At 52.4% G+C, this 53,901-nt stretch carries 44 protein-coding genes (1 of these 44 cut by a window edge); 27 read left to right on the top strand and 17 right to left on the bottom strand.

Going from position 1 to position 53,901, the window contains the following annotated elements; translation table 11 throughout:
• The 3 genes from AC3WT9_RS23065 to AC3WT9_RS23075 all read left to right on the top strand — a co-directional run.
• A protein-coding gene (locus AC3WT9_RS23065; protein WP_341380067.1) for a DMT family transporter crosses the window boundary here: on the top strand, nt 1-271 show its 3' end. It extends 635 nt beyond the left edge of the window; the window shows 271 of its 906 coding nt (coding positions 636-906); its start codon lies beyond the left edge, outside the window; its stop codon occupies nt 269-271.
• Nucleotides 272-372: 101 nt separating this feature from the next.
• Complete coding sequence (locus tag AC3WT9_RS23070) at nt 373-726, top strand: FlxA-like family protein (protein WP_341380066.1); 354 nt, start codon at nt 373-375, stop codon at nt 724-726.
• Nucleotides 727-1,040: 314 nt separating this feature from the next.
• Nucleotides 1,041-1,904 carry a nitroreductase family protein gene (locus tag AC3WT9_RS23075; RefSeq protein WP_341380065.1) on the top strand — a complete coding sequence of 288 codons (864 nt, stop codon included), beginning with the start codon at nt 1,041-1,043 and terminating at the stop codon, nt 1,902-1,904.
• 85 nt (nt 1,905-1,989) lie between these two features.
• Here AC3WT9_RS23075 and AC3WT9_RS23080 read toward each other — a convergent pair whose 3' ends face one another.
• Together AC3WT9_RS23080 and AC3WT9_RS23085 are read right to left on the bottom strand one after the other, a co-directional pair.
• A complete protein-coding gene (locus AC3WT9_RS23080) occupies nt 1,990-3,471 on the bottom strand; it encodes an alpha-amylase (protein ID WP_341380064.1) in 1,482 nt (493 codons plus the stop codon).
• 101 nt (nt 3,472-3,572) lie between these two features.
• The gene (locus tag AC3WT9_RS23085) at nt 3,573-4,367 is read right to left on the bottom strand and encodes a DUF72 domain-containing protein (RefSeq protein ID WP_492407964.1); all 795 of its coding nucleotides are present in this window, start codon (nt 4,365-4,367) and stop codon (nt 3,573-3,575) included.
• A 258-nt stretch (nt 4,368-4,625) separates the two neighbouring features.
• Here AC3WT9_RS23085 and AC3WT9_RS23090 point away from each other — a divergent pair, with 258 nt between their 5' ends.
• Nucleotides 4,626-5,486, top strand: coding sequence for an MBL fold metallo-hydrolase (locus AC3WT9_RS23090; protein ID WP_341096989.1), 861 nt, complete (start codon nt 4,626-4,628; stop codon nt 5,484-5,486).
• A gap of 132 nt (nt 5,487-5,618) precedes the next feature.
• Here AC3WT9_RS23090 and AC3WT9_RS23095 read toward each other — a convergent pair whose 3' ends face one another.
• Entirely contained in the window at nt 5,619-7,211 is a 1,593-nt protein-coding gene (locus AC3WT9_RS23095; protein WP_492407965.1) for a histidine kinase N-terminal 7TM domain-containing protein, read from the bottom strand.
• Between the two features lie 432 nt (nt 7,212-7,643).
• Between AC3WT9_RS23095 and AC3WT9_RS23100 the strand changes: the two genes are divergently transcribed.
• The 6 genes from AC3WT9_RS23100 (at nt 7,644) to AC3WT9_RS23125 (ending at nt 14,250) form a co-directional block, all read left to right on the top strand.
• Nucleotides 7,644-8,426 carry an ABC transporter ATP-binding protein gene (locus AC3WT9_RS23100; protein ID WP_341096985.1) on the top strand — a complete coding sequence of 261 codons (783 nt, stop codon included), beginning with the start codon at nt 7,644-7,646 and terminating at the stop codon, nt 8,424-8,426.
• A 2-nt stretch (nt 8,427-8,428) separates the two neighbouring features.
• Nucleotides 8,429-9,241, top strand: a complete 813-nt coding sequence (locus AC3WT9_RS23105) for an ABC transporter permease (protein ID WP_341096983.1) — start codon at nt 8,429-8,431, stop codon at nt 9,239-9,241.
• Nucleotides 9,241-10,146, top strand: a complete 906-nt coding sequence (locus tag AC3WT9_RS23110) for an ABC transporter permease (protein ID WP_341096982.1) — start codon at nt 9,241-9,243, stop codon at nt 10,144-10,146. Before AC3WT9_RS23105 ends, AC3WT9_RS23110 begins: the two co-directional genes overlap by 1 nt.
• A gap of 48 nt (nt 10,147-10,194) precedes the next feature.
• Nucleotides 10,195-11,295 carry an ABC transporter substrate-binding protein gene (locus AC3WT9_RS23115; RefSeq protein WP_341380062.1) on the top strand — a complete coding sequence of 367 codons (1,101 nt, stop codon included), beginning with the start codon at nt 10,195-10,197 and terminating at the stop codon, nt 11,293-11,295.
• A gap of 92 nt (nt 11,296-11,387) precedes the next feature.
• On the top strand, nt 11,388-12,851 hold the full coding sequence (locus AC3WT9_RS23120; protein ID WP_341097811.1) for a CoA-acylating methylmalonate-semialdehyde dehydrogenase: 1,464 nt from the start codon (nt 11,388-11,390) through the stop codon (nt 12,849-12,851).
• Between the two features lie 31 nt (nt 12,852-12,882).
• A complete protein-coding gene (locus AC3WT9_RS23125; RefSeq protein WP_341380430.1) occupies nt 12,883-14,250 on the top strand; it encodes an aspartate aminotransferase family protein in 1,368 nt (455 codons plus the stop codon).
• Here AC3WT9_RS23125 and AC3WT9_RS23130 read toward each other — a convergent pair.
• Nucleotides 14,216-15,904: a PucR family transcriptional regulator gene (locus AC3WT9_RS23130; RefSeq protein ID WP_341380061.1), complete on the bottom strand. Its 1,689-nt coding sequence runs from the start codon at nt 15,902-15,904 to the stop codon at nt 14,216-14,218. The genes AC3WT9_RS23125 and AC3WT9_RS23130 overlap by 35 nt on opposite strands.
• A gap of 324 nt (nt 15,905-16,228) precedes the next feature.
• Between AC3WT9_RS23130 and AC3WT9_RS23135 the strand changes: the two genes are divergently transcribed.
• The 4 genes from AC3WT9_RS23135 (at nt 16,229) to AC3WT9_RS23150 (ending at nt 20,649) form a co-directional block, all read left to right on the top strand.
• Complete coding sequence (locus AC3WT9_RS23135) at nt 16,229-17,620, top strand: NAD(P)-dependent oxidoreductase (protein WP_341380060.1); 1,392 nt, start codon at nt 16,229-16,231, stop codon at nt 17,618-17,620.
• 69 nt (nt 17,621-17,689) lie between these two features.
• Entirely contained in the window at nt 17,690-18,979 is a 1,290-nt protein-coding gene (preA, locus tag AC3WT9_RS23140; RefSeq protein ID WP_038597650.1) for an NAD-dependent dihydropyrimidine dehydrogenase subunit PreA, read from the top strand.
• A 1-nt stretch (nt 18,980) separates the two neighbouring features.
• On the top strand, nt 18,981-20,408 hold the full coding sequence (gene hydA, locus AC3WT9_RS23145; protein WP_341380059.1) for a dihydropyrimidinase: 1,428 nt from the start codon (nt 18,981-18,983) through the stop codon (nt 20,406-20,408).
• 1 nt (nt 20,409) lies between these two features.
• The gene (locus AC3WT9_RS23150) at nt 20,410-20,649 is read left to right on the top strand and encodes a hypothetical protein (protein WP_341096975.1); all 240 of its coding nucleotides are present in this window, start codon (nt 20,410-20,412) and stop codon (nt 20,647-20,649) included.
• 164 nt (nt 20,650-20,813) lie between these two features.
• On the opposite strand, the gene AC3WT9_RS23155 is transcribed toward AC3WT9_RS23150, so the two are convergent.
• The gene (locus AC3WT9_RS23155) at nt 20,814-21,329 is read right to left on the bottom strand and encodes a GNAT family N-acetyltransferase (RefSeq protein WP_341096974.1); all 516 of its coding nucleotides are present in this window, start codon (nt 21,327-21,329) and stop codon (nt 20,814-20,816) included.
• Nucleotides 21,330-21,492: 163 nt separating this feature from the next.
• Between AC3WT9_RS23155 and AC3WT9_RS23160 the strand changes: the two genes are divergently transcribed.
• Nucleotides 21,493-22,137, top strand: a complete 645-nt coding sequence (locus AC3WT9_RS23160; RefSeq protein ID WP_038597638.1) for a TVP38/TMEM64 family protein — start codon at nt 21,493-21,495, stop codon at nt 22,135-22,137.
• Here AC3WT9_RS23160 and AC3WT9_RS23165 read toward each other — a convergent pair.
• From AC3WT9_RS23165 to AC3WT9_RS23195, 7 genes are all read right to left on the bottom strand, one after another.
• On the bottom strand, nt 22,123-23,634 hold the full coding sequence (locus AC3WT9_RS23165) for an aminotransferase class V-fold PLP-dependent enzyme (protein ID WP_341097809.1): 1,512 nt from the start codon (nt 23,632-23,634) through the stop codon (nt 22,123-22,125). The two genes, AC3WT9_RS23160 and AC3WT9_RS23165, sit on opposite strands and share 15 nt — an antisense overlap.
• A gap of 176 nt (nt 23,635-23,810) precedes the next feature.
• The gene (locus AC3WT9_RS23170) at nt 23,811-24,287 is read right to left on the bottom strand and encodes a DsrE/DsrF/DrsH-like family protein (protein WP_038597634.1); all 477 of its coding nucleotides are present in this window, start codon (nt 24,285-24,287) and stop codon (nt 23,811-23,813) included.
• A 268-nt stretch (nt 24,288-24,555) separates the two neighbouring features.
• Nucleotides 24,556-25,836, bottom strand: coding sequence for a glycoside hydrolase family 27 protein (locus tag AC3WT9_RS23175; RefSeq protein ID WP_341096972.1), 1,281 nt, complete (start codon nt 25,834-25,836; stop codon nt 24,556-24,558).
• Nucleotides 25,837-25,976: 140 nt separating this feature from the next.
• Nucleotides 25,977-26,861, bottom strand: a complete 885-nt coding sequence (locus AC3WT9_RS23180; protein WP_341096971.1) for an AraC family transcriptional regulator — start codon at nt 26,859-26,861, stop codon at nt 25,977-25,979.
• 100 nt (nt 26,862-26,961) lie between these two features.
• A complete protein-coding gene (locus tag AC3WT9_RS23185; RefSeq protein WP_341096969.1) occupies nt 26,962-29,103 on the bottom strand; it encodes a bifunctional diguanylate cyclase/phosphodiesterase in 2,142 nt (713 codons plus the stop codon).
• Nucleotides 29,104-29,362: 259 nt separating this feature from the next.
• On the bottom strand, nt 29,363-29,983 hold the full coding sequence (locus AC3WT9_RS23190; protein WP_341096967.1) for an acetate uptake transporter: 621 nt from the start codon (nt 29,981-29,983) through the stop codon (nt 29,363-29,365).
• A gap of 123 nt (nt 29,984-30,106) precedes the next feature.
• Entirely contained in the window at nt 30,107-32,464 is a 2,358-nt protein-coding gene (locus AC3WT9_RS23195; protein WP_341380057.1) for a bifunctional diguanylate cyclase/phosphodiesterase, read from the bottom strand.
• Between the two features lie 172 nt (nt 32,465-32,636).
• On the opposite strand from AC3WT9_RS23195, the gene AC3WT9_RS23200 reads away from it, so the two are divergent.
• The 4 genes from AC3WT9_RS23200 (at nt 32,637) to AC3WT9_RS23215 (ending at nt 36,450) form a co-directional block, all read left to right on the top strand.
• Complete coding sequence (locus AC3WT9_RS23200; protein WP_341096963.1) at nt 32,637-33,554, top strand: prenyltransferase; 918 nt, start codon at nt 32,637-32,639, stop codon at nt 33,552-33,554.
• A gap of 40 nt (nt 33,555-33,594) precedes the next feature.
• The gene (locus tag AC3WT9_RS23205) at nt 33,595-34,368 is read left to right on the top strand and encodes a DUF6081 family protein (protein WP_341096961.1); all 774 of its coding nucleotides are present in this window, start codon (nt 33,595-33,597) and stop codon (nt 34,366-34,368) included.
• A gap of 33 nt (nt 34,369-34,401) precedes the next feature.
• Nucleotides 34,402-35,361 (top strand): 1,4-dihydroxy-2-naphthoate polyprenyltransferase, encoded by a 960-nt coding sequence (locus AC3WT9_RS23210; protein ID WP_341380056.1) that lies wholly within the window; start codon nt 34,402-34,404, stop codon nt 35,359-35,361.
• A 96-nt stretch (nt 35,362-35,457) separates the two neighbouring features.
• Complete coding sequence (locus tag AC3WT9_RS23215) at nt 35,458-36,450, top strand: Gfo/Idh/MocA family protein (protein ID WP_341380055.1); 993 nt, start codon at nt 35,458-35,460, stop codon at nt 36,448-36,450.
• A 187-nt stretch (nt 36,451-36,637) separates the two neighbouring features.
• Here the strand turns inward: AC3WT9_RS23215 and AC3WT9_RS23220 are convergent, their stop codons facing one another.
• Nucleotides 36,638-38,005 (bottom strand): dicarboxylate/amino acid:cation symporter, encoded by a 1,368-nt coding sequence (locus AC3WT9_RS23220; RefSeq protein WP_341380053.1) that lies wholly within the window; start codon nt 38,003-38,005, stop codon nt 36,638-36,640.
• A gap of 286 nt (nt 38,006-38,291) precedes the next feature.
• Between AC3WT9_RS23220 and AC3WT9_RS23225 the strand changes: the two genes are divergently transcribed.
• The 3 genes from AC3WT9_RS23225 to AC3WT9_RS23235 all read left to right on the top strand — a co-directional run bounded on the left by AC3WT9_RS23225 (nt 38,292) and on the right by AC3WT9_RS23235 (nt 42,982).
• Nucleotides 38,292-39,092, top strand: a complete 801-nt coding sequence (locus AC3WT9_RS23225) for an ABC transporter ATP-binding protein (protein ID WP_038597612.1) — start codon at nt 38,292-38,294, stop codon at nt 39,090-39,092.
• On the top strand, nt 39,085-40,743 hold the full coding sequence (locus AC3WT9_RS23230) for an ABC-2 family transporter permease (RefSeq protein WP_341096953.1): 1,659 nt from the start codon (nt 39,085-39,087) through the stop codon (nt 40,741-40,743). The genes AC3WT9_RS23225 and AC3WT9_RS23230 overlap by 8 nt, the downstream gene beginning before the upstream one ends.
• A 229-nt stretch (nt 40,744-40,972) precedes the next feature.
• Nucleotides 40,973-42,982 (top strand): putative bifunctional diguanylate cyclase/phosphodiesterase, encoded by a 2,010-nt coding sequence (locus tag AC3WT9_RS23235; protein WP_341096951.1) that lies wholly within the window; start codon nt 40,973-40,975, stop codon nt 42,980-42,982.
• A 164-nt stretch (nt 42,983-43,146) separates the two neighbouring features.
• Here the strand turns inward: AC3WT9_RS23235 and AC3WT9_RS23240 are convergent, their stop codons facing one another.
• Complete coding sequence (locus AC3WT9_RS23240; RefSeq protein ID WP_341096949.1) at nt 43,147-44,841, bottom strand: methyl-accepting chemotaxis protein; 1,695 nt, start codon at nt 44,839-44,841, stop codon at nt 43,147-43,149.
• A 247-nt stretch (nt 44,842-45,088) separates the two neighbouring features.
• Between AC3WT9_RS23240 and AC3WT9_RS23245 the strand changes: the two genes are divergently transcribed.
• Nucleotides 45,089-45,520: a MarR family winged helix-turn-helix transcriptional regulator gene (locus AC3WT9_RS23245; protein WP_341096947.1), complete on the top strand. Its 432-nt coding sequence runs from the start codon at nt 45,089-45,091 to the stop codon at nt 45,518-45,520.
• 84 nt (nt 45,521-45,604) lie between these two features.
• Here the strand turns inward: AC3WT9_RS23245 and AC3WT9_RS23250 are convergent, their stop codons facing one another.
• Nucleotides 45,605-47,542, bottom strand: coding sequence for an LTA synthase family protein (locus AC3WT9_RS23250; RefSeq protein WP_341096943.1), 1,938 nt, complete (start codon nt 47,540-47,542; stop codon nt 45,605-45,607).
• 219 nt (nt 47,543-47,761) lie between these two features.
• Here AC3WT9_RS23250 and AC3WT9_RS23255 point away from each other — a divergent pair, with 219 nt between their 5' ends.
• Together AC3WT9_RS23255 and AC3WT9_RS23260 are read left to right on the top strand one after the other, a co-directional pair.
• Entirely contained in the window at nt 47,762-50,080 is a 2,319-nt protein-coding gene (locus tag AC3WT9_RS23255) for a helicase C-terminal domain-containing protein (RefSeq protein WP_341096941.1), read from the top strand.
• A gap of 68 nt (nt 50,081-50,148) precedes the next feature.
• Entirely contained in the window at nt 50,149-51,117 is a 969-nt protein-coding gene (locus tag AC3WT9_RS23260) for a Gfo/Idh/MocA family protein (RefSeq protein ID WP_341380048.1), read from the top strand.
• Between the two features lie 85 nt (nt 51,118-51,202).
• Here the strand turns inward: AC3WT9_RS23260 and AC3WT9_RS23265 are convergent, their stop codons facing one another.
• Together AC3WT9_RS23265 and AC3WT9_RS23270 are read right to left on the bottom strand one after the other, a co-directional pair.
• Complete coding sequence (locus AC3WT9_RS23265; protein ID WP_379145741.1) at nt 51,203-51,886, bottom strand: CidB/LrgB family autolysis modulator; 684 nt, start codon at nt 51,884-51,886, stop codon at nt 51,203-51,205.
• Entirely contained in the window at nt 51,886-52,254 is a 369-nt protein-coding gene (locus tag AC3WT9_RS23270) for a CidA/LrgA family protein (RefSeq protein ID WP_038597597.1), read from the bottom strand. Before AC3WT9_RS23270 ends, AC3WT9_RS23265 begins: the two co-directional genes overlap by 1 nt.
• Before the next feature lie 113 nt (nt 52,255-52,367).
• Between AC3WT9_RS23270 and cidR the strand changes: the two genes are divergently transcribed.
• Both cidR and AC3WT9_RS23280 read left to right on the top strand, forming a co-directional pair.
• Nucleotides 52,368-53,291, top strand: a complete 924-nt coding sequence (gene cidR / locus AC3WT9_RS23275) for a cidABC operon transcriptional activator CidR (protein WP_038597594.1) — start codon at nt 52,368-52,370, stop codon at nt 53,289-53,291.
• A gap of 110 nt (nt 53,292-53,401) precedes the next feature.
• Nucleotides 53,402-53,686, top strand: coding sequence for an aspartyl-phosphate phosphatase Spo0E family protein (locus AC3WT9_RS23280; protein ID WP_076109704.1), 285 nt, complete (start codon nt 53,402-53,404; stop codon nt 53,684-53,686).
• Nucleotides 53,687-53,901 lie beyond the last annotated feature (215 nt).

Genomic DNA, 53,901 nt, shown 5'->3' on the forward strand with positions numbered 1-53,901 from the left:
CGTACTCGGTTTGTCATTCATTTGCACTTCCGTGGCGTATCTCTTGTATTTTCACCTGATCCAAAGTGTTGGCGCGGTCAAGACCGTCAGTGTTACCTTTCTGGTCCCTGTGTTCGGGCTGATATGGGGTGTAATCTTCCTGAATGAACCGGTTTATGCCAATACGCTTGCCGGTCTGGCGATTATTCTGCTTAGCGTAACGCTGGTCAACCGCAAAACCCGGCCAAAAACGTCTCAGGCAGTGGATGAGAGTGGTCAGAGCAAGGTCTAATCCAATTCATAGCTTCGAATACTTTCAGCAAACTTTCAGCGCATTTTAACGTTCCTTTCGGGTGGAAGGATTATAGTGTAGAGGTGAAAGGAGGAACGTGAATGAATATTTCATCCGCATCATCTACATCTTCCGCTTCCTATACTGCTTCCAGTGCTACCGATACAAGTGCGCTGGAGAAGCAAAAAGCGAAGCTGCAAGCCGATCTGGAGAAGATCGGGGCCAGCAAGGACGACGAGAAGACAAAGGAAACCAAGACCAAGCAAATTGAGCAGCAGATCAAGCAGATCGATGCGCAGATTGCCCAGAAATCGCAGAACAGCTCCGCTTCCGCCAACAGCAGCAGCACACCGCCCGAGAAACCTGCAAACAGCAATACGCTTGCCGCGGCAAGCGCGCAGGAGATCGCTGCTGCCACTACGGACAGCGAAGGAAGATTTGACATCCGCGTATAAGTACGCACCCGAAGCCAAGTAAACAGCAAACCCTAAAGAGGACATCCTTTGCCGTGAGGGAGTCCTCTTTTAGGGTGCAGAAGTAGCCGTCACCAGTGTATTGAAAATCCCCCTAAGGTGGGCTCGGCGTCTATACAGCATGGTCTATAGATGTTAATATTAGTATGTGAAAAATATAACTAAATAACTTTTGCTCTTATTAAGATCTTACTAAGATTGCACAATAAGCAATCATAAGTATCCATCATCACTTGGATGGCTCCTGTTTCCGCAGGCGCCATCTTTTTTAAAATAATGAAGGGGAGGGACATCAGATGGGAATTCCGGTTATGGATATTATCGAGAAGCGTAAATCTGTACGGACTTATGAAGCCACACCAATCGGGGAGGCCGTCCATGCTTCTATAATGGATTATCTGAGCCAGGAGGATAATCTGCACGGGCCGTTTGGCGGAAAGCCGGGAATTGAGTGGGTCTGGGCCAAAAGCGGGGCAGAGGACGGAAAGAACGTGAAGCTGGGAGCTTACGGTATCATCCAGAATCCGCAGGCGTATCTGGTCGGCAAGGTCAGGAACGACAAACTGGCGCTGCTGGAATTCGGGTATGTATTTCATAGGCTGATTCTCTATGCCACCAGCCTGGGACTTGGTACCTGCTGGCTTGGCGGAACGTTCAACCGCAAGACCTTTGCCCGCGAAATCGAGCTTGCCCCGGACGAGATTATTCCTTGCATCACGCCGCTGGGGTATGCACGGGAGAAGCAGCGGCTGCTGGATGCCACGATGCGCTATATCGTCAAAGCTGATCAGAAGAAGCCTTGGCGGGATCTGTTCTACGACACCGAATTTGGCAATATGCTCGCTCCCGAGTCAGCCGGGAAGCTTGCGCCCCCGCTGGAAATGGTCCGGCTCGGCCCATCTGCTTCAAATAAACAGCCTTGGAGAGTGGTAGTCTCTCCAGACCGGAAGCAGGCCCATTTCTACCTGCAGCATACGCCGAATTACAGCGGCAACAAGCTGGGCTTTGAGATGCAGCGGATTGATATCGGGATTGCCGCCTGCAATTTCGGGCTTGCCTGCCGTGAACTGGACATTGCGGGGGAATGGACCGTTAATGATCCGCAGCTTGATCTTGACGGACCGCTTACAGAATATATGCTGAGCTATAAACTCAGTTGAACCGGAACGTCAACGTTATAGCAAGGAGGTGAACTAACGGCTGCCGGTACGGCGCGTAGTTCACCTCTTTTATTGAATAAATGCTTTATGCCGGATCGGGTTCCTTGTCGCCGTTATCGGGCAGAGCCCAGACAGAGACACTTCCGCCGTTTACCGGGAAAACCGCCCAGCCATCCTCACCGATGGTTATATTGTCCTCACGGTTATGGGTGAAATCCTCCCAAACTTCGCCTGCGCGTTCCTCGCCGAGGAACATCCGTTTCTCCCCCTGATCTCCATTGGAGAGGACTACGGCACAGCCGGAGCCTTCGATTTCTTCCACACCTCGCCGCACCCAGCCAATCGTATTGGGGTGGTCGAAATAATCATCCTGCTCTCCGTATGCCTTATGGTACCGGGTGTAGAGCAGCGGATCAATGGCAGCTTTCTTGCCTTCCACCGGAGTCGGTCCGCCGATGCCATAATAATCACCATAGAAGACAACCGGGTATCCGTCACGCCGCAGCAGGATCAGCGCATAGGCACTTTGCTTGAACCAGTCGCCGATCCAGGATTCCAACGCTTCATGGGGCTGCGAATCATGATTGTCAACAAAAGTTACGGCATTGCCGGGGTGGGTCTGGACGAGCGTATCGTTAAAGATTTGGGTCAGATCAAAGTCCCTGCCCCCCAGTGCAGCCGAATACAGCTTGTAGTGAAGCGATACATCGAACAGGTCGATTTGATAATCCACCGTGTTGAGGAATTCCCGGCAGGCCTCGAGATTCGAGTTCCAGAATTCGCCGACAATGTAGAAGTCCTCACCGCGCTTTTTAGCCATTTCGGCAGCGAATTCTTTGATGAACTCATGATTGATATGCTTGATGGCGTCCAGCCGGTATCCGCTGCACTGCAGCGTGTCGACCAGCCACTTGCCCCATTCCAGCATCTCATGCTTAACTTCCTCATGGCTGTAGTCGATGTTGGCGAACATCAGATAATCATAGTTGCCGAACTCGTCATCCACATTCGGGTTCCAGCTCTTGTTGTCGGAGGCAAGCTTGAATACGCCGGTCCGGCTTTCCTTGGCATCGAAATCGGTGCCGTTAAAATGAGTGTGGTTCCATTTAAAGGCGGAGTACTGGTCTCCACGTCCGGGAAAGGTGAATTTGGTCCAGCCTTCAATCTCGAACGGTTTGGAAATCTCCTTGTTGCGGTCGTTCGGATCAACCTCGATCACCTGGAACACTTCGGTCTCGTCGGCGCCCGCTTTATGATTCATCACCAGATCCACATAAACAGCGATGCCGTTCTTTTGGCATTCGGCAATCGCCTCCACCAGCTCCAGCTTGGTGCCGTATTTGGTCCGGATGGTCCCCTTCTGGTCGAATTCGCCCAGATCGTATAGATCATAGACACCATAGCCTGTATCCTCGCCAGAGACGGCCTTGGTTACCGGCGGTACCCAGACAGAATCAATATAGGCGGCCTTCAGCTCGGTGGCAGCATCAGCCAGCCGTTTCCAGTGCTTCCCGTCCGCGGCGACATGCCATTCGAAAAACTGCATCATCGTATGGTTTCTCTTCATTTCCGTTTGGCCTCCTTTAAAATTATGATAGGAATGGATAAATGCGATTGGTGTCGTAATTCAGTAAGGAGCAGAAGAGAGGATATGTACACATCTGGTGCTCATGAAAATAAGTCCAGCTGGCGCGGGGCCAGTCCGCCGTCGATTCCGAGCAGCGTTTGCAGCTCTTTGGCGTTATCGGTGGCGTCACCACCGGAGTTATTGTTGAAGACCACGTACAGCTCCTCTGTGCTGTAGCGGTACAAGTAGCGCAGGCTCCGCCAATTCGGATGGCTGCTCTGGCTCCAGCCTTGGGCGTTGCGGCCATGCAGCCGCACGTAGGTGATATCCGGTGATGTGGCCACCGGCACAATCGGAACCGAGCCTGATCCGGCCTGGGGTTCATCGGCCACTGTATGAATCCAGCCCTCCTGCTCCAGAAACTGCAGGGTTTTGGCCTGCATTTCCGGACTGTACCAGGAGTCATTGCGGAATTCGATGGCGGAAGGCACATCCAGCATCCGCTGCTTGGCCTCGCGCAGAAACTGCACGTTCTCTTTGGTGCAATCGAACCACGGCGGAAACTGGAAGAGGGCCATCGCAAGCTTCCCGGCTGCCCGGACTGGCTCAATAGAGGTATGGAAGGCCTGATACATTTCCTCCGGAGTGTCATAATAATTCTTTTTCTCGCGTAAATGGCCAGTCATTCCCTGATAGGCTTTAACGATAAACCGGAAGGCATCCGGCGTCTGGCTCACCCATTTGGCGTAATTTCTGACTGGCTGCACGGCATAAAAGGAGCTGTCAATCTCCACAATCGGAAAATGCGCGCTATAGGTAGGGAGCCGGTCAGCGGGCTTGATTTTGCCGTAAAGCTCTTCATGGTCACCGAAGCCGGTTAGCCCGATCTTAATCATGGAATCTCCTCCTTGTCAGTATATCCGTACCTGACCCGAACAGATCAGCTAACTCTTATTAAACTTAAAACCCTCTAGAGCAAACAAGGGCTGTTGATTATTGTCCGTAATTGAGGCAACATGAAGATTAAAGATGGCCTGAAATGAACGAGGCCGGAAATACCGCTATGGGTGCTGTTATCACCAAAAGAACGTCCGGATATACTTTGTTGTCCGGCCTATTTTCAGTCTGATGTATATTGCAAGGGGGAGCACGAGATGGAGCACAAGTTCGAACAGCTTAGCCGTCACATTCTGATTATGCATCCGGAGCATGACACGGATCGTCCGGTACTGGCAGCAATTACAGGGGAACGGCGTACACTTCTGATGGATGCCGGCAATTCGCCGGCCCATGCAGCGCTGTTCCGGGAAGAACTGGCCAGACGCGGCTGCAGGCAGCCAGACATGCTGGTTCTGACCCATTGGCACTGGGATCACACCTTCGGGCTCTCATCCTGGTTGTCTCCAGCTATTGCCCATGAAGAGACGGCGAAAGTGCTGGAGAGCCTGACCGGGCGGAACTGGGGAGAAGAGGGCTTGGAGAAGCTTGTAAAGAGTGGCACGATCAGTGAAGAAAGCGCGGAACATATCCGTCTGGAGTACGGCGGGGCAAGAGAGGTAACTGTCGTCAAGCCGGATATTGTGTTTACCGGCAGCCTCACGGTCGATTTGGGCGGAGTTATCTGTGAAGTGGTCCATGTAGGCGGCGACCATTCGCCGGACTCCTGCGTGCTTTACGTTAAGGAAGACAAGGTGCTTTTTCTGGGCGATGCTCTAGGCCCTTCTGTATATGGCGGACCGCGCCAATACAGCAGCACCGGGTTCTTAAAATTGCTGGACATTGCTTACCGCTATGACGCGGACTGGTATGTGGAGTCGCATGGGCTGCCGATGACCAGGCAGGAGTTCCGGGAGGATCTGGCTCCCTGGGAACGGCTGGCCCGGATCGTCGATGTGTTCGGACACAACCGGGAACGGGTGGTGCTGGAGCTGAAGACCTATCTTCAGCTTGAAGAGCTGCCTGGGGATTTGCTGCAGGGTGTGGAATATTTCATGGCGGGCGCGAAGCGGCGTTAACTGCAATATTCATAATTTCTACTGACTATATTCAGACCCTGCCACGCACTGGCGGGGTCATTGTGTTGCAGAATGATGAGATAACAGCCCTGTTCTCTAATCGGCTTCGTGCCGGAGAACAGGGCTGTTCGTTTAAACAGGTGTAAAGAGGGTGATCGAACCTCCGCTAGATAAATGTACGGTATTGCGTCCGTTGCGTTTGGAGCTGTAGAGCGCATGATCCGCTTCGGAGAGCAGCTCTTCAAGCGAAATAGGTTCTCTGAACGCCTCCGCCACCCCGAAGCTTGCCGTTACATGGATTGGACCGGACGAGGTGTAGACTTCGCTGTGCTCAATGCTGTCACGGATAGCTTCGGAGAGCAGAGCCGCCTGCTTCAAGGAAGTGTCAGGCAGACAAATGACGAATTCTTCGCCTCCGTAACGCCCGAAGATATCCCCTTCGCGCACATGTTTGCTGCATACGCTGACAATATGCTGGAGCGCTATATCGCCATATTGATGTCCGTACCGGTCATTGATGCTTTTGAAAAAGTCGATATCGAGCAGGATGATGGACAAGGGGCGCTTGCTGCCGACTGCTTCCTCCAGCAGAGACCGGCTCTGCTCCATGAAGTGCGTACGGTTATAGATACCGGTCAGGCTGTCGACAGTGGCAAGCTGCAGCAGCTTGGCCTGAAGCAGTGTCCGCTCTGTCACATCAATCAGCATAATCATCCGCCCGGCCAGGTGACCGTCATGCTTCTGCACCGGAGAGGATCTGACCTGGTAGTAGCTGGTCTCCCCGTTGATATTCCAGGCCAGCTCGCGTTCCTCGCTGAGCAGAGGGTCGGAATTCATTACATAATCTACAGCGTCTTTGCCCGCAGGCAGGAACAGCTGGGCGAGCGGTCTGCCGATGGCTGATGAATCCAGGCCCTCCAGCATTTCCGTGGCAGCACGGTTATAGTCGACAAGCGTATCTTTGCGGTCCGTGACCAGCACTCCGTCACGCATGCTCTCGAATAAATTCTCCCGGGCGATGGGTGCCGCGGTCAGCATGCCCCTGGAAAGAATCGCCCAAATATAGAGGGTCGAAGTCACGCTCATAATCACCGGCACAGGGTCCATTCCATAAGGGGTCATGTTCATTAAATAGAGGAAGGCTCCCAGAGCCGGGAGGAACTGCCCGATGAAGATCGTCATCATCTGCCGGCGGTAGACCCGCTTCATCCGGTTCCACTGCCAGAGAATGAGACACATTCCGGCAAGCATGCAGCCGAAGGTCAAACTGCCCTGCACGATATACCAAGGCCCCATCACGATGTCGATCAGCGGGGTGGGGGCACCTTCCCGGAAATGCATTGAATGATAGAACAGATGGTGATAATCGTTGGTCCATACGAGCACGGTAGAGATTAAGGGGATGGAGTACAGCGCGGTCAGCAGCCCTTTCTTAACCAGCCGGTCCAGGCCGACGAAATGCATGATCATAATCAGGCTGGAAGGAGCGATATAGGGCATACCCAGATACTCCACCTTGACCCAAAAGCCAATCTCCTGCATAGTGCTGCCCGACAATTCCAGCGCGAAGCCAAAGGTATAGATCGCGGAAGTGATGGAGCTGAGGATGAAGGCATTGATTCCGGAGAAATCCGTTCTTCTGTAATAGGCGAACAGCGCGAGAAGTGCGCTCAGCACACCGGAGATGGAGACAATGATAATATAATTTGAGATCATAGCTTCCATCGGCTGGGCCTCCAGGTAGTGTGGGCTGCCGAGGCTGGCCATGGGAGCAGGGACAACGGGGCATATAGCCATGAGGCGTTATTATAAGCATTAAACATCACGTATTGTCTCCTGTTTCAGCAAGAATATAGATAAATAGTACCACATATCTTCATGGATAACATTCGGGATTGAACGCAGTGAAGCGTGAATACCGCTACCTTCTTTTATCGGCATATTTCTTCATTATTAACAATGAAAGCGCCACTCCTAGACAAAGTGACGGAATTTCACAGATGCAATTTTACTATTTGTCTAGTGAGTGTACCGGGAGCAAAGTGTACCATGTTAGTTAATACTACATTTCAAAAAGAAATTCAGCGTTTCATAAGAATTTACGTTAAGTTAATTAACATTTAACGAATGGATTCAGGGATGAAGGGGGAGCTGGGAATGTCATTAGTAGCGGCAAGAATTCCTGAAATACAGCTGGAAAACGTTGAAATGCGTTATGTGGCGGAGACTGCGGATGTGCTTGCATTGCATCAGGTGAGCCTTGATATTGCCAAAGGAGAATTCGTCTCCCTGCTGGGTCCATCGGGATGCGGCAAAACCACACTGCTGAGATTGATGGCAGATCTTATTACACCAACCGGCGGAAACATAACGGTGGCTGGCAAAAGCGCCAAGGAAGCCAGACTGGCCCAAAAGTACGGCATAGTTTTCCAGAGTCCGGTACTTTATGACTGGCGCAAGGTGAAACACAACATTACCCTGCCGCTGGAGCTGATGGGCGTCAAGAAGTCGATCCGTGAGGACAAGGCGCTGGAGCTGCTGGATCTCGTCGGGCTGCAAGGCTTCGCGGACAAATATCCCTGGCAGCTCAGCGGCGGCATGCAGCAGCGGGTTGCGATTGCCAGAGCGCTGTCGATGGAACCGGAGATACTGCTCATGGATGAACCGTTCTCCGCGCTGGATGAGTTTACCCGTGAGCGCCTGAATGAAGAGCTGCTGGCTGTCTGGAGCAAGGTGCAGAGCACCATTGTTTTTGTCACCCACAGCATTCCTGAATCTATTTTTCTGTCTGACCGCGTATTCGTGCTTTCTCCGCATCCGGGAAGGCTGTCGGCCATTGTTGATATTCCGCTGCCGCGTCCGCGTACGGCGGAAATGAGAAACAGCCCGCAGTTTTTTGAACTGATCGCCACGATCCGCGACAGCTTTGAAGGGGTGTAACGATGAAGGGGAACAGTGCGTTTATGCGCAGCCGCGTGCTGCCGCTGTCCGTCTGGCTCCTTGGGCTGCTGATGGTGTGGGAGGCTGGCTCCTGGATGCTGCTCCATGTGGCACAAACGCCGCTGGCCCAGTCGAAGCTGCCTTATGTTCATGAAGTGGCGGCTACCTTATGGAAGTACAGCGGCACGCTGGTTAAGGAGGGGGGAGCTACCTTTGGCAATGCAGGAGTCGGGTTTCTGATCGGGGCCTCTGCGGGTGTGGTTCTCGCTGTGCTGATGAGTCTGTCAAAGACGATCGAGCAGCTTGCCTTTCCGTATGCCATAGCCTCGCAGATGATCCCGATTCTGGGGCTTGCGCCCATTATTTACGGTATTGTACGTGATGAGCAGGTGTCCCGGATCATTATTTCCGGATACATTACCTTTTTCCCGGTTGCGCTCAACATGCTGCGCGGTCTGCGCAGCGTCGATCTGCCGGCGCTGGAGCTGATGCATTCTTATGCCGCCAAACCTTGGGCGGTGTACTGGAAGCTGCGCCTTCCGGCTGCACTGCCGGCACTGTTCAGCGGCCTCAAGGTCGCAGCCCCGCTTGCCGTGACCGGTGCGATTCTGGTAGAGCTTATGGGGGCGCAGCATGGCATAGGTGTGATCATGCTGCGCAATCTCTATTATGGTCCTTCCCATACGTATATGTTCTGGTCCACGGTAATTGTCGGCGCTCTGCTGGGAGTGGCGAGCTACGGACTGATGAGCCTCGCCGAACGCCTGGTTGCGCCATGGCAGCCTGAATTCCGCCCGAAGGGGGGGCGCCGCTAATGGAGGGGAATACTGTGCGTGAAGCAACGTTGATAGCCTCTGCAGGGAATGAGGGATCTACACCATCTCGTATAACAACGAAGGAAGACGTATTTACTGGACGGAGCAAGCGGAAGTTTGGCCGCCGCTCTGTGAGCTGGCTGAACGCTGGCGTGATTCTGCCTCTGCTGGCCGGTGTGCTTTTTCTGGTTCTCTGGGAAGCACAAATATTCCACAAGCTGTTCGATCTGAAAAAATACCAGCTGCCGCTGCCTTCGGCCATAGCGGAGGCGATAAGGGATAATTTCAGCCTGCTCTTGTCCTATACCGGCTATACACTGACTGAGGCTGTGGCGGGAATGCTGATCGGTTCGGCCTGCGGCTTCCTGATCGCCCTGGTCGCAACGGCCTGGCCCCGCTGGGGCGGTGGCAGCCTGACACTGGTCGCTGCATTGAATGCTGTGCCGATTGTTGCGCTGGCACCGATTATGAATCTGTGGTTCGGCGACGGGATCGGCTCGCGTGCCGCAATCGTTACGGCGACGACCATGGCGGCGATGGCTATCAATGCCTATAAAGGGATGGTATCAGTTGATCCGCTGGCGCTGGATTTAATGCATTCCTACGCAGCCGGCAAGCCGGCGGTATTCCGCTATCTGCGGATTCAGAACAGTCTGCCGTATGTGTTCACCGCGCTGAAGATCAATGCTACCGCAAGTATGATCGGAGCGATTGTCGGAGAGTTTTTCTTCTCCTCCAGAGGGCTTGGCTACCTGCTATCCAACTCGATCAAGGTGGCCAAGATGCCGCTGGGCTGGTCCTGCATCGTACTTGCAGCTATAGCCGGAGTCATCTTCTATCTGGTAGTGGAGCGGCTGGAGAAGGTATTCATCAAGTGGCATTCCTCCCAGCGGGCGTCATCTTAAATCTGTTACACCAGACTACAAACTCAAATGGGTAGGGGGAGCTGCGTGATGAAAGGGAATAAAGGCAAATTTCACGGTGGGCTGTTGATGGCGGTAATGATCATGGCAATCTCTTTGCTGGCAGGTTGTGGAGGTAATAACAATAATAATGCTCCGGCGGCTGAAGCGACGGCAGGCACGGGGGCTTCGGCTTCACCGGAAAAGGCCACAGAACCGGCTGCGGAACCGGTGACGGTCAAGCTCCAGCTGAAATGGGTGCCCCAGGCCCAATTTGCCGGATACTTCCTGGCCCGGGACAAGGGGTACTATGCTGAAGAAGGTCTTAATGTAGAGATCCTGCCCGGCGGCCCGGATATAGTACCTGAACAACAGGTCGCGGGCGGCTCCGCCGATATCGGCGTGGATTGGGTGGCGAGTCTGCTGACCAGCCAGGAACAGGAAATGCCGCTGGTGCAGATTGCGCAAATCTACCAGAAGAGCGGACTGGTGCTGGTGTCCAAGAAGGAGGCAGGAATCAGCAGTGCAGCGGATCTGAAAGGCAAAAAAGTCGGCAACTGGATGGGTGGTAACGAGTTTGAAATCCTTGCGCTTTTTGATAAATACAAGCTGGATTCCAATAAGGACCTGAACTTCACAAAGCAGGGCTTCACGATGGACCAATTCCTTGGCGGCGAAATCGACGCGGCTTCGGCGATGACGTATAACGAATATCAGGTTGTGCTGGAATCGGGCATCAAGGCCGAAGCGCTGAATGTGATTGATATGAATGATGAAGGCGTAGCGATGCTCGAAGACAATCTGTTCGCCAATAAAGAGTGGCTTGCAGACAATAAGGAGACAGCGGCCAAATTCGTCCGCGCTTCCTTGAAGGGCTGGAAAGATGCCATCGCCGATCCTGAGGCGGCTGTAGATAGTGTAATGAAGCTCGCTGAAGAAGGCAGCACTTCAAGAGAGCATCAGCTCACGATGATGACGGAGGTTGCCAAGCTGATCCAGCCGCAGGGCTTTGACGTTTCCAAGCTGGGGTATACCGATGCAGCTGCATTCCAGCAGACGGCAGACATCGCGCTCAAATTCGGTGTAATCAAAGAGGCGGCCAACGTGAAAGAAGCCTATACGAACGAGATTGTTGAAATGGCAGCGAAATAAGCGGTTTCCCTCATATTGATAGTAGATGGCCGCCCGTTCTGGCGGTCATCTGTTATCATCGGCATCCACAAACAGTGAAAGAGGTGCAGGCTATGTCTCTGCTGGCGAAGCAGACTGAAAAGGTCAGGAATTATATAAACGGGGTTTGGGTGGCGTCATCATCCGGGCGGGAGGAGGAAGTGTTCAACCCGGCAACCGGAGAAGTGATTGCTTATGTGCCGATTTCCAGCCGCGAAGAGCTGGATACTGCGGTACAAGCTGCGGCAGAGGCATTTCATTCATGGAAGAGGGTTGCCGTTCCGCGGAGGGCCCGCTATTTCTTCCAGTACCAGCAGCTGCTGGTGCAGCACTGGAATGAGCTGGCTGAGCTGATTACGCTGGAGAACGGCAAAAGCCTGGAGGAAGCGCTGGGCGAAGTGCAGCGCGGTATTGAATGTGTGGAGTTTGCCTCCGGCATCCCCACACTGATGATGGGCAGCCAGCTGCCGGATATTGCCACCGGAATTGAATCGGGCATGTACCGCTACCCCCTGGGGGTGATCGGCGGGATCGCGCCCTTTAACTTCCCGATGATGGTGCCCTGCTGGATGTTTCCGCTGGCAGTGGCCTGCGGCAATACCTTTGTGCTGAAGCCTTCCGAACGGACACCGCTGCTGATGAACCGGCTGGCGGAGCTGTTTGCGGAAGCGGGGTTTCCGCCGGGTGTGCTGAATGTGGTGCATGGATCGCATGATGTAGTGGGTGGATTACTTGAACACGACGAGGTGAAGGCGATTTCCTTTGTTGGTTCACAGCCGGTAGCGGAATATGTGTATAAGCAAGGGACTGCACATGGCAAGCGGGTGCAGGCACTGGCCGGAGCCAAAAACCATTCGATTGTGCTTCAAGATGCCGATCTGGACCATACGGTGAAGAATATTATCGCTGCGGCCTTCGGGTCGGCGGGCGAGCGTTGTATGGCCTGCTCGGTGGTCGTCGTGGAGGAGACGGTTGCCGATGAACTGGTGCGCCGTCTCCTTGAGGCGGCCGACGGGCTGAAGATCGGCGACGGCAGGGACGCTGGAGTATTTCTCGGGCCGGTCATCCGCCAGTCGAACAAGGACCGTACGCTGGCTTATATTGAGGCAGGTGTACAGGAGAAGGCGGAACTGGTACGGGACGGCCGGAAAGATGCAGCGGCGGGAGGAAAGGGCTACTTTCTCGGGCCGACCATCTTCGACCGTGTAGAGCCGGGAATGACGATCTGGCGCGATGAGATTTTCGCTCCGCTGCTGTCTGTGGTGCGTGTCAAGGATCTGGCGGAGGCGATAAACGTAACGAATCAGTCCCCATTTGCCAATGGAGCCTGCATTTATACGGACAGCGCTAAGGCGGTCCGGGAGTTCCGGGAAGAGATTGATGCCGGAATGCTTGGCGTGAATCTCGGTGTACCTGCGCCGATGGCCTTTTTCCCTTTCTCCGGCTATAAGAAATCGTTCTATGGAGACCTGCACGCCAACGGCCGTGACGGTGTAGAATTCTACACCCGCAAGAAAATGATCACTGCGCGTTATTGACCACAATGGAATGTTGAGAGGAGAGATTGCGGTGCAGAGCCTGGAGAACGAAAGCAAGCTGGCCGTCAAGAAAGATCAGCAGTATCTATGGCATAACATTACCCCTTACAGCGAGAGCCATCCGCCGATGATCGCGGCGACGGCAAGCGGATCATGGGTTACCGATATTGACGGGAATAAATTTCTGGACGGGATGTCCGGGCTGTGGTGCGTCAATGTCGGATATGGGCGCAAGGAGCTGGCCGATGCGGCCTATCAGCAGCTGCTCACCCTGCCTTATTTTCCGCTCACGCAGAGCCACAGGCCGGCTATCGCGCTTGCCGAGAAGTTGAATGAATGGCTGGGCGACGACTATGTCATTTTCTTCTCCAACAGCGGATCGGAAGCGAACGAAGCGGCCTTCAAAATGGCCCGCCAATACCAGCAGCAAATCGGCCAGCATTACCGGCATAAATTCATTGCCCGCTACCGCGGTTATCATGGCAGCTCGCTCGGCGCCCTGTCAGCGACCGGCCAGGCGCAGCGCAAATATAAATATGAGCCGCTGACCGGCGGATTCCTCCATGTGGCACCGCCGGACAGCTACCGCCGTCCTGACGGCATGACTGTGGAGGCGTTCAACCTCCAATGTGCGCAGGCCATTGAGGATACGATTGTCTGGGAGGGAGCAGAGACGGTTGCGGCGGTAATTATGGAGCCGGTGATTACCGGAGGCGGAGTCATTGTGCCGCATCAGGTGTATATGGACCGGGTGCAGGAAATCTGCCGCAAGCATGGAGTACTGTTGATTATTGATGAGGTCATCTGCGGCTTCGGGCGTTCCGGCCGCAGCTTTGGCCATCACAATTTCGGCATCAAACCTGATATAGTGACGATGGCCAAAGGGCTGACCAGCGCCTATCTTCCGCTGTCGGCAACGGCGGTGCGCAAGGATATTTATGAGGTCTTCAAGGACAACAGTGATGATTATGGATATTTCCGCCATGTGAATACGTTCGGCGGCAATCCTGCGGCCTGTGCGCTTGCGCTGCGCAACCTGGAGATTCTGGACCAGGAGCATTTGGTGGAGCGTGCTGAAATCCTCGGGCAAAGGCTGGCGGATGCATTCTCTAAGCTGCGGGATCACAAGCTGGTAGGAGATGTCCGCAGCTTTGGGCTGGTCATCGGCATTGAGCTGGTGGCAGATAAAGCCACCAAGCAGCCTGCCGATCTGGCTGTCGTCAAAGGAATTATTGCCGAATGCAAATCTAAAGGGCTAATCATCGGCAAAAACGGAGATACGGTGGCGGGATTCAATAATGTGCTTACCTTTGCACCGCCGTTATCCTCCACCGATGAGGATGTGCAGTTTATAATCGAGACGTTCAAAGCTGTGCTGAACGGGAGCTGGGCAGAGTGAATTTCTCCGGATACAGGAACTGGTAGGCACGCAGGGCGACCTGGATGGAGATGCGGTTCTCCGGCAGCATGAAGTCTTCGCCCAGCAGTTCGGTGATTTTGTCCAGCCGGTAATAGAGCGACTGTCTGACGATGAACAAATTGCGGGCGGCGATTTGCTTGGAGCCGTCGTGGTCGAGATAGACGCGCAGCGTCAGCAGGAGCTCGCTCCCTTTGGACTGGTCGTGATCGATCAGCGGGCCGAGATAGCTGCGGATGAAATTCTCCAGCGTCTTGCCGTCATTCAGGTTCAGCAGCAGCTGGAATACGCCGAGTTCTTCGTAGAACAACACAGACTTCTGGTAACAAGTATAGAGAGACAACGCTTGTACGGCTTCCTGATAACCGGCATAGGCATGTTTCAGGCCCCTGTGGGACTTGCTGACTCCAATAACGAGCTGCAGGTCCTTCAATTTCTCGTCGGAGCGGATATGCAGCAGGGAATCAAGCGCCTGCTGCAGCCGCAGCTTGCCGGGCAGCTTGGACTGGATATCTAGCGCGATGACAGTGAGCCGGTTGTTCTTGAGTGTGATCAGCGGGCGCAGCGAGTATTTCTCGAAGATGGAGCGGAGAATGAGCGACAGATGGAAGGTGATGGATTCCCAATCATTCTCCGAGCTGTTCCATTTAACATCGCGGGGATTCTCGATCTCAATCAGGCATACGCGGTACGGCAGCTCATTCAAGACATTGAAGTCGGGTCCCGCCAGTCCCTTGAGCCGGTTGTCATCCTGGGTGCGGCCGCTGATCAGCTCATCCACCCACAGGTTCTCGGAGAACAGCTTGCGTTCCTCCATATACCGTGTGCGCAGCAGCTCCTGGGCGATCGACAGGGAGGCGGAATCCAGCAGCAGGCAGTCGAACTCCTGGGGTTTGTGGCTGCTGACCATCAGGATATAAGCCCAGGTCTGGTCGAGCGCGCCCACCGGCTTCAGCGCGATCAGCTTGTGGCCGAATTCACGGATGTAAGGTGCGGCATCGGGCTGTACGCCCTCCATCTCCTCGCTGAAGGCTTCGAAGAACTGAAGCAATGGGGCCTGATCCCCGGGCGGCAGCGCCGGGAAGAACAGGGGTTTGCCCTGCAGCTGCATATATACAATTTGCGTGCGGGTGCTTTTACATAATAGCTGCAGAACCTTAAGGGTCCCTTGGGAAGTCAACGTCAGGCGGTGGAATTCACGGGAGATGCTCTCCAGCTCCTGCAGCATGCGGTGATGGCGGTTGATGATGAGGGAATGCAGGTCAAGCGTGATATCCACGAAACGTACCGTTCGGGTGAAAATAATCAGCGGGAAATCGTGGCTATTCGCCAGGTCGATCATCTCCTGCGGGATTTTGCAGAAATACTCTCCCAGCTCGATGCACAAACAGGCGGCATTCTTATCGATCAAATTGTGCATAAATGATAAGGAGGCAGGCAAATCAACACTTACACCCATCCCCGTAGTCAATATCATCTCTTCCCCGTGAATCAGTCTTTCAAAACTGGCGCTTTCCAGTACATGCACCCAGCGAATCGCCCGGTTCAGGCCGTTTTTTCCGCCGATAAGCTCCGCTTCCGCGAACAGCGGTCTTTTCAGCGCATCGCGGACCGTAAATACAAGTTCCCAATCCATAAGCTTCCCCCTCGCTATATCGTCAGGCAGGTAAAAAATACACTTTTGAAATTAGACAATGTGTCTAGTGTAACGAAAAATCAAAATGACTATAGTTTGAATATAATATGTGAGGAAATGTAACTCGTTCAGAAAGAAAATAGAATGGATTCTTTGGTTTATTGCCCATTTTACTACATCAAGCCTGATAAGTAAGTAAAATTTTAAGGCGATTATTGAAATAATGTTATATTATATAACACAAAGATGATTTCGATGATGAAAATGTAATTTTTTATCCGGTAATGCCTGGGAACACCACTCGTCCAGAAGGAGGGAGATCTGATGGAGCATTCTTCTCCGTTAACCACGTTTACGCCTGATATGTTCATGCGCAACTTCGCCGAGGCTGAGCCGGGTTTGACCCGCAAAGGTGCAATCGAAGAATCCAACCGTTGTCTGTATTGTTATGACGCCCCCTGTATTAAAGCCTGCCCGACCAGCATTAATATTCCTTCCTTTATTAAGCGGATTGCCACCGATAATTTAAAAGGCTCGGCGCAGACGATCATGGACTCCAATCCTGTAGGCGCCAGTTGCGCCCGTGTCTGTCCTACCGGGGAATTGTGCGAAGGCGCATGCGTTCTGAATGATGCTTCGGCACCAATCCAGATCGGACTGCTGCAGCGTTATGCCACGGACTGGGCTATAAACAGCGGTGTTCAGTTATTCAAAGCCGGTGCTCCTAATGACAAAAAGGTCGCTGTCATCGGGAGCGGTCCTGCCGGGCTGTCTGCGGCTAGAGAGCTGGCGCGTGAAGGCTTCCAGGTGGTGATCTATGAGGCGAAGCCACTCGCCGGCGGGCTGGATACGCATGGTATTGTCTCTTTCCGGCTGCCGCAGTCTATATCGCTGTGGGAAGTGGAGCAGGTGGAGCAGCTGGGCGTGGAGATCCGCACCGGAACGAAGGTTGGCGTTGACGTCTCCGTGGAGGAGCTGAAGGCGGAGTATGATGCCATTGTGCTGGCTGCAGGGATGGGGTATGTTCCTCCGCTTGGGATTGAAGGAGAGAAGCTGTCCGGGGTATACGATGCGATAGAGCTGGTGGAGACCACCAAGACAGGCATTCCCACACTGGAGCTGATGGGCCAGCGCGTCGCTGTCATCGGCGCAGGCAATACGGCCATTGATGCAGCAACCTGCTCGGTGCGGCTGGGAGCATCGAATGTGAAGATGGTCTACCGCCGTACGCGCTCGGAGATGACGGCCTACGATTTCGAATATGAATTTGCCAAGCAGGAAGGTGTGGAATTCAACTGGCTGACTTTGCCGAAGCGTATTGTCGGGGACGAGCTCGGCAATGTTACGGCACTGGAGTGCGTGCAGATGAAGCTGACCGGGGAGACCGGCAAAGACGGCCGCCTTGCGCCGATGCCTGTTGATGGCTCTGAGTTCCTGATACCGGTGGATGCGGTTGTGGTAGCGATCGGACAGAAGCGGCGGTTGGACCTGATTGAAGCGCTCGGTCTTGAGCACAACTATGGGGTTGTCACAATTGATGAGAAGACCGGACGGACGTCGGATCCGCAGATTTATGCCGCTGGTGATATTGTGTTTGGTTCCGGCAAAGGCGAAGCGATGGTCGTATCCGCCGCCCAGCAGGGCAAAGACGCCGCTTATGCGATTGTGAAGCAATTGTTGGGCCTGCAGGACAGCGTGGCAGGTTCTGCTGTCTAAACGGGGAGTGCCAAGCAATACAAGACCGGCGGCTTCAACCGGACTTTATATGACAGGGAGGGAACATCAATGGCAGATTTGAGTATTGATCTTGCAGGTATCAAGTCACCTAATCCATTCTGGCTGGCGTCTGCGCCGCCTACCAATACAGGCTATCAAGTGCAGCGGGCGTTCGAGGCCGGCTGGGGAGGGGCGGTGTGGAAGACACTCGGTGATCCGATCATTAACACCTCCTCCCGGTTTGCGGCCGTGCATTTCAACGGTCAGCGTGTGGCGGGCTTCAACAATATCGAGCTGATTACGGACCGCCCGCTTGAGGTGAACCTGAAGGAGATCTATGAAACGAAGAAAAAGTTTCCGGGTCATGCGATTATTGCCTCCCTGATGGTCGAACCGAGGCAGGACAAATGGCATGAAATCGTCAAACGGGTAGAGGCTGTCGGCGTAGACGGCCTGGAGCTTAACTTTGGCTGTCCGCACGGGATGGCGGAACGCGGAATGGGCGCAGCCTCCGGCCAGCAGCCCGACCTCGTACAGGCGCAGACCACCTGGGTCAAAGAAGTCGCGACCACGCCGGTCATTGTGAAACTGACCCCGAATATAACGGATATTACAGTCGTTGCCCGCCATGCCGTCAAAGGCGGCGCCGATGCGATCAGCCTGATTAATACAATCAACAGTCTGGCCGGCGTGGACATTCACAGCTGGAACACGATTCCGAATGTCGGCGGCCAAGGCGCGCATGGCGGTTATTGCGGCCCGGCGGTGAAGCCGATTGCGCTCAGCATGGTGGCCGAATGCGCCCGCGACCGCGGAGTCGGCGTGCCGATCTCCGGAATTGGCGGCATCTCCACCTGGCAGGATGTGGTTGAGTTCATGCTGATGGGCTCCACGGGCATTCAGGTCTGCACGGCAGTTATGCATCACGGCTTCCGGATCGTCGAGGAGATGATCGACGGGCTGAACAATTATCTGGATGATAAAGGGCTGGCTTCGGTCACTGAGCTGATTGGCAAATCGGTGTCTAAGTACTCCAATTGGGGTGATCTGGACCTCAACTATAAAGTCGTTGCACGGATTAACGAGGAGAACTGCATCAACTGTAACAAATGCCATATTGCCTGCGAGGATGCTTCGCATCAATGTATCGACATGTTAACGGATGCCGCAGGAAAGGCAATTCTGCAAGTGCGTGAAGAAGACTGTGTGGGCTGCAATCTGTGCTCCATTGTCTGCCCGGCAGACGGAGCCATTGATATGGTTGCCCTGGACAGCGGCGCGGCGCCTCTGACCTGGAATCAGCGTCAGAAGGTCATCAGCGGCTTGAACGGCTCGTATTCAGAAGCGGAGGTGGTCTAGCATGAAGAAGATAATCAAAAATGGCATTATCGTTACCGCAGCGGATACTTATAAGGGAGATGTGCTGTTTGAGGACGGCATTATTACCGGAATAGGGCTGAAGCTGGAAGCGCCGGGTGCGGAGATTATTGACGCTTCCGGCTGTTATGTCTTTCCGGGAGGGATAGATCCCCATACACATCTGGATATGCCCTTCGGGGGAACCGTGACGGCTGATGACTTCGAGACCGGCACGATTGCCGCCGCCTATGGCGGAACGACAACGGTCATCGACTTCTGCCTGACGGCCAAAGGCCAGCCGCTTCAGCAGGCTGTCGATACCTGGCATAACAAATCACAGGATAAAGCGGTGATTGACTACAGCTTTCACCTGATGGTTTCGGAGCTGAATGACAAGGTGCTGGGCGAGCTGCCGCAAATTATTGAAGACGAAGGCATCACTTCGCTGAAGGTGTTCATGGCCTACAAGAACACTTTTCAGGCCGATGACGGTGTACTGTACAAGACTTTGCAGGCAGCCAAGCGGGAAGGCGCACTCGTTATGGTCCATGCCGAGAACGGCGATGTGATCGAATATCTGGTGGAGCAGGCTCTGGCCGCAGGCAACACCGATCCGATCTACCATGCGCTAACCCGCCCCCCGGAGCTGGAGGGTGAAGCCACGGGCCGGGCCGCTTACTTGACGGAGCTGACTGATTCGCAGCTCTACGTCGTGCATGTCACCTGCGCCGAAGCGGCCTGGAAGATTGCTGAAGCCCGCAAGAAAGGGCTGCGTGTCTACGGTGAAACCTGCCCGCAATATCTGGTGCTGGATCAGACCGCGCTCGCGAAGCCTGATTTTGAAGGCGCCAAATATGTCTGGTCCCCGCCGCTGCGCGAGCAGTGGAATCAGGAGGTGCTGTGGGATGCGCTGTGGAGCGGCACGCTGCAAACGATCGGTTCCGATCAGTGCTCCTTTGACTTCAAGGGGCAGAAGGATCTGGGTCTGGGCGACTTCTCCAAGATCCCGAACGGCGGTCCGACGATTGAAGACCGGTTCAGCTTGCTCTACTCCGAAGGGGTGCAGAAGGGGCGGATTTCGCTTAATAAATTCGTGGATATCATTTCGACCTCCAGCGCCAAGCTGTTTGGCCTATTTCCGCAAAAGGGCACTATAGCTGTAGGCAGCGACGCAGACATCGTGATTTTTGATCCGTCGGTGGAAAGAACACTGTCTGCCGAAACCCATCATATGAACGTCGATTACAACGCGTTTGAAGGCTTTGAGGTTAAAGGCGAACCGGTATCCGTACTCAGCCGGGGGGAATTCGTGATCCGCGACAAGCGGTTTGTCGGCCGGGCGGGTTCCGGCAAATACCTGCACCGCAAAAGGTTTGCAGCGGAAGCACCGCGACCGGCCAAAGCGGAAATCAGCGGAGGAGTGGTCTGAGATGTCTGCATTTGATGAGTTTGACCAAGAGCGGCAGGAGGTTGACGATTTGCTGCTGCAAGGCTACTCCATCGTCAGTATTGAAGAGGATTTGGACGGTGCCAGGGTGAGATTTATTCATAGCAGCCCAGGCAGGGTGCCGGTGGAGCTGCAGCTGCTGACGGCGGATGCGCGCAAGCATGTGACGACGGTGGTTTTATGTGGTCTGAGACCGGCCACCCCCATAGAAACGCATACGTAAGGTGCGACAATTCTAAGATACAGGGTTCGCGTGTCAAAAAAACTGCCGGTAGGCCAAGAAACAATTGGCTCCTATCTGGCAGTCTTTTTTGTGCAGTCCGGCAAATTTATGTAGAGAACTTGCCCTGCTAAAGGGCGCTGCAGAGGGAATTGGCGCCAAGAAGACTATGCCTGCAGCGATAGCTTGTCCAAATACTCGGACCGCAGAATCGACATGATGTGCAGCGACTCGAAAGAATCCCCAGTCCTTACACAGTCCCTAAGGGTCCCTTCCAGTGTGAATCCCGCACCTTCATAGACATGACGGGCTCTGAAGTTATGTTCTTTAACGTCCAGCCACAGCCGGTGGGTTTCGGTTTGGGTGAAGATCCAATCCGTCAGCAGTGAGAGGGTTGTTTTTCCGTAGCCTCGTTCCTTAGCCTGTATGACAAGCCGCTTAATGCAGACACTAAGATTAGGGTCCTGCAGCCCCGTTATAATCACATAGCCTGCTTGTTCCCCGGATTTATCCTGGATGATGAGATGCAGAATGTCCCCGTCCTGTAGTGCTGCAACATGCTGTTCCCTGCTCCATTGTCCGATAAAGCGTCGATTAGATTCGGCCTGCTCGGCAGCCAGGACGAAATCCAAATCTTGAAGCGCAGTTTTCCGTATATCCAGCAGTCTGGATGGTATTAACATGGAGCTCTCCCCTTTACATTGATAATTATAGCAACATAGTACAAGAAGAACAGGATGCTGCCAACAGAAAAGGTCATCCTGTGCCAATCTATTGTATAATTGAGGCTCGGCGCCACAAATTATACAGATTCAAATTTAGCAAGGATGAGGAGTGCGGGAGGGTATGTACTTTCTGGATACGGTATCATGGCTGACAGAGGAACGTCTGCGGCTGTTGCTGGAGCAGTACCGCTCGCTCGGGCCGCTGCCCGGGATCGGGCTGACTTTTATGAAATCTTTTGTACCGCCGCTGCCTACGATTGCGATTGTGGGATTAAACGGTGCGGTTTATGGCTTATGGCTCGGATTCCTGTATTCCTGGATCGGGCTGGTTGCCGGTTGTGTGACCACGTTTATGATTATCCGCAAAATTGCATCCCACCGCTATCTGCGGAAGTGGGCGCAGCGGCCAAAAGTAGCGAGAAGCATGACGTGGGTCCGCCAGAGCGGGTTCAGTTATGTCTTCCTGCTCAGTATATTTCCGGTAGGGCCTTTTGTGGTCATCAATATGGCAGCCGGGCTTGCCGGCATGCGCCTGCGGTCTTATCTGCTCGCTTTGTGTGCAGGCAAAGCCATCATGGTGTTTGCAGTTTCCTATATCGGAAATGACTTGGATCGGTTTATCCGCAATCCGTGGGAGATCATCTATGTGCTGCTGTTCATCGGTGTTTCCCTATGGTGCGTCAAGGCCATAGAGGCCCGGTTTGCCCGGGCGGCGCGGGAACAGGAGAAGCCGCTTGCCGCGGGAAATTCTTCACACCACGAATAGTCCGCTGATGTCGGCATCGGTCTCATGGTTTCCGCTGAGATGAACCCAGCTGTTTGTAGAGGCGTTATAGCGGTAATCCTGTCTCCATTCCTCTATATGGCGGACAATGCTCCGCACTGCGGAGATGATCGTTTGGACTTCACGGTCTGTCATGATGGGGTGCAGCGAAAGGCGGATCCAACCCGGCTTCAAAGACTGGTCTCCGGCCTGAATCGCGTGAATGAAATGCTGGGAGAGCTTGGCGTCAAGTCCAAGCAGATAATGTCCGTAGGGGCCGGCGCAGGAGCAGCCTCCGCGGGCCTGAATGCCAAAACGGTCATTCAGCAGCTTGACGGCCAGATTGTAATGGATGTTCTTCAAGATAAAGGATACGATGCCGTGGCGTTTGGTATGCTCACCCGCCAGGATGTAACATCCGGGGATTCCGGCAAGCCCGGTCAGCAGCTGGCGGCACAGTTCCTGTTCCCTCCGCATCATGAACTGCCCGTTGCCATTCATCTTCTCCTTCAGTTTCAGGCAGAGCGCTGTGCGGAAGGCCTGCAGGAACCCCGGTGTTCCACCGTCCTCGCGGACCTCCACTTCATCTATGTAGCGGCGTCCGCCCCAGGGATTAACCCAAACCACCGTGCCGCCGCCGGGCTCATCCGGGAGCTGGCCCCTGCAAAGCGCGGTATCGAATACCAGTACCCCGCTTGAACCGGGGCCTCCAAGGAATTTATGGGGAGAGAAGAAGATGGCATCGAGCTTCTCCAGCGGGGAGGCAGGATGCATGTCGATCTCTTCATAAGCCGCGCTGGCGGCAAAATCGACAAAACAGAGGCCTCCGTGCCGGTGCATCACCTCAGCGAGCTTGTGGTACGGGGTCTGTATGCCGGTTACATTGGAGCAGGCGGTAAAGGAGCCGATCTTGAAGCGGCGGTTCCGGTAGCGGATCAACAGATCCTCCAGTTCCCGGAGATCCATGCTTCCATCCGCCCCGGCCGGTACGGTGACCACGTCGCCGATGCCCTCCTGCCAAGGCAGCAGGTTGGAATGATGCTCCATGTGGCTGATGAAGATAACCGGGCGTTCCTCTGGAAGACAGAGGTAATGATCCCGCATCCATTCCGGCAGCTTTAGGCCCATCAGCCGCAGCAGCTTGTTCACTGCTCCGGTTGTGCCGTTGCCGCAGAAGAGCAGGGCGTCTCCCGGCCCGGCATGAACATGCCGCTTAATAATGTTCTGAGCCTCGGCATAGGCGAGTGTTATAGTTAAACCGGTCGTATTGGACTCGGTATGCGGATTGCTGACATAGGGGCCGAACGTCTCCTGCATTTTGCGCTCAATCGGCTCATACAAGCGCCCGCTGGCGGTCCAGTCGGCATACAGCAGCGGCTGCCGTCCGTAAGGCGTGGAAATAGAATGCCGGTTGCCGATGGTATGCTCGCGAAACGTTGCGAAATGCTCTTGCAGTGAAGCGGGCTCCTCCGCAGAAGAAGCGTGGTTGATGCTCAGCACAGACAATCCCTCCAGCCCGGTGATTTCTCGCAAGATACGGCTCACGCCCTCTTACAAAGGACGGCACGGCCGTTTCTTCTTGCTAATTAAGAGTGGGGTTATATTCCCAGGCTCAGTATATGCCCGCTGGAGGCAATGGGTTAAAGCCTATTGTCTGCATTCATTAAGGAGCTCCTCTAAATAAAGAGCTGCATGTCACTTTCCAGCGCATCCTTCAGATAGGTGGCCGCATCAATGATCTCCACCTCGGGCAGAAACTCCTCCGGCTTGAAGCCCATGATCTCTACGGACAGCTTGCAGGCGTAGAATTTAATGTTTTTTTTGCGGGCGCCCTTGAGAAAATGAATCAGCTTCGGCGCGCCCTGATCCTCCATCATTTCCTCCAGCATCATCCGTCCAAGACCGCTGAAGTTCATCCGCGAAAGCGGAAGGTGCTGTGGTCCCTTCGGTGTAATGACATCCATCAGCTTTTCATAAATTGTCTTATCCTCAAGTGTCATCTTCTCGGGGTCGCGGACAAGGAAGAGTCCCCAAAAGGCGAAAAACATTGTGACCTCAACCTCAATATCCCTTGCGGTATTGGCCAGAATCAACCCGGCCATCGCTTTGTCATATTCCCCGCTGAACATCAGCAGATTCATCTTTTTGCCCATCGCTGCATTCCTCCGTCACATCATAGAATGACCTTAGTATGGTTAACGTGAGGAGAAGTATGCCTGCTGTCATAAGATGTTCCAAATGCCGCTAGGCGTGTAGGGGATTGGCTCGATTGGATCTATCCTGTGACTGTCCTGAGAGGGGATGTGCTATGGCTGGTTGGATTTCCCGGCATATATCTGCAGCAAAACGGCAGGCCCGTTAATCCGGGTCTGCCGTAAGATGAATCACTTGGTTCATTCAACGTTATGACTGCAGCGGGAGCTATGTCAGACGATACAGTACTGCGCCATGCGGAGCAATCTCGCAAGCGAGCTCGTCTTGCACGGGGCCAACCTCCGCCCCGCTCCAAAGCTCCTTGGCAGTGACTGGTCTCTCAAGGCCCAGTTCTGCGAGAGTTACGCTGACCCTCTGGGTGTTTTCGCCGGTATTAAACATCGCGGCATAGCGGCACCCGGAGTCCCCTTCCGCCGTCCAGACCACGCGGTCTCCTGCCCGGCTGATGAGGCGTGCGCCGTTGCTGTTGCGGTGCATCTCCAGTACATCTGGGTTGGTCAGCAAGGAAAGGGTCCAAGCGTCGTTATCGCGAAGTTCGCCGCCGAAGAACAGGGGCGAGCGGAAGATGCTCCACAAGGTCATCATGGTGACCTGCTCATCAGGCGTGAAGCGAGTCCAGCGGTCAGCCCCGCCGCCGTCTACGGAGCGGATGCCGATATGGCCCAGCGGCAGCATATCGCAATCCGGCCAGCTGCCGGCTTCGGCTTTGCCTGCCCACGCCTCACAGCGGTCAAACATATCCAGGAGCAGGTCCCAATGATCCCAGAAGTCATCGGTGATCCGCCACATATTGGCATGTTGGCCGAGGAAATCTCCATAAGAAACCGGTGCCGGTCCCGGGGAGAGGCTTAGGATCATCGGGCGTCCGCAGTGCCGGATCGCATTCTGGATCAGCTCAATCTCGGGCTGGTGTGTATCGTACAGTCTGGACGCAGCAATATCATCCACCTTCACAAAGTCTACGCCCCATTCGGCATACAGCTCAAATAGGGAATTGTAGTACGCTTGGGCACCTTCCTTGGCAGCATCAACCCCATACATATCGGTGTTCCAGGGGCAGATGGAGTTGGGATGGGCGATGTCCCGGGCGGTCGCTCCTGAACCTTTGACCGGGGTGGCGGCATGCGCCGCCTGTCTTGGAATTCCGCGCATCAGATGAATGCCGAATTTAAGGCCCAGACTGTGTACATAATCAGACAAAGGGAGAAACCCCTTGCCGCCTTCTGCCGAGGGGAAACGGTTCACTGCCGGCATCAGCCGGGAATATTCGTCCATTTCCAGCGGAACAAAAGGACGGTACTGCGAAGAAATTGCCCCCGGCTCATACCACTGAATATCCACAACGACATATTCCCAGCCGAAGGACTTCAGGTTCGCCGCCATATATTCAGCATTTCCGCGGATTTCCTGTTCCGTAACTGCAGCTCCATAGCAATCCCAGCTGTTCCAGCCCATAGGCGGTGTTTTCGCATACTGTAAGTGACTCATTATGATGATCTCGCTCCTTAAACCCCGGAAGGGGTTGTAGAATAAACTTGCTCTAATAGATCCATCATAAAACACTTTCAAAACCCATTTCTACAGTAAAATAGTTATCTCAATAGCACAAAATTGCGCATGGCGGGAATTTAACTGAAGAACAAACGGTTATACTGGAGGCTGCCGTTTCCGGTGCGGAAATTGCCAGGCGTTTGTCCCGTCAGCTTGTGAAACACTTTGATGAAATAGCTTCCGGTGGAATATCCGACCTGAACCGCGATGGCTTCAATACTGTGGTCTGTTGTCCGCAGCAGATCCACCGCCCGCTCGATACGGATGCGGTTCAGGTATTCATTGGGTGTTACACCGACATATTTGCTGAATGTCCGCAGCAGATGGAATTTGGAAAGTCCGAGCTTCTCCGCAAGCTCTTCCTGGCCAATCATGGAGTTGTGATGGCCTTCGATAAAAGTAACGGCATCCCTAACCGCCGCCGGCCACTCCGTTTCATGGCGCGGCCCGCTGGACGACAGTCTGCCGAGCTCCATCATGAATTGATACAGCAGCGAGGAGGCGATGTAAGGATCGGTGATTTTTCCGCTATGGGCTTCCCGGGTAATATCCCGCAGCATGCGGATGGGCAGGCTTCCCGTGTCGATGACCGGCGCCGGACCGAGCTTGACCTTGATCTCCTCCCAGAGGGGCTGTACCAGCTGCGGCCTGAAGAGCAGGAAATAAAACTCCCACGGCTGGGAACCGCCGGGATAATAATAGCTGTGGCTGCTGGGGATTTCCGCCAGAAATGCCCGTCCGGAGCTGATTTTGAAGCTCTCGTGTTCCGTGCTGAATACCCCTGCGCCCTCAACTGTATATTGGAAGAGTAACAGGGGGCCGTCACGTCGCTCCATTCCATTCCAGTGGTAAGAAGCATTACTTACAATCTCATGCCCGACTGCAAAGAGGTTGCAGAGCGGCAACTGCTCCGGCTCGCTAAAGCGGAAGCCATACACCCCTAAGGCCTTTTCATTTTTCACAGAATCCCACCTCCGGTAGTGCTTACTTATTATATATAGTACAGAAAAAGCTCCCCAAAGGGAGCCTGAGACATACGGTACAGTATCTTCCCGGGCAACATCAGGAAGCAAGCTTGAAGATCTCATCCGCAGGAAGCGGAGGGAAGTAAAGAAATCCCTGGATATAAGGGCAGTCATGCTTAATCAGGAACTGGGCTTGTTCAGGCGTCTCTACACCTTCCGCAATCAGGTCATAACCAAGCTGGGAGGCGACATAAACAATTGACTTAATAATGGTCTCATCAATGGAGCTGACACCAATGCCGGTAATGAAGGTGCGGTCAATCTTGATCTTGTTGACAGGGAAATGCTTCAAATAATTCAGTGAAGAATATTTGGTGCCAAAGTCGTCAATCGAAACGACAATCCCATGGTCGCGCATCTGCTGCAGCAGCGGATAATGCTCCTCGAGCAGGGCGGTGCTTTCTGTGATCTCGAATTCCAGCATATTCGTCTCCAGCCCATATTGCTCAAGCACGCCAAGCAGGTTCTCTATCAGATTCCGGTTATAGAACCAGCTGTTGGAGATGTTGATGGATGTCCGCAGCAGCGGCATGCCCATCGTTCTCCATTCGCAGAGCTGGCGGCATACTTCCTGCAGCACCCAGTCGGTGAGCTGAATCATTAGCCCGGCGTCTTCCACAGCAGTGATGAAGGCTCCGGGCCCGATCAGCCCCTTCTCCGGATGGTTCCAGCGGATCAGGGCCTCCATACCAACCATTTGGCCGGTGACGGCATTGATCTGCGGCTGATAATGGAGCACGAATTCTTCACGCTCCAGCGCGGAATGCAGATACTTGGAGATCATCGTTTTCTGCTCCAGCTTCTCGCGCAGCTCCCAGTCAAACACGAAATAATTGCTGTCTTCCTGTGACTTCGCCTGATACATGGACATGTCGGCGAATTTCAGCAAATCCTCCTTGTGGAGGGAATGCTCCGGATAAAGAGAGATCCCTATGCTGGTTGAGAGACTTAAATATGCCCCGGCAATCAGCAGTGTTTCAGAGATCAGCAGGCTGATATGCCCGGAAATTTCAGGGATCTGCTCCCGCGGCAAATCGGAGAAGATCATTACGAATTCATCGCCGCCGGTACGCGCGAACAGCTTGAAGGGCAGGCCGCTGTCCTTCAGCCGGCAGGCCAGTGTTTTGATGACCTGGTCGCCCGTGGAGTGGCCGAGGGTGTCATTGATCTCCTTGAACCTGTTTAGATCAAAAAAGAACAGCGTATAGGTCTGCGCAGGTTCGGCGCATTGCAGCAGCCGTCCGAATTCATCCATGAAGTAACGCCGGTTCGGAATTTCCGTCAAACTGTCATAATGGGCAAGTTTTTCATATAGGCGTTTGGATATTCGGAGATCCCGGGTGCGGATATTGACCACGCGCTCCAGTTCGCGGTTGAACCGGTCCTGATGCCAGAAGATATACAGAATAAAGGCCATAACGAGCAGAAAGGAAATGTCGATCCACAGGACGCTGCGGAAGATCTCCCATTTCTTGTGCGAAGAAAAGGGGATTCCCATCAGCCAATGCTGATTTTTAATTTCAATGGGAACCGTGACCTGCTCTTCGTTCCCGTGGGCTTGATTGCCAAATAAAAAGGTATGGTCTTCATCTGTTACATACATGGGGGAGTCTTTAAACAGCAGCTGGTTCTCAATATCATTGATCTTCAGTGTGACGGAAACGATGCCGGAGAATGAGTTGCCGTTATAAATAGCTTGCCTGATTACCATGCCGAAGGCACCCTGGGCAAGTACCCGGGGACCGTCCACCGTAATGCCCCGGGAAGTGATCGTTTCTTGAATCAAACCGGGCGAGGACAAGTCGGGATCGAGCAGGAGACTTTTATTAAGAATCGCTGTATTGCCTGAGAGAGGATAGAGATAACGGATGAGGCCGTCCGGAGCGATCATAATATTCATAATATTGCTTGAATTGTTATAAGCCTTCATTAAATATTGATTAATAAGCGCTGGCTCAGCATCAAAGCCGACCGTTTGAATAAAGGAACTAACACCTTTGACAATCGAAACCTTCTCTTCAATGTTCGATGATAACATGACTGCCTTTGAGGACAAGCCGGCTTTTTCAGCCCGGTATTCCCGGTTCACTGATAAGGAGTAATAATAGAACAGAGAGAGCTGCAGCACGACTAAGAAGCCGAGGATGATCGTTAAAGGCTTTTTATTAAAGAAAGCCATGGAATGCCTCCGATACCCGAAATTCAACATTATATTAATAACTCATTAGAAGCTGTTCCAGCACCGCAGAAAAATGTCGAGATATGTCGTGGGTGTTTCTTTAGCATGTCATTTTTATCGCCTTTGTGCAAGGAAAAACCTAACAAGAACCCCGTAAAATCCAAAACGGATAAATACGTTCCGCCTAAAGGCAGCCTGTATTTATCCGTTGCTCTAGAAATGAGTACATTATGGACTTTGTGCAAGTGAAGAGACGGGATTATTTCTTGAAAATACCCAGTGGTGCACCGATTGGCAGGAACGTGCGGCCGAAATGAGCGTTGAGCACAGATGCACCGCAGCCGTACAGTGATACGATACCGATGGCCAGTTCCGATACGGCAGCCAGCTTGTGGAAGAATTCCGCAGCCACTCCGAACGCATCAAAGGTCAAGCCGAGGAACAGGAAATCGATCAGTATAAAAATAACAAGCAGCACTCTATTGGCTTCCACAGCGCCAAGGGTCATGAACAGCGTGAAGACCAAATAACCCGCAAAAACAAAGCCGAGCTGTTTGGGATCAACGCCTTCTGCCAGAACCGTACCGAATACACCCAGCTTGATCAGCCAGCTTCCGGCCATGCCGAACCAGAAGAACGCATAAGCGCCAAAAGCGGTCATCCCGAAGGTGTTGTTGTGTTTGGCATCCTGGATAGAAGCGAACAGCTGGGCGAAGGCTCCGAGGAATATAGCCCATGGAATACAGTAGCTGAGACCTGTTGTAATTTCGAGCTTTTGTGAAGAAGCGACCAAGGTGACGATAGCCAATCCGAACAAGCCGATGGCGCTGGGGTCGGCAGTGACGATTTTGACGGATTGTGTTTGCGGTTGCGCTGACATAGCAATTAAAGCCTCCAATTTTCATAAGTGTTCGCATAGGATCACAGCACCCGGAAAGGGGTGCTGTAATCAGCTTGCCTATCATATCATATCGTTTTGAGCTTGCCTACAAAAAAAGAGTGCTCATTTACTGTGGTAAAGGAGATTATTTTGCGTTAAAAAGTCAGGGATATCCTGGAATTTTACCGGCCTGCTTATATAGTAGCCCTGCAGCTCATCACTGCCCAGGTCGCGCAGCATGTCGAACTGCTCTTTCAGCTCGATTCCTTCGGAAACTACCTGCAGTCCAAGAGTATGGCTAAGCTCGATAATAGCCTTGATCAGCACGTCACCCTGCGGGCCCAGTGTCATCTCGGAAACAAAAGAACGGTCGATTTTGATTACATCAACGGGAAAGCGCCGCAGGTAACTGAGGGAAGAGAAGCCTGTGCCAAAGTCGTCCAGGGAAATGCGGAAACCGTGTCCCCTGAGCTGTTGCAGTGAATGGAAAATATTGTCACCCGACACCAGCACGCTCTCCGTAATCTCCAGCTCCAGGCATGAGCTGGGCAGCCCGTATTCATGGAGCAGCTCCAGCAGCAGCTCAGACAGTCCCGGCTGCATCAGCTGCATGGCGGAAATGTTGACCGCCACGGTCAGCTCCAGCCCATTCTGCCGGAAAGTACGCAGATCGGAGCAGACCTGCCGCAGCACCCAGCTCCCGATGTTTACAATAGAGCCGCTGGTTTCGGCGAGCGGGATAAACTCGCCGGGCGAGATAGGGCCGTATGCAGGGCTTGTCCAGCGCAGCAGCGCCTCCAGCTTCGAAACCTTCAGGTTGCCGGAACTGAGGATCGGCTGATAATGGACTTCAAATTCATGATTCACGGCTGCGGAGAGCAGCAGCTGGGAGAGTACATTTTTGCGGCGGATACTTTCTTCAAGATCCTCAGAGTATTGAAAAATATTGTTGCGGCCTGTTTCTTTGACATGGAACATGGCCAGATCGGCCTGTTTGACCAGAAAGTCGGCGTCTTCGCCGTTCTGCGGATAGATGCTGACGCCAATGCTGGCCGTATTGTAGAGGAGATGTCCCTGTATGCGGTGGGGCAGCGACAGCGTCTCCCGTATGCGTAGCAGCTGCTCAGAAATGCTGTCCGAATCGGGGATATCGGCGAGCAGGATCGTGAACTCATCGCCGCCCAGACGGGACACCACATCACAACGTCCGATAACTTGGGAAATCCGCAAAGCGATCTCCTTCAGCATGGCATCACCAAAGTCGTGGCCGAGTGTATCGTTTACGGTTTTGAAGTGATCCAGATCAATAAATACCAGTCCGAGTTGTCTGCCGGTTCCTTTAATTGAAGCAATCGCTTCATTAAGCTTCGCGAAGAACAGCGAACGGTTGGGCAGCTGAGTCAGAGGGTCAAGCATTGCTTGCAGCTGCAGCTCTTCCTGCGCCTGCTCCAGGGAATCAATCATCCGGTTAAACTCCTGCTCCACATCGCTGAATTCGTCTTTGCCGGAAGAGCCAATCCGGATGGATAAATCCTTGCTTCTGCCGATAGCCCGGATATTCCGGGTCAACAAGGAGATTCTTACGAGGATAGATTGATTGACGAAGAGGAGACTGGCCCCGCTTATTAGCATAGTGACGGCAAGAAAATACTGTTGGAAGCTGTTAATCGACTGCAGTCCGCTTACGTAGATCTGACGCGGATGCTTAAGGGTGAGAACCACACCGGGGTTGCCGAACAGGTCGTATATAGTTGTGTGAATGGACATTACATTGTTCGAGGCAGGGCTCATCCAGATATTGCTTCCGTTGCTCTCCGCGAGTCTGCCGGAGTTCACAGGGTTGATCTGGATGGTGGACGCTGCCTCATTCCAGATCTCTGTGAGCTGCTCCTGCTGCAGCATTCTGCCGGCTACTGCTGTTCCAACAACCGGTTTCGTTTTGCCGCTGTTTACAATAGGGGTCAGGGTGATCAGCATAGGGCCTTTATCCAGTAATACAATGCCGCTTGTGCTATCCTCTGCGCCGGATAATTTCGGAAGCCGTTGATGAATATCCCTGAACAAGGTGATGATCTCCGGTGTTAGCGGAGATAGATTGCGGGAGTCCGGATTGTAGGTTTCCCCGTACAAGGGGGTACCCGAAGGGTTCAGCAGGGCCATCATATCAAAATGGTTAATCTCATAAGTTGTCCGGCTATAGTTACTGCTTAGGTAGGCGTCACTAATAGAATCTGCGGGGTCCGTGGATTCCGCAAACCGGTAGGATTCATCCCAAACCGAATATTTAAGCAACTGGGTCTTCATATTCTGCAGCTCATTCTGATAAGAGGAGACGGCATTCTCCAGCTTATCCCGCAGTGCGGCTTCATCCAGCTTCTCGAAGCGGCCCAGCAGAATCAGGTGCAGGAGCAGATAAGTCAGCCCTAAGCCGGATAGGGCCACGACACAGATGAAGATCACTATTTTTTTGCGCAGCTTCATGTTGCTCCCCTTAGTATCTATAGAATTTATAGGAAATAAGTACCATTATAACCAGTGTACCATGATTAGGGAATATTTTGCAGCGCTTTTCTGCCCTAACTGTCGAAATTTGATGTATAATAATTAAACAATAATAATTATCACATTATAATAGAAGGGGACCACCTTGGGCATGAATAAATGGACATTTTTTAAGAAAGCTACACGGTTTGGAACCATCCCAGTTATGCTCATACCGGTTGTCTTGGGAACTGTCGGGGCATATGTATGGGAGGGAGAGTTCCATCCGTTTTTGTTTGTTATAACGATCATCGGGGCAATATCTGCGCATCTGTTCTCTAACATGGTGAATGATTTATGGGACTTTCGCAACGGAACTGATATGGAGGCAAAAAACACACCGGGGATGATTTCCACAAACTCCGGTTTTTTGTCCGGAGGTCTGCTCTCGGAGACCGTTTTCGCAGTATTGACCTGGAGTTTGCTTGCAGTCGCCGTGCTTTGCGGCGCGGTGCTCAGTATTTATAGCGGCTGGGAGATTCTCTGGTTTGTAGCGGCAGGGGCACTTATCGCCTATTTCTATGTCGCTCCACCACTGCGTTTTGGGTACCGGGGCAAGGGTTACAGTGAATTCGCCATTTTCGTTGCGTTTGGCATTATGCCTGTACTCGGCTCTTATTTCGTGCAGACTGGCGAATTCAGCCTGAAGCCGGTGCTGCTTTCGGTTCCGGTTGGACTTCTGACGACGCTGCTGCTGTTCAACCATCATTTTCTGCACTGGAAAGCGGACGAGCAGGCAGGCAAGCGTACGCTTGTTGTCGTTTGGGGAGAGCGCAAGTCGCTGATCTTCTCGCGTGTGCTGCTTTATATGTCCTACGCTTCTCTGATCGTCTGCGTGGGCTTTGGCGTGCTTCCGGTTTATGCGCTGCTTGCACTGCTCACTGCGATTGCGCCGGTGCATGTATACCGCGGCCTGCAGCCGCAAAATGCCTCGCCAGCCTATCTGCCGCTGATGGGCGCCTCCCAGCAGGCCTCCGTGCGCTGCGGTGCAATTATGGCGGTAGCGCTGCTGCTTCAAGGCTTTATGTAAAAATTGCTGAACATTAGATGATAGAAAGAGAGTGAACCCCATGGACAAGAACAAAACAAGCAATGAAGATGCACAGGCTGCACAGTATAACCCGACCATACTCGGAGACTTTCATACTATTCTGTCGGAGGGCAAGGTCTGGAAGACCGGAGGATTCACCTTGCCGGATGGTTCTTTCTGGGCTTACCGTGAGCCGGAGGCTGTTGTGATTGTGCGCAATGGCTACCTTTATGTGCGGGCCCAGCTGTCCCGCCAGAACAACCATGTGCAGATTCTCGACAATGCCAAGCATATGTATTATTCGGCTCAGCCGGTCGAGGTGCCGGAGAGCGGAGAGGTCAGCTTCGAGCTGCAGATTCGCGCCCGCACACAGGGTACGGCACCCGGAGACCTGTATGATGGTTATGTTTCGCTGAATCTGCTTGATTTCACGACGGGTGCGGCGCTTGATTTCTTTGCCGGAAACGACAAATATGCCAGCGTCTACGGAGTTCTGCCTTTCCCGGGCGTGCAGGTTCCTGAAACCGGGGGAACGAAATACTTCTGCATTTTCAAGGAAGATACGGACTTCAAACCGCGTGAATTCAACACGTACAAGATAACCTATAACCGCGGGAACGATGAGGCTGTGTTCTATGTCAACGGCAAAGAGGTGCGGCGCGAGCAGCATGTGCCGATCAAATTCAACAGCTTCACTGTAGCACTGGGCATTATGACCGAGAAGGACCTCACGCCCGAAGGCAGTGTGTCCGCCCATGGCCAGACAGTCATCGCCGAATGGTCTCCGCTGACCATAACAACATCCGCACAATAACCGTGCTTATTTGACAGATGAGGGTGGATCACCTTGAATGTAAAAAGTTTCCTGAGATTTGTAGAGCTGCCGACCAAGGTGGCTAGTGTTATCCCGTTTCTGCTCGGGTCATTGTATGCTCTGTACCGGTTTGAGGATTTTTATCCTCTGCGTTTTGCGCTCATGTTCGTGTCCCTGCTGAGCTTCGATATGGCGACAACGGCAATTAACAACTATTACGATTTCAAAAAAGCGGCCAAAACCCACGGCTACGGCTATGAGACCCATAATGCCATTGTTCATTACAAGCTCAAGGAAAGTACTGTGGTGGCGACGATTATCATCCTGCTGGTGCTGGCGGTTGGGGGCGGGATTGCCCTTGTCTCCCAGACTGGTCTGATCATATTTTTGCTCGGCGGATTGTCCTTCCTGATCGGGATCCTGTATTCATTCGGGCCGATACCGATCTCGCGGATGCCGCTGGGTGAGCTGTTCTCCGGCCTGTTTATGGGCTTTGTCATCATCTTCATTTCGGCTTACATCCATTCCGACCAGAGTGTTGTTACCCTGCTGTTCCGGGAAGACTGGATTGATCTGCATATCAACTTTGTGGAGGTCCTGTATCTATTCTGGTTTTCGGTGCCGGCGATTCTGGGAATTGCCGGAATCATGCTGGCGAACAACATCTGCGACATTGAGGATGATATGGAGAACCGCAGGTATACACTGCCCGTCTACATCGGCCGCAGCAATGCGCTGCTGCTGTTTAAGCTTCTCTACTATGTCTCCTTTCTGGATTTGATTGTGCTGCTGCTGCTTGGCGTCCATCCTGTTCTGGTTGTGCTGCTGCTGCTGACACTGATCCCGCTGCGCCGCAATATTGCCCTGTTTTATGAGAAGCAGGAGAAGGCGACGACCTTTATCCTGGCAGTCAAAAATTTCGTGCTGATGAGCATGGCCCGCGTTATTGTGCTTGGAGTGGCCGTTGTGCTGGATATTTGGATCACCTCATAACATCATCCTACCTCTGTAAATAGAGATAAACCTTATTCTATGATATGGTGTCTATAGGTATAAATAGACAATCTAATACAAGGAAGGTGTACAGCTATGGGGCAGAAACTTCGTTGGGGAATTATGGGATGTGCCCAGATTGCCACAAATTCGGTCATGCCGGCCATTCAGGAATCGGAATCCGGCATCATCGCAGCAGTAGCGAGCCGTGGACTGGAGAAAAGCAGTGCCGTGGCTGCGGAGTTTGGGATAGAGAAGGCCTACGGTAGTTATGAGGAGCTGCTTGCGGATCAGGATATTGATGCGGTCTATATTCCGCTTCCGAATCATCTTCACCGGGAATGGGTCATCCGCGCTGCGGAAGCTGGCAAGCATGTGCTCTGTGAGAAGCCTATTGCGCTTAACAGTGCTGAGGCGGCAGAGATGGTGGAAGCATGCCGGAAGGCCGGTGTTCATCTGGCTGAGGCCTACATGTACCGGCATCATCCGCGGATTGCCGAGGTGCAGGACATTATCGCCCGGGGAGAAATCGGTGAGCTCCGGTCAATCCGCGGAACATTTACATATAATGATGCCGGGGATACGACGAATATCCGCTTTAAATCGGCTTGGGGCGGGGGGTCTTTGTACGATGTCGGCTGTTACCCGCTCAGCGCGGCGCGTATGCTGTTCGCTGCGGAGCCGGAAGCGGTAACGGTACAAGCGATGTTCTCCCCGGAGCATGACAATGTGGATATGATGGCTTCAGGTCTGGTTGAGTTTCCAGGCGGAGTAAGCCTGATCTTCGACTGCGGGATGTGGGCCTACAACCGCCAGCTACTGGAGTTGCTCGGCACGGAGGGCCGGATTGAAATTCCGATGCCGTTCAATGCGAGATTTGAGGATGCGGAATTCATCCTGCATACGTGCGGCGAATCGAAGGTGATCGAAGCTACCGGCGCAAATCCTTATGTCTGGCAGGCCGATAATTTTGCGGCGGCCGTTTCCGGGGTTAAACCCAGAGTAGCAGCAGATGATCCGGTGCTGAATATGCGGCTGATTGAGACCTGCCTCGATTCTGCCCGCCGGCGGGAAAGGATTCTGCTGTAAGTTTTGTTGCACACATAAACGGCTGCGCTGTCCTGGTTCAAGGACGGCGCAGCCGTTTTTTTGGAAAGATATGAATTTATATGTTTCACGCTATAAATTATCCTTCTATTTCTCGCTGAAACGGATACCGTTCTTTTGAGGACGGCGAAGCCGTTTCGACTTGGGTGAATACAGGTCAGACACTGAATTATACGGCGGATGCAATAAGCTCATCTTCGTCGTTGTTGTTATTGAAGGCATCCCGGTCGAACTCTCCTTCGGAGTTGGCGACCAACAGGGCGGTGACGGTTGTACCGGTAGCATTTACAGCTGTGCGGCCCATGTCGATCAGCGCTTCCACACCGGCGACGATTGCGATACCTTCAAGCGGCAGGCCCAAAGCGGTAAGTACGACTGTTGTCGAGATCACTGCGGGTCCGGGCACACCGGCAACTCCGATCGAGGAAATGATGCTGACAAAGACCAGCAGAATATAGTCAGTCAAGCCAAGATCTATTCCGAATACCTGTGCAGTGAAGACAGCAACAATGGCCGGCCAGATCCCGCCGCAGCCGTTGAAGTTGACTGACGCCCCAAGGGGAGCGACAAAGCTGGCGATCCGGGGAGAAATATGCAGCCGTTTTGTAATAACCTCAAGATTAACCGGAAGTACAGCGTAGCTGCTTCTGGTTGTAAAGGCCACGGCAACGGTGGGATAAATTTTGCGGAAGAAGCGCAGCGGATTGACCTTGGCCACAAAAAATACGAGCCCGCCAAACACCAGCACAAAATGGATAATCAGGGCGACGTAGGAGGTTATAATTACACTTCCCAGCTCCTGCAGCGTTTCCCAGCCATAGCGGGCGGTGATGCCGGCGATGAGTGCAAATACACCGTAAGGCGTCAGCCGGATGATGAATTTAACGACCTGATGCAGCACCAGTGTCAGCGATTGAATGAGGTCACGCACGGGCTTCACGGACTCTGCATTTTTCGAGCCGACCTTGATGATGGCCACTGCAAGGAAGATTGCAAAGATAAGCACCGGCACAACCTTGCCTTCAGCCGCTTCATTGATCGGGTTGGAAGGTACAAGGTCAAGAATGACCTGGGAGAAGGCCGGAATTTCACGGGCAGTGAAGTCGGCGGGCACATCCTGCTGAATGCCGTTTCCCGGGTTGAACAGCAGTGCAACCAGTAGTCCTATTATTGAAGCAATACCCGTTGTTCCAAGGAACCAGGCAAAGGTCTTGAAGCCGATCTTACGCAAATATTCCAGATTGGTCAGCGATGCAATACTGTTAAGCACCAGAACGAAGACCAGAGGGACAACCAGCATGCGGATTAGACTGACATAGATGCTGCCGAAGGTGGTGATAGCCTTGGTGTCAAACTCCAGATTCTGAAAAAGGATGCCGACGACCAGACCAATTGCCAGAGCTACAATGACCCGCGTACCAAACCCGACTCGCTTGCGGGCCAACAGGAAGAGTACCCCGAATACAAAAATCGATACAACAAAGCCATACCAGTTGCTTTCGATGGCGGTGATCAAGTTGTTGTCGATAGTAGACATTTTTAATAATACCCCCTAATCTAATTGGTTATATAAGAATTAATGTGGGATAAATATACTGGAAGTTCCGCTGTACTGTCAATCCCTTTTTAAAAGATAAGAATTGTAATTTTCACGTTGTTCGTAGTCCTAATATCCCCCCAGTTTTCTTGTGAATGTATAAGTTTACGGGTTACTTGTTGCGATTACTCACATGAGGAACGTTGTAAAATTTGATAGAATAGGAATAGTATTGAAAGTTTGTCTTGATGATTTAAAAGAAAGCCGATTCGAAAGGAGATTAACAATGGGGCTATTGGAAGAGCCGGTCATCTCAATATCTGGCTTATGGATGAATTACAGTGACAGAATGGTGCTGCGGGGAATCGATCTGGAGGTTCACCGGGGGCAAATCATTGGCTATATCGGACCCAACGGGGCGGGCAAGAGCACCACGGTCAAGATCATGCTCGGATTGGTAGAGGGTTACAACGGTACGGTGAAAATTTTTGGCAGAGACATCGCTGACGGAGATACTGCCTACAAAAGGCGGATCGGCTATGTGCCTGAGGTTGCAGAGCTGTATGACAGCCTGACCGCGAGGGAGTATCTGACATTCATCGGCGAACTGTACGGCATGAAGCAAAAGGATGCCGATGAGAAGGCGGAAAGGCTGATGGGTCTTTTAAACCTGGAGAGGGCCTACGACATGCGTATCGCCTCCTACTCCAAAGGGATGAAGCAAAAGGTGCTGCTGATTTCCAGCATGCTGCATGATCCCGACATCTTATTTCTTGATGAACCGCTCAGCGGGCTGGATGCCAACAGTGTAATGATCGTTAAAGAAATCTTCGCCTCACTCGCGGCACGGGGCAAGACTATCTTCTATTCCTCGCACATTATGGATGTGGTAGAGAAGATCAGCAGCCGGATCATCCTGATCGACGGAGGAGATATCGTAGCAGACGGCAGCTTCTCGCAGTTGAAGGAGCAGAACAGGGAAGGCTCGCTGGAGGAGATCTTCAATCAGCTGACCGGATTTGACCAGTACCGGGATATCGCCGGTGAATTTGTAGCGGTCATTGCTGAGGGTGCTCCGCATGAATGATTTCTTTGTATTGAAGCTGCTTGACCGGCTGCAGGGAGGCTTCAAGAGAATCGGTGTCGATTATGGTATGCTGCGCAACATTCTTCAAGTAAAGCTGACCATGGACGGAAGGCGGACGCCGACGGTATTTGCGGGATCACAGAACAATAAGCAGGAGACCGAGGGTTCGCCGTTCCGGGTGCAGTGGTTTTATTTACTGATCGGTTTGATGATGATTTTCATCGTTATTCCCAAGGGAAATTATATCCTGATGATGAGTATGCTGTTTAGTGTGGTTATGTTCATGATTATGACAACACTGATCTCCGACTTCTCCTCGGTCATGCTGGATCTGCGGGACAAGAATATTTTGTTCTCCAAGCCGGTGAACCGCCGGACCTTGAGCATGGCGAAGAGCCTGCATATTCTCATTTATTTGCTGACAGTCACGCTGACGTTTACGGGACCGTCACTGATCGCTTCGATATTTATCCAGGGAGTGCCTTTCTTCCTGCTGTACGCTGCTGCGGTCATTCTGATGGACTGCTTTATCCTTGTATTTACCGCGTTGCTCTATTTATTGATCCTAAGGGTCTTTGACGGGGAAAAGCTCAAGGACATCATCAACTATGTCCAGATCATTTTATCCATTGGAGTTACGGTGGGCGCCCAGCTGATTTCCCGCTTGTTCAACATCACTGAGCTGGGTGTTACTTTTAAAGCGGCCTGGTGGAATTTTCTGTTCGCCCCGATCTGGTTCTCTGCTCCGTTTGAGCTGCTGATTGCCGGGAAAAAGAGTGCCCATCTTGTGGAGCTGGCCCTGCTTGGCCTTGTGGTGCCGCTGATACTGCTTGCGGCATACATCAAGCTGATGCCGACATTCGAACGGAGTCTGCAGAAGCTGGCGGAGCAGGGCGCTGCGGGCAAAGATAATGGACGCTTGTCCCGGCGGCTGTCTGCGATTGTATGCCGGAACAAGGAAGAGGGGATGTTCTTCCGGTTTACCTGGTCCATGATGAAAAACGAACGGGATTTCAAGCTGAAGGTATACCCGTCCATAGGATTGTCGCTGGTCTTGCCCTTTATCTTTATATTCAACCAGGTGTGGAGCGGAGACATGGAGGCGGTCAGAGGCTCCAAAGCTTACCTGTTTGTTTATCTCAGCGCAATGCTGGTGCTGACTGCTGTGCAAATGCTGCGTTATTCGGCCAGCTATAAGGGCGCATGGATTTATAAAGCTATTCCACTGCCCGAGACGGCCGCGGTGTACCGCGGGATGCTTAAGGCGGTGCTGCTGCGGCTGCTGCTGCCATTGTTTGTCTTGGAAGGAGCGGTATTCGTCTGGCTGTTCGGAGGCCAGATCATTGTAGATTTGTTCGCTGTGCTGCTGGCCTCGCTGCTGTATACCGTCATCTGCCATCGCATGATGCCGCAGGCGCTGCCCTTCTCTGAGAAATATGAAGCTGCCAAGCAGAGTGATTACAAAGGGATTTCCTTTGCCTTACTGTTTATATTAATGGGATTTGCCGGGGTTCATTATGTGTTCACCTTGTTCTTCCCGGGAATTTACATCTATTTGGTAATTTTGGCAGCTCTCAATTGGTGGGTTTGGCATATTTCCTTCCCCCAAGCCGCTCCGCGAAACGGGAAGCTCCCAACTCTCGGCGCTTGAGGCAGCAGGCAAATATGGACATTTTTTGCCATCCTCAAAAAAGGGGTTCAAGTTCCAGTATTTACTTAGACAGATTTCCAAATAAAAGGTAGAATACAGCTGAAGTTAGTTCTCAGGGATCACCTATAATCTTTACACACTCTTCCGTTTATCTGATACTCGTATATTGATTTTATACTTGAGAATACATGCAGCGATAATGATAATATAACCGGTGAAGAGGTCAACTATGGATCAAATGGGAATCCACTATAACATTTGGATTGTTTTGCTATCTTTCGCGCTGGCGGCAACCGCGGCCTATTCAGCGCTTAATCTGATTTCACAGGTTTCCCATTCTACGGGCAAGATCCGGCGTTTGTGGCTGCTGTCGGGGGCATGTGTGCTGGGCAGCGGAATCTGGGCGATGCATTTTGTCGGCATTATGGCCAGCCGCCTGCCGTTTGAAGTCGGTTATCATCCGGGCAGAGCGGTGTTGTCCCTGCTGATCAGCATCCTTTCCAGTTTTCTGGCCCTGGGGATTGCGGTAGCATCCCGCCAGCGGCTGCTCAGGCTGCTGGCCTCCGGCTTCATTCTGGGCGGTGGAATTTCTGCCATGCATTACATCGGGATGTCCTCTATGGAGATGGACGGCAGACTTCACTATGAGCCAATGGCTCAGGGCATATCTATGATGATTGCTCTTCTGGCCTCTTACATCGCTGTATTTCTGTTTCGCAAGTTTAAGGATTACACAGGCTTCAGTGCCAGGAAGCTCTGCTCCTCGCTGTTCATCGGGTTTGCGGTAACCGGAATGCATTATATCAGCCTGAGTACAAGCCGCTTCGAGCTCAACAGTTGGCTTGGGACTAAGCCCTTTCTGATGGAGACGGATTTCATTCTGTTGACAGGGGTATCGCTGGTAACTCTGTTTATGCTCGCTATTTCTGGAGGCGCCGTGTTTCTGGACCGGCATGTTCTGGAAAAGATGGCCTATCATGACCCTTTGACCGAGCTGCCGAACCGGCATGGGCTGGAGCGTTACTTTCTCGAGGAGTTCTTTGGGGTGAACACGGGTGCGGTGTTTTTTGTCGATCTGGACCGGTTCAAGTCGATTAACGACACGCTGGGACATGACATCGGCGATGAACTGCTGCAGGAGGTTGCAGACAGGTTGATGTATTGTGTAGGCTGCCAAGGCAAGGTCTTTCGGATGGGCGGCGATGAATTTCTGATTGCGCTGCCGGATTGTACATTAGAGAATGCTCAGGACATGGCAGAGCATGTATTGCGGGAGGTTAAGAAATCCTACAGCATTAAGGGCAATGAGCTGTATGTAACAGCGAGTGTCGGAATCAGCCTGGCTCCCGTGCATGGCACGGACCGCTCTGCGCTGATGAAAGCCGCGGATACCGCGCTGTACACCTCCAAGGACTCCGGCAAAAATAAATTCAGTGTGTTCGATCAGGAGATGAACCGCCACCAGCTGCGGCGGATGTCACTGGAGAAGGATCTGCGCAAGGCGCTGGCCCGCTCTGAATTTATGGTAGTTTATCAGCCGAAGTGGGATTCATTTATGAACGTCACTGTTGGACTGGAGGCGCTGCTGCGCTGGAGGCATCCGGAGCATGGGATCGTCTCTCCGGCAGAGTTTATACCGATTGCCGAAGAGACGGGCCTTATCGTGCCGATTACGTACTGGATGCTGCATGATGTATGCGGCCAGAATATGCTGTGGCACAGGGCTGAGGTAGCGAATGTTCCTGTATCCATCAATATGTCGGCCCGGATGTTTGAAGGCGGAGGCCTGTATGATGTGGTGGAGGAGGCGCTTACACGCTCTGGTCTGGAGCCGCATTTTCTCGAACTGGAGATCACGGAATCCATTGCAATGAACAATATGGAGGAGACGGTAGCACAGCTCTCCAAGCTGCGGAATCTCGGGGTGCGTGTATCGCTCGATGATTTCGGTACAGGGTTCTCTTCACTCGGTAATCTGGATGAGATTCCGGTCAATACGCTTAAGATTGATCAGGTCTTTATCCGCAAAAGTAAAATGCATTCGAAAAAAGCGATTATCAGCAATATTATTGCGATTGCCAGTAACCTCAATATGGAGGTTGTGGCCGAAGGTGTAGAAACCACCGAACAGATAGAACTGCTGCAATCCCTCGGCTGTCGGGTAATGCAGGGTTTCTATTACGGCCGTCCGATGCCGGTTCATGAACTGGGTCAATGGTTTATAGAAAATACAGCCTAGACGCTACATACGTTTATATAACTCAATGTACTATACAAGAGGCTGGTCATCACTGAGAAACAGGATGGCCAGCCTCTTGTTCAAAGATAAGAATTTAGCACTTGTTAAGTCTGTAGCATTAAAAAAGCAGCGAAGTCTTGTTGAGACTTGCTGCTTTATTAGAATTAGATTTTAAAGCTCTCCACCAGCACCTGCAGCTTCTCAGCAAGTGAAGAAAGGAACGCAGCGGAGGATTCAACCTCTTGCATAGCTGCAAGCTGCTCCTGGGAGGAAGCGGATAAGGTCTCGGCGCCTTCGGCAGTCTGGTTCGATACTGCGACAATATTCTGAATCGTTGTCACGAGTCCGTCGGAGATCAGTGCCAGTTCACGGACGGTCGCCGAAATCTGCTGGCTTTGTGAAGACATATCGGAGACAGAAACTTCTATCTCGGAGAAGGATTGCCCGGCAGACAGGATCATTTCTCTGCCCTGCTGCATTTCATCCGTGGAACGTTTCATGGTTTCTCCGGCCTTGTCCATCTGATTTACAATGAGATTGACCAAATCGCCAATTTGACCTGCTGATTTAGCTGAGCGTTCAGCAAGCTTACGAACAGAGCCTGCAACAACAGCAAAGCCTCGGCCTTCTTCACCGGCACGGGCCGCTTCTATCGCCGCATTCAACGACAACAGGTTGGTTTCTTCGGCAATGCTGGCAATCGTACCGACAATGTTCTCAATTTCCTTGGAATGACTGCCCAGTGTCTCGATAATAGCGGATAAATCGGTAATGCTGCCGCTGACCACCTGCATTTGCGAGGTGGTGGAATCCATCGCTTCCCGTCCTGTCCGGGCTCTCAGTGCATTGCTGGCCGCATTGTTCATGGCGCTGTCCGCATTGTCGGCAATGTCGGTAATAAACCGGGACATATCCTGTACAGCTTTATAGCTTCCTTCCAAATTGTCCAGCTGCGTATGGGCCCCATCCGCCAGCTCAAGGGTGACATTGACACTATGCTCTCCGGCCCGGTTCGTTTCCTGAGCGCTTGCTGAGAGTTCCTGGGAAGAAGAGGCCACCAGCATGGAGGTATCATTGACCTGGGTGATGAGGTAGCGCAGGCTCGACGTCATTTCGTTAAAGTCGCGGGCCAAGGTGCCGATTTCATCCTTGCTCTTGAACAGGAGCGGTTCACGGGTCAAATCGCCCTTAGCCACGTTGTTAACTGAACTGGATAGTTTGGTGAGCGGTCTAACCATGCGCCGGATGGCCAAATACGCGGCAATAATAGCTACTACCAGTATGGATGCGCCGATAATGAAAGGCTGAACGATGATGTCCCTCGTACGCGTCTGAATCAGCGGGCCGTCAAAATTGATGGCCATAAGTGCGATAATGGGCTTCGTGGGGTCATGATCCTGATAAATGGGGCCGTACCCGGTTTTGAGGGAGGTGCCTTGATATGTATAAACTTTGGAGTATGCGGAATGCTTCATGGTAGTAATCATTTCTTTATCTTTATCCGAAAAATAGAAAGTGTCGCCGGCCTTATAGCCTCTTTCTTTGAAGCTTTTGTCTGCGGCAAGCACAGTACCGTCCAAGGATAGGATGAAGGCTTCCTTGAAAATCGGTTTATGGTTAATAATCCAGCTGATCCGGTCTTCTACAGCGGCCACCTTACTGCTGTCACCTGACACCAGTGCCGATATGTCAGCGGGATCTACCAGGCCGGTAGTAATATTCGCACAGCCTACCAGTTCGATACCTGCAGCTTCATCCACTTGTCTGTAAGCGGCGCGGTATCCGAAGAACCCGATGGATGATCCGACAAGAAGTAACACAATGAGCATCATCCAAGTTAATTTTGTTGCCAATTTCATGTTTTGTACCACCAGCCCTGACTAAATATATTCAGTGAATCACTGTTCACTGCTAAGATTATAGCGTATCGCGGCTCCTAGAGCAGTATCTAGAATGTAGTATTTTTGTGTCGGAAAATGCAAACTTTGCCTAAAAAAATCACTTTTGCAATGACTCTGATCATGTCCAAAAAGACAAAAGCATTGAATCATCACCTGCCGAAGTGTTACGCTTAAGGCAGGACTAACGGACTGGGAGCTGAAAGGGATGCCGCAACAAATCGATCCGTTGATTGAAGCCGTAGGATTGTCTATGTGGAGGGTGCAGCGTAAAATCACTTCACAGATGTCATTGCATAAAGAAATCGGTCTGACTGTGCCGCAATTCGGACTTTTGCGGATGATCGCACAGGAGAAAAAAGCAAGGGTGATCCAACTGGCCGATAAGCTTGAGGTGAAGTCCAGTGCGGTTACAGTCATGCTGGACCGGTTAGAAGCGCTGGGACTTATCGCACGCGAGCCGGATGAGAATGACCGCAGAGCAGTTATTGTGACTCTTACAGCCAAGGGCCAGGAGCTGCTGGAGGAAGCGCAGTACCGTTCGCTGCTGCTGCTTGCCGAACATTTATCAATCCTGAAGCCGGAGGAATTGCAGAACTTCGCGGACTATTACCGGATACTTGAGAAGCAGGAACGATAACGGGATTGGCCTGAGGGATACAGAAAGAGCCGCGCTCCAAATGGGAGCGCGGCTCTTTCTGTACTGCTGCTTAATCCGCCTATGTTATTCTACGGCGGTCTTTTTATCCGGCAATTGGGTCACATAGCTGTCTGACAGCTGGCGCAACCGCAAAGCATTGGTATATTCATCTTCGGTACCGTCAGGAGTTTTCCCTCCGGCAGCCAGTTTATATTGCGTATTGTCTTCAAAGCTGTTCCCGGGAATCAACAGCCCGGAGCTGGCAATGAAGGAGCCGGTTGGCAAATAATAACGCTGCGGCAGCAGATTGTATGTCTGGCTGAGCAAGTCCTGGCCGAAGTGGATATTGTTAGCCATGGAGACACCCAGCAGGCTGGCAGCCGTTGGCATAATATCAATTTCTCCGCCAACTTGTTCCAGAGTTTGTGGCTTGAGGCTGTCTCCGGCATGAATAATTAGCGGAATATTGAGCATATCGGAATATTCATATTCATGTCCGTATATTTCAGTCATCAGTTCTTTGTCATCATGGTCCAGTGAATAAATCGGCAGTCCCATATGGTCTCCGTAGACCATGATCAGACTGTTATTCCAGACACCACTTGCTTTGAGCTCTTCAACAAATTGTCCGAAGGCATAGTCGGCATAATTCTGCGAACGGATATAGTCTCCGACAAAGGTGCCCTCATAACGCTCAGGCAATTTCATTTGATATTTCTCTGCCGGAATGGTGAACGGATGGTGCGCTGACATGGAAATGACCTGAGCATAAAACGGCTTGCTGCTGTCATCCATTTCTTTCAGCTTCTCGGCAGACCGGCGGTAGAGCACTTCATCGGAAGAACCGAAGAAGAAGGTATCTTCATCTCCGAAGAACTTATGGTCGTAATATTGCTCCCAGCCCAGTGAACTGTAGAGCTCGCCGCGGTTCCAGAATTCCACATCATTCGTATGGAAGGTGGCTGTCTGATACCCGTTGGCCTGCAGCAATTTCGGCAGACTTGGCAGATCCTTGTCGACATATGCCATCGTAGCCGCACCTTGCGGCGGAATATAGTAAGAAGAGTTAACAACGAACTCCGCATCCGAGGTATTTCCCTGCCCCACCATCTGGTAGAAGTTAGGGAAATAAAGACTTTCATCCATCAGACGGTTGAGGTTCGGCGTAATTTCTAGGCCGTCCACTTTTAGTCCCATCAGAAAGCTCTGGAAGGACTCGAGCTGAATGATGATCAGGTTCTTGCCTTTGGCAGCACCCTGAAGCGGGGAGACAGCTGCGGGATCAATTCCCTTCAGCTTGTTGATAGCATCCTGCGTAATCTCACTGGCGTTCACAAGCTCTGTTTTATCTTGAGCAAAAATGGTATAAGCCTCATAATTGAGGATACCCATCTCCTGCGCTTTCTTGATCTCATTCATACTGGCCTTATTGGGCAGTATATTGAACAAGCAGAGTGCGAAGGAAACGGCGAACAGCACGCTGAAGGAAAGCTTGCCGTTGCGGCGGTGGTCACAGCGGTTAATATTATCCTTTTTATACGTCCGGCCCTTCTTATTAAAGAAGAAATAGATGCCCAGGATGATAATGTCGGCAAATATCAGCAGATAGTAAGGGTCCATCAGTGAAAATACGCTGTTGCGGACAGCAGTGACTTGGTTCACCTGCTCTGCTGCATGGTAAGTGACAATAACTCCGTAATATTTAAAGTACATAATAGCGGCGAAAAAGATCGCGGTAACGAGCAGATTGACGGTCATATAATAACCAAGCTTCCGTTTGGAGGCAAAACGCTCAATAAGGCAAAAAAGCGCCCAAACAAAAGGAATTTCGGTTAATATTGTTTTCCAGGGCAATAAATCTCCAAAGATTACACCCCAAGCCAGACAGCTTTTGAGAATGAAGATGATCGAGAAGAATACAAATGGTTTAACCAACCATCGTTTAATAGTAAGGGATGACACAGCTTCGCCTTCTTTCTGCAAGATGAAACGCCGTTTCCCGGCTAGGAGGACGCAGCGCATAGACAAAAGAATTCCATATTAATAGAACTTATTATGCAGTGCTGGTGGAGGAATGTCAAAAATCAGAATCGTCGTATAACCACCATGAACCGCGTAAAGCGATATGCGCAGGAATGAAGCCGGGATTATAGCACTCAGATCAGTTTATATCATGGAAAAAGGACGAAAACGGCCACCGATGCTAAAAAGGGGCTCGGGAAATAGTGGGGGTGGGCATACATGGAATATGCGGAAATAGTTCTTTCAGTGAGATCCCTCGTGGAATATGTCTTTAGCAGCGGCAGTCTGGAGCCGGGATTCCGCAGTGGAGCAGCGATGGTGGAGGGTACGCGTATTCATCAGCACATTCAGAAGCAGTATAAGGAAGGAGACCGTAAAGAAGTCTACCTGAAGACAGAAATTGCCCATGAAGGCCTTATATTTAGGATCGACGGACGCTGCGACGGCCTGCTCACCGGGGAGGACGGAAGTGTGACGGTCGAAGAGATCAAATCAACGGCCGGTCCGCTCGAACCTGCTTTCGAAGGCCGGGAGGTGCACTGGGCGCAGGCATACATGTACGCCTATATGATATGTCTAGCACAGGAGCTTACTTCTATTGAGGTCAAGCTCACCTATGTCCGGCGGGGCGGTGAAGAGCAGCGGAGCCTCTACAGGCAGTTGTCCAAAGAAGAGCTGATTGCCTTTGCCGTTGATACGGTAGCGAAATATGCCCCTTATGCTGAGCTGATGGTCAGGCATGAGGCGCAGAAGGAAGCCAGCATCCGCGGGCTGTCGTTTCCCTTTGCCGAATACCGGCAGGGACAGCGGCATTTTGCGGCTGCGGTCTATAAATCAGTCACGGAGGGCGTTAATCTGTTCGCCCAAGCCCCGACCGGTATCGGCAAAACGATGTCCACCCTCTTTCCTGCGCTCAAAGCATTGGGAGAAGGCAAGGCAGCCGGGCTGTTCTATTTGACCGCTAAGACGGTTAACCGGTTCGCCGCGCAGGAGGCAATAGCCATGCTGCTGAAAGGCGGGCTTCATGTGCATGCTATTACGCTTACGGCAAAGGAGAAAGCCTGTTTTCGTGATGAGGGGCTGTGCACTAAGGACTTCTGTCCCTTTGCCGACGGATATTATGACCGGATCAATAACGCGCTGCTGGACATGCTGGAGCATGAGACGCTGATGACACAGGACGTGATTGCCAGGTATGCCAAGAGACATCAGGTTTGCCCGTTTGAATTTTCGCTGGATGCCGCCTATGCCTGTGATGCCGTTATATGTGATTACAATTATATTTATGATCCCCGTATCAGCTTAAAGCGGCTGCCGGAGGAACGGAAGAAGAAGACGGTGCTGCTGGTGGATGAGGCCCATAATCTGGTGGACCGGGGGAGGGAGATGTACTCGGCCAGTCTGGCGAAGGCTCCGTTCCTCTCGCTGCAGCGCCAGTACAAGACCGTTAACCGCTCACTCGGCGTTGCCGCCAAAGCGGTAAATGCTTTTTTCATTGCCCTGCGCAAACGCTGCAATGAAGAAGGGGCAGGTGAATGGACGATGTATCCGGAGGAGTTGCCTGCCCTGCTGGAGAGTTTTGCCGCAGAAGCGGAGCTTGAGCTGCTCAGCCCTTCGCCTATTTCGCTGGTTGCACAGGAGGGAGAAGAAGACGGTGAAGGCGGGCTTTTGGATACGTATTATGCGGTGCAGGGGATGCTGCGCACGTTCAAGACCTATGATGAACGGTATGTCACCTATGCGGAAGTCCAGCGCGGGGATGTGGTGCTGAAGCTGTTCAATCTGGACCCCTCCTTTTTGCTGCAGCAAATGGGAAAGAGCTACCGCAGCCAGATCTTCTTCTCGGCTACGCTGTCGCCGCTTTCCTTCTACAGGGACATGATCGGCGCGGGCGAGGAAGACTACAGCCTGAGTGTGCCCTCTCCCTTTCATAAGGAGCAGTGGCAGGTGTCTGTGCTGCCAGTCTCCACCCGTTATCGCGACCGGGCCGATTCTCTGCTTCCACTGAGTGATGCGCTGAAAGGATTGGTCTCCCGGAAAGGCAACTATCTGGTGTTTTTTCCTTCGTATGTCTATTTGCAGAATGTTTATGAGATATTCGCGGACAAATATCCGGAGGTTCCCACGCTGGTGCAGAGCAGCGGTATGAGTGAACCCGAGCGGGAGCAATTCCTCTCCTCCTTTCGCCCGGATAACCCTGAAACACTGCTGGGCTTCGCCGTGCTGGGGGGGATATTCTCGGAAGGTGTGGATTTGCCCGGTGACCGCCTGAACGGTGTGATGGTTGTAGGGGTAGGCTTGCCGCAGGTAGGGCTGGAGCGTAATCTGCTGCGTGAATATTTCCAGTCCCGGGGAAAGAACGGTTTTGATTACGCCTATGTCTATCCCGGCATGTGCAAGGTGCTGCAGGCTGGGGGCAGGCTGATCCGCAGCGAGAATGACAGCGGAAGCATTGTGCTCGCAGATGACCGGTTCCTGCAATATCCATACCAGCAGCTGCTCCCCGGGGAATGGAGAAACTACCTTGTACTGGCTTGAACGCTTATAATCTAATTGTACTTCTATGAAAAGATGCTGTTCACTAGAGCGCTACAGGAGGGAATTAAATGACACTTAATATCGGAATCGTAGGAACAGGCTGGTTCTCCAAGGTGCATGCCGATTTGCTCACAGGCATGGAGGATGTGTCGCTGAAAGCCATCTGCGGCAGCAGCAAGCAGAAGGGTGAAGATATGGCCCGTCCGTATGGAGCAGAGGGTTATGGTAAAATGACAGAGATGCTGGAAGCCCATAAGCTGGATGCCGTGTACATTTGTGTACCTCCACAATCGCATGGAGCGATAGAGCGGGCGCTGATTAAGAGAGAGATTCCTTTCTTTATCGAGAAACCGCTGGGGTCAAGCACGGAAATTCCGGCAAGTCTGCTGCAGGATATTAAAGAACATAATTTGCTGACCTCGGTTGGCTATCATTTCCGTTATCAGGAGAACATAACGCGGCTGAAACAATCCCTGAGTGGAGATAAGGTAGGAATGATTGTCGGACAATGGATGGGAGGGATGCCCGGCGTAGCCTGGTGGCGCAACCAGGAACAATCCGGCGGACAATTCACGGAGCAGACGACCCATATCGTCGATCTGCTGCGTTATCTGGCCGGCGAGGTGACAGAAGTATATGGTATGTTCGGGAACCGGATCATGCATGAGCAGCACGAGAATGTAACGGTAGCTGATGTGGGCACAGTGTCGCTGAAGCTGGCAAGCGGCGTGGTTGCGAACATTTCCAATACCTGTGTGCTGCCCGGCGAGGTTGGCCGTGTCGGACTCAGCTTCTACAATGACAACGGGCTGCTGGACTGGAATCCGGAACGTCTGCTGGAGGTGCGCAGCGGCGACAGCAAGGAATTCGTTAATGCAGGCAATCCTTACGCAGTGGAGACCGAGGCTTTCCTGCATGCGGTGCGGACCGGAGACCGCTCACGGATTCTCAGCGATTATGAGGACGGCTACAAAACGCTGAAAGTAACCTGTGCGGCTTATGAGTCGGCTCAGCGCGGCCTGCCGGTGAAACTTTAGGAATAGCCGCTTTTGGCTTTAAGTAAAAAGAAACCTGCCGGATCGGTTAAATGATCGGCAGGTCTTTGGCCCAAGCCGGGTCGGCCTAGTGGAGGAATACCGCGAGAAGTGCCGGTGCAAGTCCGATCGAGAACAGCGCCGTCAGAATCATCGAGATACTGGAGATGGTACCGGTCAGGGAGCTCAGCTCAAAGGCCTTGGATGTCCCTGTGCCGTGTGCGGCGGTTCCCAGCGATACACCGCGCGCTATTTCGTTGTCAATGCGGAAGAGGCGGAGTACGGTTGGCCCCATCAATGTTCCCAGCACGCCGGTGAGAATTACGAAAACAGCCGTAATGCTCGGGACACCGCCAATGCTTTGCGAGATGCTCATGGCAATCGGTGTCGTCACCGAACGGGGTACCAGGCTGGTCGCCAGTTCCCCGCTTAAATGCAGCCACTTTGCCAGCAGCATCGAGGAGAGCACTGCAATTACTGTACCCGAGAACACGCCCGCCGCAATTTCGGCGGCGTGTTTTTTGAGTACTTTGAAGTTTTTATGGAGTGGGATCGCAAAGGCGATGGTCGCCGGCTGCAGCAGATCTGTAAGCCATTTGCCTCCCGCATTGTAAGATTCATAAGGGATGCCCATCAATAGCAGAAAGAGGATCATCGCCAAGGGTGTTATGATGAGCGGAGAAGCATACATCTTGGTGCTGGAGGCATAAATTCGTTTGGAGATGAGATACACAGCAATGGTGAGACCTAGCAGCAGCAGTCCTGTAATCATCAGCTTTTACGCTCCTTCACTTTATAGATGGCTCCCGTAAGCAGGCCCGAACCGGCCATTACCGCAAATGTGCCGACAAGCACAACCGCCAGCACTTGAAGGCCGTCTGCTTCAAGCAGACTCGAATATTTCATCACTCCGATAGCGGAAGGGATAAAGAACAGCAGCAGCTCGGCAAGCAGCCAAGAGGCACCGACTTCCACCCAGTTCAGGCGGATGACGCCAGATTCCAACAGCAGGAACAAGAGGATCATCCCGATAATGCTTCCGGGAATAGGTATATGAAGTAGTGGAGTCAATGTATTGATAAGCATTGAGAATATTGTAAGTCCGGCTACCTGCAGCAAGCCTAGGGATAACTTTTTCATAAGGCTTCGCTCCTTTCATGATAATGAAAGTTTACATCAATTGTTTTCATAGGTAAAATGAATAGATCGAATAAATGACATTCCTTTTGTCTATGCATGGGAGGCGATAAGCGATGGATATCCGCCAATTACAGTACTTTGTCCAGGCGGCCAGGTTGAACAGCTTTTCCAGAGCGGCGGAGTCGCTCTATATCTCACAGCCCACGATCAGCAAAATGATCCGCAACCTCGAGAATGAGCTGGGTGCGGACCTCTTTTACCGTGAAGGCAAAAGCATAAGGCTGACAGATGCAGGGGAGATTCTGCTCTCCAAGGCGCAAAATATAGTGGAGTCGTTCGCCAGCCTCTCCTCCGAGCTGGACAGCCTGCGCAACCTAAAGCGCGGGCATATCCGCATCGGCCTGCCGCCCATGGTGGGCGCCAGCTTCTTTCCGGCCGTCATCGGAGAATTTCACCGGCGGTATCCCGAGGTTACCATCCGGCTGCATGAGGACGGAGCCAAGAAAGTGGAGGATGATGTGGAAACGGGGCTGCTTGATATCGGGGCGATTGTGCTACCCGTGGATACGGCAAAGTTTCATTGCTTTACTTTTGTAGAGGAGAAACTGGAGCTTCTAGTGCCGATAGGACACCGGCTGACCGGTACTGACAGTGTTCCTCTGAAAGAACTGGCGGAGGAGGAGTTTGTGCTGTTTCGCGAGGATTTTGCCCTGCATGACCGGATCATAACAGAATGCGTAAAAGCCGGATTTCAGCCCAGAGTTGTATATGAGAGTTCACAGTGGGACCTGATTAGCCGGATGGTGGCTGCCGGGATGGGCATCGCACTGCTGCCGGAGACCATCTGCCGTGACATGGACCGGTCCAGAATTTCTGTGATTCCTTTAACAGAGCCTGTTATTCCCTGGCAGCTGGGGATGATCTGGCGCAGAGACCGGTATTTGTCCTTTGCCGCCCGGGAATGGATAACTTTTGCCATGGGAGTCCTTGGCCAGCGTTACAGTCCTCCGGGAATGTCTATTCAGAGGAATGAATGAAAATTTACCAATGTAATATGTTCGACATATTTTTCTTTTTTTTCAAAATATGTTTTTTGGCATCATGAATTATGATAAGGTAGAAGTTGATAGAGAGCAGGTGACTGATCGTGAACTTATACCAGGCTTCCCACGAGGATCATAGAAGAGATTACAGAGAAGACGAGTTATTTTTAACTATAGAGAGCCTTAGAAGTCAATTGCTGGAGGTGGCGCAGGAGCGCAGTCTGAGCGACCATACGGTCGTTGAGCTCAGCCAGCGTCTGGACGGCTACATTGTAATGGCTCAGAAGCAAATGATGGAAGGCCTGCGCAGCCGCAATAATGCAGCTTCCGCTTTCGGCAAAGTTACCAAGAGCCAAAGGGTAAGAAGCAAGGCGGCATTGCAGCAGTAGTTCCGCCCGGCTTCTAACAACCGGATAGGTGCTGACAGAAGAGCCTGCTGCTTTTCTTCTTAAATTGTTGGAACAGTAATTTCATAAATAATCAGCTGCCCGCTGATAGGAAAGGTCCCGCGTTGCGGGGCCATTTTGTTATGGCTTTAGCCAGTTGAGTGCGTGAAACGCGCGAAACAAAAAACCACCCGCTATGCGGGTGGAGGGAACGAGGG

It is taken from the genome of Paenibacillus sp. EB106-06-01-XG199, from assembly GCF_058791575.1.

What these genes read in the sequence shown, in the direction of transcription:
- AC3WT9_RS23250 (WP_341096943.1), bottom strand. Translation starts at nt 47,542, where the DNA reads ATGCGCTGCGTCCTCCTAGCCGGGAAACGGCGTTTCATCTTGCAGAAA.
- AC3WT9_RS23225 (WP_038597612.1), top strand. Translation starts at nt 38,292, where the DNA reads ATGGGGCTATTGGAAGAGCCGGTCATCTCAATATCTGGCTTATGGATG.
- AC3WT9_RS23170 (WP_038597634.1), bottom strand. Translation starts at nt 24,287, where the DNA reads ATGGGCAAAAAGATGAATCTGCTGATGTTCAGCGGGGAATATGACAAA.
- AC3WT9_RS23200 (WP_341096963.1), top strand. Translation starts at nt 32,637, where the DNA reads ATGAATAAATGGACATTTTTTAAGAAAGCTACACGGTTTGGAACCATC.
- AC3WT9_RS23230 (WP_341096953.1), top strand. Translation starts at nt 39,085, where the DNA reads ATGAATGATTTCTTTGTATTGAAGCTGCTTGACCGGCTGCAGGGAGGC.
- AC3WT9_RS23080 (WP_341380064.1), bottom strand. Translation starts at nt 3,471, where the DNA reads ATGAAGAGAAACCATACGATGATGCAGTTTTTCGAATGGCATGTCGCC.
- AC3WT9_RS23235 (WP_341096951.1), top strand. Translation starts at nt 40,973, where the DNA reads ATGGATCAAATGGGAATCCACTATAACATTTGGATTGTTTTGCTATCT.
- AC3WT9_RS23160 (WP_038597638.1), top strand. Translation starts at nt 21,493, where the DNA reads ATGTACTTTCTGGATACGGTATCATGGCTGACAGAGGAACGTCTGCGG.
- hydA (WP_341380059.1), top strand. Translation starts at nt 18,981, where the DNA reads ATGAAGAAGATAATCAAAAATGGCATTATCGTTACCGCAGCGGATACT.
- AC3WT9_RS23115 (WP_341380062.1), top strand. Translation starts at nt 10,195, where the DNA reads ATGAAAGGGAATAAAGGCAAATTTCACGGTGGGCTGTTGATGGCGGTA.
- AC3WT9_RS23100 (WP_341096985.1), top strand. Translation starts at nt 7,644, where the DNA reads ATGTCATTAGTAGCGGCAAGAATTCCTGAAATACAGCTGGAAAACGTT.
- AC3WT9_RS23090 (WP_341096989.1), top strand. Translation starts at nt 4,626, where the DNA reads ATGGAGCACAAGTTCGAACAGCTTAGCCGTCACATTCTGATTATGCAT.
- AC3WT9_RS23105 (WP_341096983.1), top strand. Translation starts at nt 8,429, where the DNA reads ATGAAGGGGAACAGTGCGTTTATGCGCAGCCGCGTGCTGCCGCTGTCC.
- AC3WT9_RS23110 (WP_341096982.1), top strand. Translation starts at nt 9,241, where the DNA reads ATGGAGGGGAATACTGTGCGTGAAGCAACGTTGATAGCCTCTGCAGGG.
- AC3WT9_RS23130 (WP_341380061.1), bottom strand. Translation starts at nt 15,904, where the DNA reads ATGGATTGGGAACTTGTATTTACGGTCCGCGATGCGCTGAAAAGACCG.
- AC3WT9_RS23070 (WP_341380066.1), top strand. Translation starts at nt 373, where the DNA reads ATGAATATTTCATCCGCATCATCTACATCTTCCGCTTCCTATACTGCT.
- AC3WT9_RS23245 (WP_341096947.1), top strand. Translation starts at nt 45,089, where the DNA reads ATGCCGCAACAAATCGATCCGTTGATTGAAGCCGTAGGATTGTCTATG.
- AC3WT9_RS23260 (WP_341380048.1), top strand. Translation starts at nt 50,149, where the DNA reads ATGACACTTAATATCGGAATCGTAGGAACAGGCTGGTTCTCCAAGGTG.
- AC3WT9_RS23215 (WP_341380055.1), top strand. Translation starts at nt 35,458, where the DNA reads ATGGGGCAGAAACTTCGTTGGGGAATTATGGGATGTGCCCAGATTGCC.
- AC3WT9_RS23150 (WP_341096975.1), top strand. Translation starts at nt 20,410, where the DNA reads ATGTCTGCATTTGATGAGTTTGACCAAGAGCGGCAGGAGGTTGACGAT.
- AC3WT9_RS23120 (WP_341097811.1), top strand. Translation starts at nt 11,388, where the DNA reads ATGTCTCTGCTGGCGAAGCAGACTGAAAAGGTCAGGAATTATATAAAC.
- AC3WT9_RS23220 (WP_341380053.1), bottom strand. Translation starts at nt 38,005, where the DNA reads ATGTCTACTATCGACAACAACTTGATCACCGCCATCGAAAGCAACTGG.
- AC3WT9_RS23075 (WP_341380065.1), top strand. Translation starts at nt 1,041, where the DNA reads ATGGGAATTCCGGTTATGGATATTATCGAGAAGCGTAAATCTGTACGG.
- AC3WT9_RS23085 (WP_492407964.1), bottom strand. Translation starts at nt 4,367, where the DNA reads ATGATTAAGATCGGGCTAACCGGCTTCGGTGACCATGAAGAGCTTTAC.
- AC3WT9_RS23265 (WP_379145741.1), bottom strand. Translation starts at nt 51,886, where the DNA reads ATGATTACAGGACTGCTGCTGCTAGGTCTCACCATTGCTGTGTATCTC.
- AC3WT9_RS23255 (WP_341096941.1), top strand. Translation starts at nt 47,762, where the DNA reads ATGGAATATGCGGAAATAGTTCTTTCAGTGAGATCCCTCGTGGAATAT.
- AC3WT9_RS23270 (WP_038597597.1), bottom strand. Translation starts at nt 52,254, where the DNA reads ATGAAAAAGTTATCCCTAGGCTTGCTGCAGGTAGCCGGACTTACAATA.
- AC3WT9_RS23190 (WP_341096967.1), bottom strand. Translation starts at nt 29,983, where the DNA reads ATGTCAGCGCAACCGCAAACACAATCCGTCAAAATCGTCACTGCCGAC.
- preA (WP_038597650.1), top strand. Translation starts at nt 17,690, where the DNA reads ATGGCAGATTTGAGTATTGATCTTGCAGGTATCAAGTCACCTAATCCA.
- AC3WT9_RS23155 (WP_341096974.1), bottom strand. Translation starts at nt 21,329, where the DNA reads ATGTTAATACCATCCAGACTGCTGGATATACGGAAAACTGCGCTTCAA.
- AC3WT9_RS23175 (WP_341096972.1), bottom strand. Translation starts at nt 25,836, where the DNA reads ATGAGTCACTTACAGTATGCGAAAACACCGCCTATGGGCTGGAACAGC.
- AC3WT9_RS23195 (WP_341380057.1), bottom strand. Translation starts at nt 32,464, where the DNA reads ATGAAGCTGCGCAAAAAAATAGTGATCTTCATCTGTGTCGTGGCCCTA.
- AC3WT9_RS23095 (WP_492407965.1), bottom strand. Translation starts at nt 7,211, where the DNA reads ATGGAAGCTATGATCTCAAATTATATTATCATTGTCTCCATCTCCGGT.
- AC3WT9_RS23205 (WP_341096961.1), top strand. Translation starts at nt 33,595, where the DNA reads ATGGACAAGAACAAAACAAGCAATGAAGATGCACAGGCTGCACAGTAT.
- AC3WT9_RS23185 (WP_341096969.1), bottom strand. Translation starts at nt 29,103, where the DNA reads ATGGCTTTCTTTAATAAAAAGCCTTTAACGATCATCCTCGGCTTCTTA.
- cidR (WP_038597594.1), top strand. Translation starts at nt 52,368, where the DNA reads ATGGATATCCGCCAATTACAGTACTTTGTCCAGGCGGCCAGGTTGAAC.
- AC3WT9_RS23240 (WP_341096949.1), bottom strand. Translation starts at nt 44,841, where the DNA reads ATGAAATTGGCAACAAAATTAACTTGGATGATGCTCATTGTGTTACTT.
- AC3WT9_RS23135 (WP_341380060.1), top strand. Translation starts at nt 16,229, where the DNA reads ATGGAGCATTCTTCTCCGTTAACCACGTTTACGCCTGATATGTTCATG.